This window comes from Cognatiluteimonas weifangensis (assembly GCF_003416885.1).
GTDB lineage: Bacteria > Pseudomonadota > Gammaproteobacteria > Xanthomonadales > Xanthomonadaceae > Cognatiluteimonas > Cognatiluteimonas weifangensis.
Map to the genome: position 1 here is coordinate 13,039 of NZ_QVPD01000007.1, position 56,363 is coordinate 69,401.

Below are 56,363 nucleotides of genomic sequence, written 5' to 3' on the forward strand. Positions count from 1 at the left end.
CATCCCTTCGCTCTCCAGCTGCGCCTGGAAGGCCGCGATCGCCGCCGACGGGCCGGCGACGACGCCACTGCCCGGCGCGTTTTCCGCCGCCAGCGACAACTCCGCCGGCAGCCGCGCGAGCAGCGCCTCCAGCGGCAGCCGCACCGACAACATGCCGCCGGCCGGCTGCGCCTGCATCAGCGCGCCGCGTCGCGCCACCAGCGCCAGCGCGTCGGGCAGCGCGAACACGCCGGCCAGGGTCGCGGCCACGAACTCGCCGACGCTGTGGCCGATCATCGCCGCCGGGGTCAGGCCCAGGCTCAGCCACAGCCGCGCCAGCGCGTACTCGATCGCGAACGTCGCCGGCTGCATGATCGCCGTCGGCAGCAACGCCGCCGGGTCGGCGCTGAACATGCGCTCACGCAGGTCGCAGCCGAGCACGCCGCGCAGGCCCTGCGCGCACTCGTCCAGGGCCGCGCGGAATATCGGCTCGCTGTCGTACAGTCCGCGGCCCATGCCGGGGTAGGTCGCGCCCTGCCCCGGGAACAGGAACACCACGTCACTCTGCCGCGCCGGCCGGCCGTGCGCGACCGCGGCGGCGAACTCCGGACTGCGCAGCTGCGCGACGGCGCCGGCGACATCGTCGGCGACCAGCGCTGCGCGCTGGGCGAACGCCTTGCGCCCGGCCGCCAGCGTCCAGGCCACGTCCGCCAGGTTCGCATCGGGTTGCGCTTCCAGGTGTTCGGCCAGGCGCGCGCCGGCGCGCGCCAGCGCTGCCGGCGTGCGCGCCGAGAGCACCAGCAGCTGCGGCCCGCTCGCCGGTTCGGACGCCGGCAATACCGGCGCTTCCTCCAGCACCACGTGGGCATTGGTGCCGCCGACACCGAACGAACTCACCCCCGCACGCCGCGGTGCATCGCCGTCGGGCCAGTCGCTCAGCGCGGCGTTGACCACGAACGGCGAGCCGGCGAAATCGATCGCCGGATTGGGCGTCTGGAAATGCAGGCTGGCGGGGATCTTGCGTTCGGTCAGCGTCAGCGCGGTCTTGATCACGCCGGTGGCGCCGGCGGCGATCACCAGGTGGCCGAGGTTGCTCTTCACCGAGCCGATGCGGCAAAAGCCGGTATCGGCGGTGCCGCGGCGGAACGCCCGGGTCAAGCCCTCGATCTCGATCGGGTCGCCCATCGGCGTGGCGGTGCCGTGGGTCTCGACGTAACCGATGCTGCGCGGATCCACCCGCGCGCGCTCGTGGGCCATGGCGATCACCGCCGCCTGCCCGGCGCTGCTGGGCGCGGTGAAGCTGGCCTTGCCGCCGCCGTCGTTGTTGACCGCGCCGCCGAGGATCAGCGCGAACACCTCGTTGCCGTCGGCCACCGCATCGGACAGGCGCTTGAGCAGCACGATCGCCGCGCCGTCGCTGAACACCGTGCCCTGCGCATTGGCGTCGAAGGCGCGGGTGCGGCCGTCGGGCGACAGCATCGCCCCGTCCTGGTGGAAATAGCCGCTGCGCGGCGGGCAGGTGACGGTCACGCCGCCGGCCAGCGCCATGTCGCACTGGCCGCCGCGCAGGCTGTCGACGGCCTGGCAGATCGCCACCAGCGAGGTCGAGCACGCGGTGTGCACGCTGATCGCCGGCCCGGTGAGGTTCAACTTGTGCGCCACATGGGTGGCGATGAAGTCCTTTTCGTTGTTCAGCATCACCTGGAAAGCGCCGACCTTGTCGACCAGCTCCGGATGGGCGAGCACGTGGCGCTGGAAATAGCTGGCGTTGTACATCCCGGCGAACACCCCGACCGGTCCCGGCGTGGCGTCGGGCACGTGGCCGGCGCGCTCCAGGCATTCCCAGGCCAGTTCCAGGAAGATTCGCTGCTGCGGGTCCATCAATTCGGCCTCGCGCGGACCGATGCCGAAAAACGCCGCGTCGAACTGCTCGACGCCGTCGATCACGCCGCGCGCCGCGACGTAGGCCGGGTCGTCGCGCTCGGCGGCGCCGATCGCGGGATCCAGGTCGTCGGGGCCGAACACGGTGATCGAATCGCGGCCCTCGCACAGGTTGCGCCAGAACGCCTCCACGTCGGCGGCGCCGGGGAAGCGCCCGGCCATCGCCACGATCGCGATCGGCTCGGTCGCCGTCGTCCGCAGCTCGCCGCTGCGATCGGCGCGCGCGAACCGGGACGCCTCGATCGCATCCGCGCCGCCGTCCGCCAGCGCCGCCGCCAGCGCCGCGGGCGCGGGGCTGCGGAACAGCAGCGAGGCGGGCAGCGCGCCCGGGGTGTCGTGCGCATGCACCTGCCGGAGCTGCTCCATCAGCCGCACTGCCAGCAACGAATCCCCGCCCAGCTCGAAGAAGTTGTCGTGCCGGCCGACGCGGTCGATGCCCAGCAGCCCGGCGAACAGCGTGCACAACGACTGTTCCAGCGCGCCTACCGGCGGCTCGTAGGCGCCGGCGAGTTGCGGACGCTCGCGCACCGGCGCCGGCAACGCGCGGCGGTCGAGCTTGCCGTTCTCGGTCAGCGGCAACGCCTGCAGGTCGACGAACGCGCCCGGCAGCATGTAGTCCGGCAGTGCCGCCGCCAGGTGCGCACGCAGCGCCGCGTGCGTCGCCGGCTCGCCGTCGGGGACGACGTAGGCCACCAGCCACGCTTCGCCGCCGGGTCCGTCGGCGCGCGCGATCACCGCGCACGCGCGCACCGCGGGGTGGCGCACCAGCACGCTCTCGATCTCGCCGGTCTCGATCCGGAAGCCGCGGATCTTGACCTGGTGGTCGATTCGGCCGAGATGTTCCAGGTCGCCGTCGTCCAGCGCACGCGCCAGGTCGCCGCTCTTGTACAGCCGCAGGCGCTCGCCGTCGGGCGCCTGCCAGTCCAGGAAACGCTCGGCGTTGAGTTCGGGACGGTTGAGATACCCGCGGCACACGCCGGCGCCGCCGACGTGGATCTCGCCGACCTCCCCGACCGCAACCGGCACGCGATCCGGATCTAGCACGAACACGCGCAGGTCCGGGATCGGCCGCCCGATCACGCTGCCGGCATTGCGCTCCAGGTCGGCGCGGACGATCGGCCGGTAGGTGACGTGCACGGTAGTCTCGGTGATGCCGTACATGTTGATGAGTTGCGGCTGCCGGTCGCCGTGGCGCTCGAACCACGGCCGCAGCATCTGCAGCTCCAGCGCCTCGCCGCCGAAGATCACGTAGCGCAGCGACAGCGCGGCCGGGTCCGTGCCCGCGGCCAGGTCGGCGTGGATCAGGCCGCGGAACGCGGTGGGTGTCTGGTTGAGCACGGTCACGCACTCGCGCAGCAGCAACGCATGCAACAGCTCGGGCGAGCGGCTGACCAGGTACGGCACCACCACCACGCGACCGCCGTGCACCAGCGCGCCCCAGATCTCCCAGACCGAGAAATCGAAGGCGTGGGAGTGGAAGAACGTCCACACGTCCGCCGGCCCGAAATCAAACCAGTCGGCGGTGGCGGTGAACAGGCGCGCGAGGTTGGCGTGAGTGACCTGGCAACCTTTCGGTTGCCCGGTGGAGCCGGAGGTGTAGATCACGTAGGCCAGATGCTCCGGCTGCGCCAGCGGCTCCGGATCGTGCACGGGCTGCGCCGCGAACTCGGCCCAGCCGGCATCCAGCAGCAGCGTCGGGCCGTCGTACGCCGGCAACGCGTCGCGCTGCTGCGACGAGGTCAGCACCACCGCCGGGCGCGCATCCTCGAACATGAATTGCAGGCGTTCGCGCGGGTAGGCGGCATCCAGCGGCAGGTAGGCGCCACCGGCTTTCAGGATGCCGAGCAGGCCCACCACCATCTCCAGCGAACGCTCCAGGCCGATCGCCACCAGGGTCTCGGGACCGACGCCGAGCGCGCGCAAACGATGCGCGACCTGGTTGGCGCGCTGGTTGAGTTCGCGATAGCTGAGCGATGCACCTTCGCAGGTCACGGCGATCGCGTCCGGTGTGCCGGCGGCGTGCCGCTCGATCCGCTGCGGCACGCAATGTTCCCGCGCGACGCTGGCGTCGCATGTCGGGGGACTTGCCGAATCTGTGTCCATGGCCGCCTGTCCTGCCCGCGATCGCGCCTTCACACCGGCCTTCCTGCCGGGGTGCCCCGCCCAAGCCTGTCGCCGGGTCAGCGCCCCTGCCGGTTACTGCCAGGCAGTAACGGCCATGCCGTGCTTCTTCACCGCGCGCCGCGAGGATCGCGCTGGTGTCGGGGCAAACGCCGAGAGTCCGTTGCTGCGGCCATGCCGCGCCGCTCTTTCATGCCTGTTTGCGCGCCGCGGCAGCGCGCTTAGGATGGGCGCCGGACGGCCCCATGAAACCCGACCTGACTCTGCTCTATTCACAACTCGGACTGAAGCCGGACTGCACCCTGGCCGAACTCCAGCTCGCCTATCGCAGGCGCATTTCCGAGCTGCAGCCCGATCGCCCGGCGGCCGGCGCGCAATCGGCGGACACCGCCGCGTTACTGCGCAACCTGATCTGGATGTACACCACGGCGCGCCGCTTCCATCGCCGCCACGGGCGCCTGCCGGGCGCGGCTCCGGCATCCGCCGCCCGGGGCGTGGGTTTCGCCCGGCCGCATCCGGCCCCGGGGCCGCCCGCGGTGGCCGCTCGCGGCCGGGCGCAGGCCCGGATCCGGCTCGGCTTCACCTTCCTCCTGCTGCTCCTGCTGCTCGGCCTGCTGGTCTTGCTGGAGCGCGGGCCATAGGCAGGTGAGCGGCGGCCCCGGCTAGCGCGCACCTTGCCGGAACACCACCACTTCCACCGTTTGCAGCAGGATCATCAGGTCGAACAGCAGGCCGTGGTTCTTGACGTAGTACAGGTCGAACTTCAGCTTCTCCTCGGCATCCCGGACCGAAGCGCCGTAGGGGTAACGCAACTGCGCCCAGCCGGTCAGCCCGGGCTTCATGCAGTGGCGGACGGAGTAGTAGCGGATCTCGCGGCTGAGCATGTCGACGAACTGCGGCCGTTCCGGGCGTGGCCCGACGAAGCTCATCTCGCCGCGCAACACGTTGAACAGCTGCGGCAGCTCGTCCAGGCGAGTCTTGCGGATGAAACGGCCGACGCGGGTGCTGCGGTCGTCGTCGCGGCTGGCCCAGCGCGCGACCCCGTCCTGCTCGGCGTCGTTGCGCATGCTGCGGAACTTGGCGAGCTCGAAGCAGCGCCCGTTCTCGCCGACCCGGGTCTGCCGGTAGAGCACCGGCGATCCCGACTCCAGCCACACGCACAGGGCGACCAGCAGCATCGCCGGCCAGGCGAGCAGCAACAGCGCCGAGGCGGCGATCAGGTCGAACAGACGTTTGCTCAGGCGCCGCGGCATCGAGTGGTCGAAACCGCCGGAGAACACCAGCCAGGACGGATCGGCCACGCTCACCGTGATCTGCCCCGCCTCGCGCTCGAAGAACGTGGACAGGTCGGTCACCAGCACCCCGCGCTGCGCGCACTTGAGCATGCCCTCCATCGGCAAACCGCCACGACGCTCGTCGGGCGCGATCACGATCTCGTGGACGTGCAGCCACTGCGCCAGTTCCGGCAACTCGAAGTCGGTGTCGATCCGCAATGCCTCCGGGACCAGTGCCGGCTGCCCCGGCAGCGGCACGAAGCCGACCAGGGTGAAGCTGCGCCGGTCGCTGCTGCGACGCATGCGGTCGTTGATCAGGCTGGCATTGCGGCCGGCGCCGAGCACCAGGATGCGGCGCCGGAAAGCCTCGGTACGCAAGGCGCGTTCGGCGAGGAAGCGCAGCGTCGTCACGCCGATGCCGGCGCCAGCCAGCGTCAGCACCAGGACGCCGCGCCCGACATAGGTCTGCGGCACCAGGTAGAACAGCACCGACAGGACGACGCCCGCGAAGGCGAACGACAGCGCCAGCCGCAGCAGCAGCTCCATCGGCGTGCGCCGCACATGGACCTGGTACAGGCCGAACGCGGCCATCGCCATGGTCAGGAACGCCGCGACCAGCAACAGGCGCAGCACGCCGGTCTGCATGAACGCCGCCTCGCCGGCCGGGTCGTGCAGGAAACGCAGCCGGATCGCAAGCAGGCCGGCCGCGACGGTGAGGGCGCATTCCAGCAGCCACAGCACCAGGGTGGCGCGATCTTTGCGGCTGGCCGGCAGGATCGTCACGGCAGATCACCAATACCCGGCATCCGGGGGAGATGCCTCGCGCCGGCGCCGATCGGGCAGACGACAGGAGTCCCGCGACCTCTGGCCCCATCGGGCGCTTGCTCCCCATGCAACGCGGGCGCGGTCGCGGCGCGGCCGCGCGCGTGAGTGAACGTCGGCAATCCAGCGACGAAAGGCGCGGACGGATGCGACGGCGCTCAGTCGGCAGGCGGCCGCAGCCAGGCGCTCGACACCGCCGCAGCCGCGGGACCGGCAACGGCAGCCGCCCAGGCAGGACCCGCATCCAGCAGTTGCACCCGGCAGGTGCCGGCGACCGTGAGCTCCCCGCCATTGGCGCGGAAGCTGGACATCGCCCGCGCCAGCCCGATCCCGGCCGCCTTCAGCAGCGCTTCCTTGCGGACCCACAGGTCCAGCAGCGCCGCCGCGTGAGCCGCGGCATCCAGGCCGGACAGCGCCGCGGCCTCGGCCGGATGGCAAATGGCCGCGGCGATGTCGCGGACCGCGATCGCACGTGCGGCCGGCTCGATGTCGATCCCGACCGGGCCGATCGCGCTCGCCGCCAGCGCGACGCAACCGTCCGCATGACTGAGGCTGGTGCGGAGCTCAGACCCGGCGAGCCGCGGGCAGCCGCGCGCATCCCGGAACAACGGCACGGCCGCCGGCTCGCAGCCGAGCACCGCCGCCAGCAGCAGGCGGTGCCCTGCGTACGCCAAGGTGAGCAGGTCGCGGTCGGCCGCCAGCCGCCGGCGCCGGACGCGCGCCGCTTCGGCGGCATCCAGCAGCGCGCGCGCCGCGGGCAGCCAGCGCGCCCACGCATCGGTGTCGATCAGCAGCACCGTCACGCCAGTCCACGCCGTCAGCGCCCACTGCGGCGAAGGCAGGGCGTCGCCGAAGGCCGTCCGCAGATGCGCGGTGACTGCGCTTGCAGGGGCATGCTGGACTGATCGGGACATCCGCCCCCGCCGGATCGCTGCAGACCGCGGACACCGCCGCGGAACTGCATCGGACAACGCCGGCCGGCACCCGCCACGGCCAACGCGTCGCCGGCAGCGCCGGTCGCGGGGCGATGACCGGGCTGCCGTCGCCCTGCCGTTGTGTTCCGCAGGCACGGCGGGGCCGGCGCTAAGGAGGACGGGGGAATCCCCGGTGGTTGCAATAACGGCGAACGGCTGGTGCACGCCCTGGCTCGGTCGTGCGCCGGCTCCCGCAGGCGCGCCACGGGGCAACGGCCCGAGTCATGGACACCAACAAGATCTCGCTGGATCCGTCGGCCCTCGCCTGGCGGCTGGCGCTGGTGGCGATGCTGCTGGTGGCCGGCAACATCGTCCTGCAGTTGTTCCGGTTGCACTCCAACTACGAATATTTCTCCGGCCTGGCGCTGGTCAGGGTTCTGGTCGATTTGGATGGCGAGAACACCTTCCCGGCGCTGTTCTCGACCGCGCTGCTGCTGTCCGCAAGCGCGCTGCTGGCGTTGATCGCCAGGCTCGAGCGCCACGACGGCGCGCGAGACGCGGCCAAATGGACACTGCTGGCGATCGGTTTCCTGCTGATGGGCATGGACGAATCCCTGGCACTGCACGAGCACCTGATCGCGCCGCTGCGCGCCCTGCTCGGCGGCCGCCAGCTGGGCATCTTCTATTTCGCGTGGGTGATCCCCGGCATCGTCCTGGTCGCGGTGTTGGGCGCGTACTTCATGCCGTTCCTGTGGCGGCTGCCGCGGGGCACCGCGATCGCGTTTGCGCTGGCTGCGGCGATCTACGTGGGCGGCGCGCTGGGTGTCGAACTGGTCGAAGGCTGGTGGCGCGAAGGCCATGGCCACCGCAATGCGGCCTATCACCTGCTGGTGAGCCTGGAGGAAGGCATGGAGATGCTGGGCACGATCCTCTTCATCCATGCCCTGCTGCGCTACCTCGCCGGGCACCATGGCGAAGTACGCCTGCGATTCGATGCCGCCACCGCGATGCAGCCGCTGCCGGAAAAGCAAAAGGGCCAACGGGTACTGGCCCGTTGACCCTTCGTCTTGATGGCGCGCCCGGAGAGATTCGAACTCCCGACCCCCAAGTTCGTAGCCTGGTGCTCTATCCAGCTGAGCTACGGGCGCAGAAGCGGAATTGTGCCGAATCCGGTGGGACCTGGTCAATCCGTTTGTTGCTCGATCGCTGACCGGGTCTGGCGGAGACTGAGGGATTCGAACCCTCGATGGAGCTTTTGACCCCATACTCCCTTAGCAGGGGAGCCCCTTCGGCCTCTCGGGCAAGTCTCCGGAAGGTCAGGCGAGCGCGGAAGGATACCGGCTCACTCCGCCTGCGGCAAATTGCCGCTGCCGGATTGCTTGCCGGACTCGGGTGTTGCGCCCGACGCGGCGCCGCCTTCATCGCCACGCTGGATGCGCTGGTAGATTTCCTCGCGGTGCACGGCGACGTCCTTGGGCGCGGTGATGCCGATGCGCACCTGGTTGCCCTTGACGCCGAGCACGGTGACGGTGACCGAGTCGCCGATCATCAGGGTTTCGCCGACGCGGCGGGTAAGGATCAACATTGCAGCTCTCCGTTGGGCCGGCGGTCCCGTTGCGGTTCGCCCCCGGTCCGGGGGCTTGCCTTCACTTTCATAAACAACCGCGGATACTAACCGATCCGGCCATACCCGCGACCGGGAAAAAAGTCCCGAGTCGCGGGTTGGACCAGACGCGACAGTACGTGTTCAGTTCAATCGCGCGCGCACCCAATCGCCGACCCCGGCCAGTGCCGCGGTCAACGCCGGGCCATCGTCGCCGCCACCCTGCGCGAGGTCGGGACGGCCGCCACCCTTGCCGCCGATCTGCGCGGCGACGTGCGCCAGCAGTTCCCCGGCCTTGACCTTGCCCGTCGCCACACCGCTGACGCCGGCGACCAGCGCCGCCTTGCCGTCGCGGGCGCCGGCCAGCACGATCACCGCATCGCCGAGCTGCTGCTTGAGCCGGTCCACCGCCTCGCGCAGCGCCTTGGCGTCGAAGTTCTCCAGGCGCGCGGCGAGCACCCGGACCCCGGCGACGTCGATGGCATGCGTCGCCAGGTCCGTGGTCGCGCCGGAAGCGGCCCTGGCTTTCAGCGCCTCCAGTTCGCGCTCGATTTTTCTCTGCCGTTCGAGCAGGGTACGCAGCTTGTCGCCGAGGTCGGCGCTGTTGCCGCCGAGCAGCCGCGCGGCTTCGTCCAGGCGTCGTTCCTCCCTGGCGATGTGGTCGAGAGCGCCCTGCCCGGTCACCGCCTCGATCCGGCGCACGCCGGCGGACACGCCGCCCTCGGACACGATCTTGAACAAGCCGATGTCGCCGGTGCGTGATACATGGGTGCCGCCGCACAGCTCGGTGGAGGTGTCGCCCATGCGCAGCACCCGCACCCGCTCGCCGTACTTCTCGCCGAACAGCGCCATCGCGCCGAAGTCCAGCGCCTCCTGCATGCCCATGTGCCGGACTTCGGCCGCGTGGTTGCCGCGGATCTCGACATTGACGCGGCGCTCGACCTCGGCCAGTTCGTCGGCCGTCATCGGCTGGAAATGCGAGAAGTCGAAGCGCAGGCGGTCGGGCGCGACCAGCGAGCCTTTCTGCGCGACATGCGTGCCCAGCACCTGGCGCAAGGCGGCGTGCAGCAGGTGGGTGGCGCTGTGGTTGAGCACGATGGCGCCGCGGCGCGGCGCGTCCACCGAGGCGGCCAGCTTGTCGCCGCAACGCAGGGCACCGGTTTCGAGCCGGCCGACATGGCCATGGAACTGGCCGGCGAGCTTCAGCGTGTCGGCGACCGCGAAGCGCACGCCCGACGATCCCTCAAGGACGCCGGCGTCGCCGACCTGACCGCCGGACTCGGCGTAGAACGGCGTGCGCGCCAGCAGCACGATCGCCTCCTCGCCGGCCGCGATCGACTCCACCGGACGACCGTCGCGGAGCAGCGCGACCACGTCCAGGCCGTCGGCGGCGAGCGTGTCGTAACCGAGGAATTGCGTCGGCTGCAGATGCGCGACCAGTTCCGCCGGCAACGTCGCGCCGCCGCCGAACTTGCCGGCCGCACGCGCGGCCGCGCGCTGCTGCGCCATCGCCGCGTCGAAGCCGGCCATGTCCACCGTCAGCCCGCGCTCGCGCGCGATGTCGGCGGTCAGGTCGACCGGGAAGCCGTAGGTGTCGTACAGCCGGAACGCCTCGGCGCCAGGGATCACGCGCGCCGGGCCGACGGCGTCGCTCGCCGCGACCTCGTCGAAGATGCGCATGCCGTGTTCCAGGGTTTCGCCGAAGCGCTCCTCCTCGGCGCGCAGCGCGGACTCGACCAGGCCGCGCTGGTCGACAAGTTCCGGATAGGCCTCGCCCATCGCTTCGACCAGCGGCGCGACCATCTTCCAGAAGAACTCGCCTCGCACGCCCAGCATCCAGCCGTGGCGCAACGCGCGACGGATGATCCGGCGCAGCACGTAGCCGCGGCCCTCGTTGGAGGGCAGCACGCCGTCGACGATCAGGAAGCTGCAGGCGCGGATGTGGTCGGCGATCACCCGCAGCGACTTGTTGTCCAGGTCGGCGGTGCCGGTCAGCGCGGCGGCGGCGGCGATCAGGCGGCGGAACAGGTCGATCTCGTAATTGCCGTGCACGCCCTGCAGCACCGCCGCCAGCCGCTCCAGGCCCATGCCGGTGTCCACGCAGGGCGCCGGCAGCGGCAGCAGGGTGCCGTCGGGCTGGCGGTCGAACTGCATGAACACCAGGTTCCAGATCTCGATGAAGCGGTCGCCGTCCTCGTCCGGCGAGCCGGGCGGGCCGCCGGGGATGTGCGCGCCGTGGTCGTAGAAGATCTCGGTGCACGGGCCGCAGGGGCCGGTGTCGGCCATCTGCCAGAAGTTGTCGCTGGCGAACGGCGCGCCTTTGTTGTCGCCGATGCGGACGATGCGCTCGGCGGGCAGGCCGACGACGTCGTGCCAGATGCCGTAAGCCTCGTCGTCGGTGTGGTAGACGGTGACCAGCAGGCGCTCGGGCGGCAGCTTCCACACCTGCGTCAGCAGTTCCCAGGCCCAGGCGATGGCGTCGCGCTTGAAGTAGTCGCCGAAGGACCAGTTGCCCAGCATCTCGAAGAAGGTGTGGTGACGCGCGGTGTAGCCGACCTGGTCGAGGTCGTTGTGCTTGCCGCCGGCGCGCAGGCAGCGCTGCACGTCGGCCGCGCGCACATAGCTGCGCTTTTCCGCGCCCAGGAACACGTCCTTGAACTGGACCATGCCGGAGTTGGTGAACAGCAGGGTCGGATCGTTGCCCGGCACCAACGGTGCCGAGGGCACGATGGTATGGCCGCGGGCGGCAAAGAAGTCGAGGAAATCGCGGCGGATTTCGGCGGTGGTTTTCATGGGGGTCGGATTGCGGACGGGCGCGGCGTCAAGCCCACGGACCCAAGATGCAGGCGCAGGCTGGAGCAGGCAACCCAATGCCGTTTAGGTTAGCAGACCGGACCGCCAGCCCGCGCCCCGGCTGCGTCGAGGCCGACGCCCTGGACGACGGCGCACGCGTGCGGCGCCGTGGGCACCGGCCGGTGGACGGGATCGATCCGCCAGCCGCCGGAGGCCGACAACCCCGGACGATGGCATGCGCGTGCGGCGCCGCGGATACCGGCGGACGGACGGGATCGGCCCGGGAACCGCGGCGCCTTCGCGGATTGCGCGCCCATGCGCGCGGCGGGGGTCAGTCGTCCGGCGCCTCGCGCAGCGCCGCGCGCACGCAGTCGCCGTCGTAGCCGCGGCGGAGCAGGAAATCGGCGGCCTTGCGCCGGCCCGGAACGCCGGCCAGGGCGGGACCGAAGCGGCGCCGGACCAGCTCCCGCGCGCGCGTCGGCCAATCGTCCTCGCCGGCCTGCGACAGGGCCGCGAACGCCGCGGCGACCGCGTCGTCGTCCAGGCCGTGGCTGGCGAGCTCGGCGCGGATCCGCAACGGGCCGTAACCGGCACCGGCGCGGGCGCGGGCCAGGCTGCAGGCGAAGCGGGTGTCGTCCTGCCAGCCGGCCGCGGCCATCTGCGCGACCGCGGCTTCGGCGTCCTGTGCGGGGATGCCGCGCGCCAGCAGCTTGCGGGTCAGCTCCGGCCGCGAGTGCTCGCGCCGCACCAGCAGTGCAAGCGCGCGCTGCGCCGGCGTGGACTCCTGCCGGCGCGATGGCTTGCGCGAAGACGCCCGGGACGGGTCCCCGTGCGACCGATCGCTGCCGTCGTCCTGCGACATGCGCGGCGTCGGCGAGTCAGGCCTCGCCGTCCTCGTCCACCGCTTCCGCGGCGGCCGCCGAGGCGACTTGCGGGACCAGCTTCTCGCGCAACGCGGCCTCGAGCCTGGCGGCGGCGGCCGGATTTTCCTTGAGGTACTGGCGGGCGTTTTCCTTGCCCTGGCCGATGCGCTCGTCGCCGTAGCTGTACCAGGCGCCGGATTTTTCGACCAGCTTGGCGTCCACGCCCATGTCGATCAGCTCGCCCTCGCGCGAGATGCCCTCGCCGTACAGGATCTCGGTGAACACGACCTTGAACGGCGGCGCCATCTTGTTCTTGACCACCTTGATCTTGGTCTGGTTGCCGATGATCTCCTCGCCCTTCTTGACCGAGCCGATGCGGCGAATGTCCAGGCGCACCGAGGCGTAGAACTTGAGCGCGTTGCCGCCGGTGGTGGTCTCCGGGCTCTGGCCGGGCATCATCTGCCCGATCTTGTGCCGCAGCTGGTTGATGAACACCACGGTGCAGTTGCTGCGCTTGATGTTGCCGGTCAGCTTGCGCAGCGCCTGGCTCATCAGCCGCGCCTGCAGGCCCGGCAGCTGGTCGCCCATCTCGCCCTCGATCTCGGCGCGCGGGGTGAGCGCAGCGACCGAATCCACCACTACCATGTCGATCGCGTTGGAGCGCACCAGCATGTCGGCGATTTCCAGCCCCTGCTCGCCGGTGTCGGGCTGCGACACCAGCAGGTCGTCGACGTTGACGCCGAGCTTTTGTGCGTAGGCCGGATCGAGCGCATGCTCGGCATCGACGAAGGCCGCGGTGCCGCCGGCCTTCTGGCACTGGGCGATCGCCTGCAGCGTCAGCGTGGTCTTGCCCGAGGATTCCGGCCCGTAGACCTCGATCACGCGGCCCTTGGGGAAGCCGCCGATGCCCAGCGCGATGTCCAGCTGCAGGGACCCGGTGGGGATCACTTCCCAGGCCACCGCGGCGCGGTCGCCCATGCGCATCACCGAGCCCTTGCCGAACTGCTTTTCGATCTGGCTCAGGGCGGCCGACAGGGCGCGCTTCTTGTTCTCGTCCATCGCGGATTCCTCGGTGTGGTGGCGTGAGTGCAGGTTAGGGGGTGCGGGTCGCGCGGACTGAGACCGCCGCGGACCGGGAGCGAAGATAGACGCGCGTCCGGGAGACATCCTTCCGGCAAGCCCGTGCCCGCGTGTCGGGAAACGCCGCGCAGCGGGCACGCGCAGCCGTCACCGGTGCGGCCTCACCAGGCCGCAGTACAGGCCCTCGATGGCGAACTCCTGGTCGGGTCGCACGTCGATCGGGGCGTAGTCGGGGTTGCGCGGCAGCAGGCGGATGCGGTCCCGGCCGACCTTGAGCAGCTTGACCGTGATCTCGTCGTCGATCCGCGCCACCACGATCTGGCCCGAGCGCGCGTCGGCGGTGCGGTGCACGCCGATCAGGTCGCCGTCGAAGATGCCCTCCTCACGCATCGAATCGCCCTGCACCTTGAGCAGGTAGTCGGGCGCGGGCGAGAACAGCACGCGGTCCAGGATCAGCAGTTCCTCGGCCTCGAGGCCGTCGTTGCCGGCGCCGATCGGCGCGCCGGCGGCGACTCGCCCGAGCACCGGCAGGTGCAGCGCGGCGTCGTCGGCGGCGAGCGCGAGTGCGCGCTGCGGCGGTGGCGGCGCCCGCAGCACGCGGATGCCGCGCGCACGGCCGGGGATGCGTTCGATCGCGCCCGCCGCCTCCAGCGCCTCCAGGTGGTACTGCGCCGCGCGCACGCCGCGGAAGCCGAAGGCGCGGGCGATCTCCGCTTGCGACGGCGGCATGCCTTCGGCCTCGATGCGTTCGGCGATCAGGGCCAGGATGGCGTGCTGGGTATCGGTCAGCGACATGGTTAGTAGTAATACTGCTAATTCCTGTCAGCCGTCAAGCGCCCTGCCCCATGGGGCCGCGCCAACGCCCCGGCTGCGCCGCCGAGCAGGCCTGCGCCGTCTCCGGGGGTCGCACGGCCGGCCCGCGGGCACCCCGACGCAACCGCCGCACCGCCCGGGTGCCAGGCTCCGCGCCGCTCAGTCGGCGACCGTCTCCAGGCCGCGCAGTGCGGCCGCCACGGTCTGCCGCCGCACCGCCTCGCGGTCGCCGTCGAAACGGAATACCTGGGCGGTGGGATAACCGCCGCGCCGTTTCCACGCGATCCACACGGTGCCCACCGGCTTGTCGACGGTGCCGCCGCCGGGCCCGGCGATGCCGGTGACCGCCACCGCGACCGTGGCCCCGGAATGCACCAACGCGCCCGACACCATCTCGATCACGGTCTCGCGGCTGACCGCGCCGTGACTCTCCAGCGTTTCCGGACGCACGCCCAGCAACGCCTGCTTGGCCTCGTAGCTGTAGGCAGCCAGGCCGCAATCGAACCAGTCCGAGGCGCCGGCGACGTCGGTGACGGTCTTGGCGATCCAGCCGCCGGTGCAGCTTTCGGCGGTGACCAGCATCTGCCGGGTGCGGTGCAGGTGTCGGCCGATGCGTTCGGCCAGGCCTTGGAGTGCGGCGTCGTCGAGAGCGGGCATGCGCGGGGACTTGATCCAGACCGCAGCAGGCGGCCTTTGCAGGGCGTGTCGGGCGCCGGCGCGCGGCGCTCACGCCGCAGCATGATGTCACGCTCGTCGCCGCCCGTGCGCGTGAACGCCCTCCCGCGGGGAGGGCGTCTGCTGCCGTCGTGCGGATCCGCTCAGTACGTCAGATTGAACTTCATCCACACCGTGCGACCGGGTTCGCCGATCCGCACCGGGTCGGCGGGATAGCCGAAATCGGCATTGCCGGCGAGATTGAGGTGCTCGCTGTAGCCGCGGTCGAACAGGTTGTCGATGCCGGCGGTGAGCTGCAGCCGGTCGCCGAACCGATAGCCGCCATTGACCGCGAACGTGGCGAAGCCGGCGCTGGGGCCGAGGTCGCGGCCGACCACGTTGCCCTGGTCGAGCACGATCCGCTCCTGCGCCGCCACCGCGCGCAGCAGTGTGCCGAAGGACCAGCGCTCTCCTTCCCGGCCCAGCGACAGCCGCGCCTCCAGCGGCGGCATCTGCGGCAACGCGAGACCGTTGTCGCGCTGCGCGCCCCAAGCGTAGGCCAGGGTGCCGCCCAGCAGCCAGTGGTCCGCGGGGCGGAGTTCGATGCCCAGCTCGCCACCGTGGATGTCGGCGTCGACACCGGCCACCGATGTCGTCGGCCGCATGCCGCCGGACTGGTAGGTGAACAGGATGTAGTCGTCGATGCGTCCGGCATACGCGGTGACCCAGACGGCGACCCGGCGGCTGCGGTACTCCAGGCCGAGGTCGAGCTGGGTGGTCTTTTCGGTGTCCAGCCCGGCGAACGCATTGGCCGCGCCGGCCGGACCGCGGTCGGCGGAAAACAATTCCCAGTAGTCCGGCATGCGCTCGCTGCGGCCGAGGCCGATGTACCCGCCCAGCGCGCCCTCGCCCGGCACGCGCTCCCAGCGCAGGAAACCGGCACCCAGCGTTTCGTGGCGGGTGACGCCGGCGGTCGGGTTCGGCGTGGGCATCCTGCCGACGGTGACGCGCGCATCGGTGGCCGATGCGCGATCGACGCGTGCGCCGGCGACCAGCCGGTCGCGGCCACCCGCGCGCCACGCGACCTCGCCGAATGCGCCGACGTCGTCGAAGCGTGCGTCGGTGGCCCAGGCTTGCGCGCGGTAGGCCTCGCGCCCCGGCGCCTTGCGCTGGCGATGGCGGCTGTCCTGCGCGTCCAGCCCGGCGGTCGCCTCGAAGCCGTCGCCGCGCCAGCGGGCGGCGACACGGCCACCACTGGTCAGGCGCTCGACGTTGGAGGCCATCGGCATCGGCATTGGCCCGGCTGGGTTGGGCTGGCGCAGGCTGTAGTTGTCCATCACGTGGTCGGCGAGGTTGCGGTACACACTCGCCTCGATCGCGCCCAGGCGGCCCTCCGGGCGCTCGTGCGCGAAGTGCAGCGTGTAGCTTTCGCGCACGAACTGCGCACCATCCATGCTGCGCCCGGCGTAGCGCGCTTCGCCGTCGCCGAAGCCGGCCGACAACTCCAGCACGGTGTGCGCATCCGGGGTCCAGCCCAGCGCCAGGTCGCTGTTCCACTTGTTCCAGGCCGAGGCGACCGTGCGACCGTCGCCGTCCTCGTAGTCGTCGGCGTGCGAGCGGTTGGCGTTGAGCCGCGCATACCCCGATGGCGCGCCGTGGGTGGCATCCAGCACCTGGTCGTTGCGGCCGGCGGAACCGCCCAGCAGGCTGCCGCCCAGTTGCAGCTCGCGGGACTGGAAATGCCGGCGTTCGCGCTCGAAGCGCACCGTGCCGGCCGACGCGCCCGGGCCCCACAGCACCGTCTGCGGGCCTTTCACCACCACCAGGCGGTCGTAGTTCTCGGGCGAGACGTAGGACAGCGGGTTGTCCATCCGCGACGGACAGGCGCCGGGCATCGCGCCGTCGTTGCTGAGCAGGTTCAGGCGCGAGCCGAACATCCCGCGCAGCACGGGGTCGGCGTTGCTGCCGCCGTTGCGGATCGCGCCGAAGCCGGGAATGGTCTTCAGGTAATCGGCGCCGTCGCTGGCCGGTACCGGTTGCCGCGGCAGTTTCGGATCGGTTTCGAAGGTCAGCGCTGAGCTCGGCCGCACCGCGGTCACCACCACGGCATCGAGGACCGGCACCTCGCTTTGCGGCGCTTCCGCAGGTTGATCGGCGCGGGGTTCATTGGCACGTGGGTTATCGGCGCGGGGTTCATCGGCGCGCGGTTCCGCGGCCGAAACGGAGCAGGACAACAGCAACGCGGCCGCGACAGACGCGGCCAGGCACGATGCACGCGGCATCGCGACGGGAAGGATCGACATGGCAACTCCAAAAGCACAAGGCGCCGGCGGCGACGCCGCCGGTCGGGTCGGGTGGCTTGTGTTTCAGAGTGCGATGGGCGGCCCGCGCGAACCCAGGCCGCTGGGGTGGCCGCGCCCGCCGCGGGGCGGCGCGCGCAGGGCCGGGATCGGTGTTGCCGCCGGCTGCGGCCACAACAGCAGCAGCGCCCACAGCAGCAGCGGCGCGAGCGCACTGAGCAGCGGACAGTAGGCACAATCCATGCCGCGGTCGCCGCTCGGCGGCGACGGCTCCGGGTCGAGCGCGGGCAATTGCACCTGCTGCAGGCCGGCGAGCGTGCAGATCTGCGCCCACACCCCGTCCGCCTGTGGCCGCAACTCCGCCATGCGGCCCATGGTCGGGAGCAGCGCCAGCAACAGCGCGGCGACCAGCGCCAGGCAGTGCATCGTTCGGCGGAAGGCGCGGGCGTGGATCACGGCGCGCATTGTAGGGATCGGGCTCGCGCTTGCCGAGTCCCTGCGGCGATGGCCGCAGCGCTCAGACCAGGGTGGTGTCGAGCACCATCATCAGCGCGAACCCGGCCATCAGCCCCAGGGTCGCCGGGGTCTGGTGGCCGCGACGATGGGTTTCGGGGATGACCTCGTGCGAGACCACGAACAGCATCGCCCCGGCCGCCAGCCCCATGCCCAGCGGATATGCCAGCGCCAACCCGCTGGACAGGGCCACGCCGAGCAGCGCGCCGACCGGCTCCAGCAGGCCGCTGGCGGCCGCCACCAGCACCGACAGACGCGGCGTGAAGCCAGCGCCGCGCAGCGCCAGCGCCACCGCCAGTCCTTCGGGAATGTCCTGCAGCGCGATCGCCACCGTCACCGGCAGCCCCACCGCCAGATCGGCGCGGGCGAAGCTGGCCCCGACCGCCATGCCCTCGGGCAGGTTGTGCAGGGCGATGGCGAACACGAACAACCAGATCCGGCGAATGCGCTCCGGGGCCGGGCCGCGGGTGCCGACGCTGGCGTGCTCGTGCGGAGTGAAGGCGTCCAGGCCGAGCATCAGCACCACGCCCAGCGCCATGCCCACGACCACAGCGCCGGCCCCCAGCGCCTTGCTGCCGAGAATGTCGGCCGCCGCATCCAGGCCCGGCAGCAGCAGCGAGAAGGTTCCGGCCGCGAGCATCATCCCGGCCGCGCAGCCCAGCAGACTGTCCTCGACCCGCTGCGGCAGGCGGCGCAGCCCCAGCGCCGGCAGCGCGCCCAGCGCGGTGGCCGTGCAACCCGCCGTGCCACCCAGCAACGCCAGCCGCAGGCCCGGCACCGGCGCGCCCGTGGCCAGCCGCAACAGCCCCTGCAGCAGCAGCGCGACAATTACCGCCAGACCCACGCCCAGGCACAGCGCCGAGGCCCGGTTCGCACGCACGTGCGCACGCAGCAGCGGGAACCATCGCGGCCTGGAGGCAGCTGGGAATTGCATCGTTCGGCCTCGCTTCGAGGAGGTGAACCGGAGGGTCGAGGCTGCCGGCTTGCGCCACCGCGTGCGACGGCCCGGTGCCATGGTAGCCCGGTGCGACGCGCACCCTGCGCCGGCGCTTGCGGCGGCCCGGCCCGGGGCCGATGCTGCCGCAGCACGACTGCAGGCCGCGCCGACCCGGCGCGGACGCACCGCGCGAGGACTTGCCGATGCCGCAGGATTTCAGCATCCGCCCCAACCGGATTCCGTGGCCGCCGCTCATCTATCTGGCCGCGGTCGTGGTCGCCCTCGTCCTGGACCTGCTCTGGCCCCTGCCCGCGGCCGGCTGGACGCCGCCCGGCTGGTTGCGGCCGCTCGCGCTGGCGCTCGCCGCCGCCGGCATCGCCCTGGACCTGGCAGCGATGGCGACGATGCGCCGCGCACACACCAACATCCTGCCGCACCGCGGCGCGGACCGGCTGCTGACCGATGGCGTGTTCGCGCTCAGCAGGAACCCGATCTACCTGGGCAATACCCTGCTGCTCGCCGGCGTGGGCCTGGCGTTGCCGTCGGCCTGGATGGTCGCCGCGGCGCTGGTGGCCGCATGGCTGGTCGACCGGCTGGCGATCCGGCGCGAAGAGCGCCATCTGGCCGCCCGCTTCGGCGCCGCCTATGCGGCCTACGTCGCGCGGGTGCCGCGCTGGCTGCGCCTGCGCCGCTGAAGCGCGAAGCAGGCGACCGCCGCGTTCGATCCGCGTCCGGCGCCGGCTACGCGACCGCGTCCGCTAGCGCGCCTCCACCCAATGCCTGATACAGCGCCGCGGTATCGGCCCGGCGTCAGGCACGCGCCGCACGAACTCGATGCGGCTGTGCCGGGCCGGCTGCTGCGCGCCGAGCAATGACGGGCAGCTGGCGTGGCCGAGTGGGCTGCCGCGGCGCCGATCAGGGCTGCCCACGGAAATGCTCCACGAAAGGCTGGCGGAAGCGCTGGTGGCAGGCCAGGCAACTGCGCTGCAACGTGGCGAACGACGCGATGACCGCCTCGCCGTCCCGGCGTTGCGCCGCCTGTCCCAGCGCCTGCGCCGCCTGCTTGGTCCGCGCGTCGTGCTGGCGGAAGGCGCCGGCGTCGTTGCCGAGGAAGCCCAGCACCCGCATCTTCTCGGCCAGCGGCGGTTGCCGATGGTCGGCCAGGCGCGGCGCGGTCTTCGCCACCAGCGCCCAGTCCTCGCGGGCAATGCCGTCGGTGACGACCTGCATGTCGCGGCCCATCTCGCGCATGATCGTGCGCAGCGCCGATCCGTCGGGTGCGCGCGCGGCCCCGGCCACCGCGGCCCAGGACGCGGCCCCCAGCAGCGCGGCAGCGGTCACGGCCGTCATGACGGTCAGGGTGGTGCGGGGGAAACGTCTTGGTCGCATGCGAACTTCCTCGAATGATCTGGTCAGTCGACCGGGGTGGGTGCCGCGGGACCGGACTCCGTGTGCCCAGTCGCCGGCGCGGCCACGGATCCGCCCGCAAGACCGGCGGCGGCGTAGCGGTGGAAGCGCTCGAGTTCGGCGATCACGCCTTCGGCAGTCTCGACCACCGACAGCAGCTCGCGGTCACGGGCCGCGATCATGCCTTCGGCGACCAGGAAGTCGATGTCCACAGCGCGCGACCAGAACTCCCGCCCCACCAGCACCACCGGAATCCGCGGCATCTTCCCGGTCTGCATCAGGGTCAGCGCCTCGAACAGTTCGTCCAGGGTGCCGAAGCCGCCCGGAAATGCGACCAGACCGCGGGCGCGGATCAGGAACTGCATCTTGCGGATGCCGAAATAGTGGAACTGGAAACACAGCTCCTGGGTGACGAACGGATTGGGGGCCTGCTCGTGCGGCAAGGTGACGTTGAGGCCGACGCTGCAGGCGCCGGCATCGAAGGCACCGCGGTTGGCCGCCTCCATGATTCCGGGGCCGCCGCCGGTCACCACCACGAAGTCACGGCGCCGCTCCTGCTGGAAGCGGCGCGACAGGATTTCCGCCAGTCGCCGGGCCTCTTCGTAGTAATGCGCGTAGCGGTACTGCCGGCGCGCCTGCGCCAGCTCTGCCGCTAAGTCGGAATCGGGCGGCTGCTCGCCGGCGCGCGCCTCCAGCGCCTCGAGCCGGGCGCGCGCCTCCAGCGGCGGCAGCAGCCGCGCGCTGCCGAACACGACCACCGTGGACTGCACATGATGCTGGCGCAGGTAGTACTCGGGCTTGAGCATCTCCAGCTGCAACCGCACGGGGCGCAAGTCGTCCAGGGCCATGAAGCCCGGGTCGTCGTAGGCCAAGCGGTAGGACGGGCTGTTGCGGATCGCGACCTGCAACGCTGCGCGTTGCCGCTGGTCGGGCTGTTGCGGGTCATGCATGCGCCATCTCCCGTGCTTTGCCCGCCGGCAGGTCCACGCTCTGGCCGGGCCGGGGCACCATCACCGACCAGCCGTGGCGTGCCTGCAGGCGCTCGGCCAGGGCCAGCGCCGCCGGCTCCTCGCCGTGCACCACGAACGTCTGCCGCGGCGGCTTGCGGAAAGCATCCGTCCACGCCAGCAACGCCGCCTGGTCGGCATGCGCGGAAAAGCCGCCCAGGGTGTGGACCGAGGCCCGCACCGGCACGTCCTCGCCGAAGATGCGCACGCTGGCCGCGCCATCCACCAGCCGGCGCCCGAGCGTGCCGCGGGCCTGGAAGCCGGTGATCACGATCGCGCTCTCGCGGCGTCCCAGGTTGTGCCGCAGGTGATGCTTGATGCGGCCGGCGTCGCACATGCCGCTGGCCGAGACGATCAACGCGCCGGAGCGGACGGTGTCGAGCGCCATCGACTCCTCGACGCTGGCGGTGAAACGCAGCCGCGGCAGGCCGTCGCCGGCCGCGTGCCAGTCCACCAGTTGCCGGGCCGCCGTGTCGAACAACGCCAGATGGTCCATCGTGATGCGCGTGGCGGCGGTGGCCATGGGCGAGTCGACGAACACGTCCAGCGGCGGCAGGCGTCCCTGCCGGGTGAGCTGGTGCAGGTAGTACAGGATCTCCTGGGTGCGGCCGACGGCGAAAGCCGGCACGATCACGTTGCCGTGCCGTTCCAGCAGCGTGCGCCGGACGATGCGTTCGAACTCGTCCAGGGTCGCCGGCAGGTCCTTGTGCAGGCGGTCGCCGTAGGTCGACTCCAGCACCAGCACGTCGGCGTCCGCGATCGGCACGGGGTCGCGCAGGATCGGCCGGCCCGGCTGGCCGAGGTCGCCGGAAAACACCAGCTTGCAGCTGTCGCCGTCCTCGGTCACCACGATTTCCAGGATCGCCGAACCCAGGATGTGGCCGGCATCGCGGAACCGGCAGGTGACGTCGGCATGCGGCGCCAGCGCCTCGTCGTAATGCACGGCGCGGACCTGGGCCAGGCAGGCGTGGGCGTCGCGCACGGTGTACAGCGGTTGCCGCTCGCCGGGCGCGGTGCCGCGCCCGCGCTGCTGCGCGCGCCGGGCGTTGCTCTCCTGGATGTGGCCGCTGTCGGGCAGGATCACCGTCAGCAGGTCGGCGCTGGCGTCGGTGGTGTAGATCGGGCCGCGGAAACCGTCGAGCACCAGCTTGGGCAGCAGGCCGCTGTGGTCGATGTGGGCGTGGGTGAGCAGCACGAAGTCCAGTTCGCGCGGATCGAAGCCGAAGCGCCGGCGGTTGCGCTGCGGCGCGTCGCGGTCGCCCTGGACCATGCCGCAGTCCACCAGGAAGCGGACGCTGTCGGTCTGCACCAGGAAGCACGACCCGGTCACTTCGCGCGCGCCGCCGAGAAAGCGCAGTCTCATCGGACGTTCACTCCGGCTTGCGCGCCGCACAGGTGCTGCGCCCCAGCAGGTGGTATGCCGGACAACGGCCGCTCAGGCCGGTCATGAACGGCATGACGCCGATCAGCCCTGCCCAGCGCCACGGGGCGTCCAGCCAGAAAGGCAGGCTGAGCAGGGTCAGCCCGATGGCGATGCGGGCGATGCGGTCGACGGTTCCTACATTCATCTTCATGGCGATCTCCTGTCGTTGGGTCAGCGGGGCGAAACGATCCCCGGCGCGCGCGCAAGCGGGTCCGCAGCGGCCTCGGTCATCGGGGGTGCCGTGGCGGCCGCATCCCAGCCGCCGCCGAGCGCCTTGTACAGCGCGACCAGCCGCACGGCAGCCGCGGTCTGCGCGCGCGCGGCCGATGTTTCGGCCTCGTGCAGCAGACGCTCGGCCGCCAGCAGTTCGACCCGCGCGATGTCGCCGGCGGCAAAACGCCTGGCGGCGTGGGCGTGGCTGCGGCGCGAGGCGTCCAGGGCGCTGCGGCGACGCGCCAGCGTGTCGAGCCCCGCGCGGTAGTCGCCCAGGGCGCGCTCGGCGTCCTCAAGCGCGGTCAGCACGGCTTTTTCGTAGGCGAGTGCCGCCTGCCGTTCGGCCGCCTCGCGGGCGCGAATCTCGGCGCGTACGCGACCGCCGTCGAACAGGCGCCAGGAAATCATCGGCAGGATGGAGAAGCGCCTGCTGGACGCATCGAACCAGTCGCCCGTGGCGAGCGCCTGAAACCCGCCGCCGACCCCGATGGAGAGCTTGGGGAATAGCTCGGCTGCAGCCACGCCGATGTCCGCCGTGCTCGCGGCCAGGCGCCGTTCGGCGGCCAGCACGTCCGGCCTGCGCCGCAGTACGTCGGCGCGCGCGCCCACCGGCAACGTCGGCAATGCCGGAGCAGGGGGCGCAGCGTCCAGCAACGCCAGTTCGCGCTCCGGCGGTGCGCCCAGCAGCACGCCGATGCCCAGCACGGCGGCACGTCGACGGGCCCGGATTTCCGGCAGCGCGGCATCGGCGGCCGACCATTGCGCGTAGGCCGCGTCCACGTCCGCAGCGGAGGCATCGCCCAGGGCCGCGCGCTGGCGCACCAGATCCAGCGTCTGCCGCAGCGTCGCCACCAGCGCCTGCTGCGCATCCAGTTCGTGCCCCGCACCGGCGGCGTCGAACCACGCGCGCGCCACCTCGGCAACGACGCGCATGCGCACTCCCTGCGCCTCGACTGCGGTCGCCTGCAGGCGGGCAGTGGCGCCCTCCAGCGCGCGCCGCCGGGCGCCGAACAAATCGAGTTCCCAGGCCGCGTCGAAACCGGCGTCGTAAATGGTCTGGGAGGCGTCGAGCCCGGGAATGGCGCCGATCGGCAACGGTCCGTTCTCGCTCTGCCGGCGGCGGTTGGCACTGGCGCCCGCGGCGACGACGGGCGCACGGTTGCCGGCAGCCCGGTCGCGCAGCGCGCGCGCCTCGTCGATGCGGGCCGCGGCCTGGCGCAGATCGAGGTTCTGGGCCAGGGCGGCGGCGATCAGGCGCTCGAGCACCGGATCGCCCAACGTCGTCCACCAGCGCGCCAGGTCCGCCGGTGCCGAGGTGGCGACCTGCGGCCGGGCCCAGCCGCTGCCGCTGTCCACCGGCGGCGGCGCGCGGTACTCGGGGCCCGCCGCGCACGCCGCGAGCAGGACGCCGGCCAGCGCCGGCACGAGCGGACGCAGCCGCCGCAGCGGCCGATCGCGTGCATCCATCCCCGGGCGTGTTGCGGTGCGGTCGATGTTTGTCATTGCAGACGCCCTCGGACAAAGACGGTAGCCATCGTGAGCGACACCGATGCGATGACCGCCAACGGCCAGAGACTGGCCAGGATGTCGCCCGGCGGCATCGCCTTCAGGAAGCTGCCTTCCACGATGATCAGGAAGTGGGTGAGCGGAATCGCCTGCGCCAGCCATTGCAGCAGCACCGGCATGTTTTCCACCGGCGTGGCGAAGCCGGACATCAGCACCGCCGGCACGCCGATGGCGAAGGCCCCGAGGATGGCCTGCTGCTGCGTCATGCTGACGGCGGAGATCATCAGGCCGATGCCCACCACCGACAGGATGAACAGCAGCAGGCTCGCGAGCAGCAGCGCGAACGAGCCGGTAAACGGAATGCCGAACAGGAACACCCCCGCCGAGACCATGAACAACCCCAGCATGGTGCCGATGGCCAGCGCCGGCAGCGATTTGGAAACGATGATTTCCGGCGTCGAGGTGGGCGATACCAGCAACTGGTCGAAGGTGCCGAGCTCGCGTTCGCGCGCAATCGACAGCGAGGTGATGAGCAGCGCGCTGAACAGCGCCAGGATGCCGGTCAGGCCGGGCACGATGAACCAGCGGTAGACCAGGTTCGGGTTGAACCAGTGGCGCACGACCACCGGCGTCGGCGGCTGCGCGTCGGACACGACCTCGGCGCCGACATCGGCGGCGATGGCGGACAGGTAGGCGACGGTGATCTGGCCCGAGTTGCTGCGCCGGCCATCGACCAGCACCTGCGCCCGGCCGCTGTCGCCGGCGGCGATCGCGCGCGAGAAATCCGCTGGAATGGCCAGCGCCGCGATGATCTCGCCGCGGTCGATCAGATCGTGCAGCTGCCGCTGGCTGTCCACATGCCGCACGCAGGCGATGAAGCGGGCGCTGTCCAGGCGCTGCACCAGTTCGTGCGACCAGCGGCCCGCATCCTGGTTGTAGACGGCGATATCGACGTTGCGCACTTCCAGCGTGGCGGCGAAGGCGAACACCAGCAGCTGCAGGATGGGCGGCACGAACACCACCATGCGGCTGCGCGGGTCGCGCAGGACGCTGAGCACTTCCTTGACGAACTGGGCGCGCAGGCGGGTGAACGAGAATGCGGAGGTCGGCATGGCGTCACTCCAGGTTCTTGCGCGTGGCGCGCTTGGCCAGCCCGAAGAACACCATGCCGATCGCCGCCATCGCCAGCAGGTTGGGCACGAACACCGCCCAGATGTCGCCGGCCAGGAACACCGTCTTCAACGATTCGACGAAATAGCGCGCCGGGATCAGATGGGTCACGGCGCGGATCGGCGCCGGCATGGCGTCGATCTCGTACAAAAAGCCCGACAGCATGAAAGCCGGCAGAAAACCGGTGAACAAGGCGATCTGCGCCGCCAAAAACTGGTTGCGCGCCAGCGAGGAAATCAGCAGGCCCTGGCCCAGCGCCGGCACCATGAACACCGCCGACAACAGCAGCAAGGCCGCCAGCGAGCCGTGCAGCGGCACGCCGAACACGAACACCGCCAGCGCCGCGGCGCCCAGCGTGGACAGCATGCCGAGCACGAAATAGGGCAGCAGCTTGCCGATCAGGATCTCGGCCACCGACGCGGGCGTGGACAGCACCGCCTCCATGGTGCCGCGCTCCCATTCGCGCGCCACCACCAGCGCGGTGAGCATGGTGCCGATGATGGTCATGACGATGGCGATGGCGCCGGGGATCAGTGCACGGCGGCTTTCCAGTTCGGGGTTGAACCAGTAGCGCGGCTCCAGCACCACGGCCTGCGCGGGCGCAGCGGCGCCGCGCCCGGCGCGCCAGGTCTGCACCACGCCGCGGGCGTAGTTCTCGACGTAGTTGGCGGTGTTGGGGTAGGAGCCGTCGGTGACGATCTGCACCAGCGGCTCGCTGCCGCGCCGGGCCAGGCGCTGCTCGAAATCCTGCGGAATCACCACGTAGCCGCGCAGCGTGCCGGAGACGAGTTGGTCGGCCACTTCGCGCCGGTCGTGGGCGAAGTGCGCCTCCAGGAAGCGGGTGCCGGAAAAGGCGGCAGCCAGCTCCTGCGCGGCGGCGCCCGGGGATTCCAGCACGATGCCGACGCGCACGCTCCTAGCATCCAGCGAGACCGCGTAGGCGAACAGCAGCAACAGCACCACCGGCAGCACGAAGGCGATGAGCAGCGTCGAGGGGTCGCGCAGGGCCTGCAGGCTTTCCTTGCGGACCAGGGCCGCAAGGCGCCGCAGGTCGAGACGGCGCGGATCGGCCAGCCGCGCCCGACCCGCCTCCGGGCGCTCCGGGACGGCGTTCATGCGGCCGCCTCTGCGTCGCGCTCGGTGGACTCCACCAGGTGGATGAAGGCGTCCTCCATGGTCGGATCCGGCCGCTGCGGGCCGGCGGCCATGCGCTTGAGCGCATCGGGCGTGTCCAGCGCGATCAGCTGCGCGCGCGAGAGCATGGCAACCCGGTCGCAGTATTCGGCCTCGTCCATGAAGTGGGTGGTGACCATGACGGTCACGCCCTTGCGCGCCAGGCCGTTGATGTGGGTCCAGAACTCGCGCCGGGTGATGGGGTCCACGCCCGAGGTGGGTTCGTCCAGGAACAGCACCGGCGGGCGATGCATCAGCGCGCAGGCCAGTGCCAGGCGCTGCTTGTGCCCAAGCGGCAGGGCATCGGGCGTGGCCGAAAGCCACGCGCCGAGATCGAAGGTTTCGATCATTTCCGCGATGCGCTCGCGCCGCGTGTGGCCTTCCAGCTGGTACACGCCGGCCGAGAACTCCAGGTTCTGCCGCACCGAGAGCAGGCCGTAGAGCGAGAACTTCTGCGCCATGTAGCCCAGGCGACTCTTGGCCGCGCCGGTGGCGCGACGCAGGTCGTGGCCCACGACATGGGCCTCGCCCGCGGTCGGCTTGAGCAGGCCGCAGAGCATCTTGAAGGTGGTCGACTTGCCGGCACCGTTGGGGCCGAGCAGGCCGAAGATCTCGCCCTTGCGCACCTCGAAGCTGACGCTGTCGGTGGCGGTGAAGGCACCGAAGCGCTTGGTCAGGTTGCGGCAGGACACCGCAATGTCGGAACCCAGTTCGACCGGCGGCAGGCGCTCGGCCAGGGTCGAGGTGCCGCCGGGGCCGCCGCCGAGCAGGTCGATGAAGGCGTCCTCGAAGCGCGCCGGCACCGGCGCCAGCCGTACTTGCGCGCGGTCGGCCAGGGCCTGAATCTGCTGCGCCTCGGCGCCCGCGCGCAGCACCACGCGCACGCCGGCGCCCTGGATCACCCCATCGCTCACGCTGGGCAGGTCGAGCGCCTCGGTCAGCAGCGCCCGGCGCTCGGCACCGACGTCTTCGAGACGGAAGCTGCGGCCTTCGAGCTGTGCAGTCAGCGCCTGCGGTGGGCCGTCGAACAGCAACTGCCCCTGGTTCAGCAGCAGCACGCTCTCGCAGCGCTCGGCCTCGTCCAGATAGGCGGTGGACCAGACCACGGCCATGCCCTCGTCGGTCAGCGCCTGCACCATGCGCCACAGGTCCTGGCGGCTGACCGGGTCGACGCCCACTCCGGGCTCGTCCAGCAGCAGCACCTTGGGCCGCGCCATCAGCGCGCAGGCCAGGCCGAGCTTCTGCTTCATGCCACCGGAGAGTTTGCCGGCCAGGCGCCCGGTAAAGGGGCCGAGCCGGGTGAAGTCGAGCAACTCGGCGAACAGATCGGCGTGGTAGTCCGCGTCCATGCCGCGCAGCTGCGCGTACAGGCGCATGTTCTCCATCACCGACAGGTCTTCGTAGAGGCCGAAGCGCTGCGGCATGTAGCCCGTGACCACATGGATGGCGTCGTTGTCGCGGACCACGTCGAATCCGGCCACCCGCGCCTGGCCCGCGTCCGGCACCAGCAGACCGGTGAGGATGCGCATCAGCGTCGTCTTGCCGGCGCCGTCCGGGCCGACCAGACCGGTGAGGCGACCGTACCGGATGCGCGCCGTCAGGCCGCGCAGGGCCTGCACGTCGCCGAAGCGCTTGCCCAGGCCTTCGATGACGACGGCGGCCTGGCTCCCGGCTTCGGGCGCGGCAAGGGTGGCGCCGGACGCGGTGGCCATGTCATGCGCCCTTGGCGGCGGGACGGGCGTCGACTTCGATGGTCACGGGCATGCCCTGGCGCAGGCCGGCGCGGGCATCGGCCTTGTCGATGACGATGCGCAGGCGATAGACGAGGTCGGTGCGCAGGTCGGTGGTTTCCACCGTCTTCGGCGTGAACTCGGCGCGCGGCGAGATGAAGCCGATCCGGCCGCGATAGACCTTGTCGGACGAGTCGCTGCGCACGCGCACCCGCGTCCCGGGCGCGATGCGGCCCAGATCCGGCTCGCCGACATAGGCGCGCACGTACACCGGGGCATCCAGACTCAGGCCGTAGATCGTGTCGTGGCTGGTCACCATGCTGCCCGGTTCGCGCACCCGCGCGATCACGGTGCCGTCGCTGGGCGCCGACAGCACGGTGTCGGCCAGGGCGGTGGCGGCCTGCGCCTGCATCGCTTTCGCCGCCGCCAGTTTCGCCTTGCCCGCGGCGATGTCTTCGCGACGGAAGCCTTCCCTGGCCTGCGACAGCGCGGCCCTGGCCGCCTCGACCGCGGCGATCGCCTGGTCCCGGGCGGCGCGTGCGGCATCCACCGTGCGCTGACTGCTGGCACCGGATGCGAGCAGCTCGCTCTGGCGCCGATGGTTGCGTTCGGCATCGCGGGCGACAGCCTCGGCCTGGCCGAGGGTCGCCTGCGCCTGGACGATCTCCTGGGGGCGCAGGCCGCGCTGCAACTTGTCCAGTTCCGCCTGTGCCACCCGCACGGAGGCCTCGGCCGCCGCAAGCGCCTGCCGGTAGGGTTCGGCGTCGAGCACGGCCATGCGCGCGCCGGCGGTGACGGCATCGCCCTCGTCGAAGGCCATCTGCGCCACGCGTCCGGGCTGCCGGAAAGCGAGCTGCACTTCGCGGATGTCGACGTTGCCGTAAAGACGCAGCACGCCGTCCTGACTGCCCATGCGCTGCTGCCACCACAAACCCGCGCCCGCGGCGACGAGGACGACGGCGACGGCGGCGATGGCGAGGTGCTTCCTGGTGCGGAGCAAGCTGCTGGCTTTCATTGCGGGGCCTCGTTATTCAGGCGGTGCCGGAGCCGTGACGCGCCGACATGGACGTCACTCGAATCCCCGGCCTTCACCGGCTCCCTCGCGGGAGACGCCGTCGCGGATACGGCAGATGCGCTTGAAGGTCGGGATGATCTTCCCGTCGTGGGTGACGACGACGATGGTGGTCCGGCACTGGCGCGCCATCCGGTCGAGGATGCGGATCGCCGCCAGCACGCGCTCGCGAACCGGGGCGTTGGCGCAGGGGCAGAGCTGCCATCACCGGCTCCGGACCAGGCCGCGACGGTAGACGGCGAACACGCCGGGCGCATTGGCGCGGATGGCCTGCACGTTGCCCGCGATCAGCGACTGCATCACCAGGCCCTGGATGGAACCGACGAACAGCGTGGCGGCCGCACCGGCATCCAGGTCGGCCGCCAGCTCGCCCTGCGCCTTGCCCTGCTCGATCAGGCGCTGCACACGCGCGCCGTAACCGCCGGTCAGGGTGCGCACCATCTGCTTGGCGGGGGAATCCTCGGCGCGCTGCAACTCGCCGAACAGCATCCGCGGCACGCCGGGGTGCTGCACGATGAAATCGATGTGGGCCAGGAACACGGCCTCCAGCGCGGCCAGCGGCGAGGCCGCCGCCGCGATCGCCTTGTCGACCCGGCCGAGCAGGCGCTCGGCGACCCATTCCATGACCGCCTGCAGGATCGCGCTCTTGTTCGGGAAATGCCGGAACAGCGCGCCCTGGGTCAGGCCCATGCGCTGGGCGATGGCCGCGGTGGTGATGTCGGTGGGGTTCTGTTCCGCCGCCAGCTGGACCACCGTTTCCACGGTCACGGCCTTGCGTTCGTCGGCCGGGAGGTGCTTGGGCAGCGCGCGCATGCGGATTCCTAAAGTAAGTGAACGATTACTATCTTTCGGATTCACGCCCCCGTTGTCAAGGCCTCCAGCCCGACCCCGGGACCACCCCCGCCTTCGCGGCCCGGTTCGCGCCAGGCAGCCGAAGCCGGCACAATCCCCGGTACGCCGGTGCACGTCGGGGAGTTTCTTGTCGCGCTGCGCCCGACCCCGCGACCGGGTTGCCGCGGGAGGATCCGTCGTTCCACGACGCACACCCTGACGCCGGCGCCGCGCCCGGCGGCACCGGTTTTCACTCCATCCCCCAACCCGCCATGCTCCCCAGCCCCACCCCGGAACACACCCCGCTGATGAAGCAGTACTTCGCCGCCAAGGCGGAGCATCCGGACGTGCTGCTGTTCTTCCGCATGGGCGACTTCTACGAGCTGTTCTACGACGACGCGCGGCGCGCGGCGAAGCTGCTCGACATCACCCTGACCCAGCGCGGCGCCTCGGCCGGGCAGCCGATCCCGATGGCCGGGGTGCCGGTGCATGCGTACGAAGGCTACCTGGCGCGACTGGTGGCGCTGGGCGAGTCGGTGGCGATCTGCGAGCAGATCGGCGACCCGGCCCTGGCCAAGGGCCTGGTCGAACGCAAGGTGGTGCGCATCGTCACCCCGGGCACGGTGACCGACGAGGCGCTGCTCAGCGAGCGCCGCGACACCCTGCTGCTGGCGGTCGCGCGCACGCGCAGCGGCTATGGCCTGGCCTGGGCGGACCTGTCCGGCGGCCGCTTCCTGGTCAACGCGGTCGCCGATGCGGACATGCTGGAAGCCGAGCTGGCGCGGCTGGATCCGGCCGAACTGCTGCTGCCCGACGAGGACGGCTGGCCCCCGGCGATTCTCGAGCGCGGCGGCCTGCGCCGGCGCGCGCCGTGGCTGTTCGACGCCGACAGCGGCCGGCGCCAGTTGCTGCAGTTCTTCGGCCTGCACGACCTCACCGGCTTCGGCATCGACGACCAGCCCGCCTGCATCGCCGCCGCTGCCGCCCTGCTCGGCTACGTCGAGGAAACCCAGAAACAGCGCCTGCCGCACCTGACCGCGATCGCGGTCGAGTCCTCCGACGACGCGATCGCGATGAACGCCGCCACGCGCCGGCATCTGGAACTGGACACCCGGGTCGACGGCGATACCCGCAACACCCTGCTCGGCGTGCTCGACTCCACCATCACGCCGATGGGCGGGCGCCTGCTGCGGCGCTGGCTGCACCGGCCGCTGCGCAATCGCCAGGTGCTGGGCGAGCGCCACCACGCCGTGGCCACCCTGGTCGAGCAGCGCGCCGAGGCCGGGATCCGCGAGTGCTTCCGTGCGCTCGGCGACCTGGAACGCATCCTCGCGCGGGTGGCGCTGCGCTCGGCGCGCCCGCGCGACCTGAGCACGCTGCGCGACGGCCTGGCGCTGCTGCCCGAGCTGCGCGCGCTGCTGGCGCCGCTGGACACGCCGCGGCTGCAGGCGCTGGCCGCGCAGCTCGGCGAACACGCCGCGCACGCGCAGCTGCTGGCCTCGGCGATCGTGCCGCAGCCGCCGTTGCTGGCGCGCGACGGCGGCGTCATCGCCGACGGCCACGACGCCGCGCTCGACGAGCTGCGTCGGCTCTCCACCCACGCCGACCAGTTCCTCGTCGAGCTGGAGCAGCGCGAGCGCGAGGCCACCGGCATCGCCACGCTCAAGGTCGGCTACAACCGCGTCCACGGCTACTACATCGAGATCAGCAAGGGCCAGTCCGGCAAGGCGCCGGCGCACTACACCCGGCGGCAGACGCTGACCGGCGCCGAGCGCTACATCACCGAGGAACTGAAGCGGTTCGAGGACCAGGTGCTGTCGGCGCGCGAACGCGCGCTGGCACGCGAGAAGCTGCTGTACGAGGCCGTGCTCGATGCGCTCAACCAGGACCTGGACGCGCTCCGGCGCTGCGCCGCGGCGCTGAGCGAGCTCGACGTGCTGGCCTGCTTCGCCGAGCGCGCGCAGGCGCTGGACTGGTCGCGCCCGCAGCTGACCGAGCGCCCGGGCCTGCGCATCGAACGCGGCCGCCACCCGGTGGTGGAGGCGGTGCGCGCCGAGCCGTTCGAACCCAACGACCTGGTGCTCGGCGACGCGGACGCCGGCGACGCGGATGCCGGCAGCCGCCGCCGCATGCTGGTGATCACCGGCCCCAACATGGGCGGCAAGTCGACCTACATGCGCCAGAACGCGCTGATCGTGCTGCTGGCGCACATCGGCAGCTTCGTGCCGGCCGCGCGCGCGGTGCTGGGTCCGGTCGACCGCATCCTCACCCGCATCGGCGCCGGCGACGACCTCGCCCGCGGGCAGTCGACCTTCATGGTCGAGATGAGCGAGACCGCCTACATCCTGCACCACGCCACCGACGAGTCGCTGGTGCTGATGGACGAGATCGGCCGCGGCACCTCGACCTACGACGGCCTGGCGCTGGCCGACGCCTGCGCCCGGCACCTGGCCGCGGTCAACCGCAGCTACACCCTGTTCGCCACGCATTATTTCGAGCTGACCGCGCTCGCGCAGCCCGGCAGCGGCATCGCCAACGTGCACCTGGACGCGGTCGAGCACCACGACCGCGAGCATGGCGACACGCTGGTGTTCATGCACGCGGTCAAGGACGGGCCGGCCAACCGCAGTTTCGGCCTGCAGGTGGCGGCGCTGGCCGGCCTGCCGAAAAACGTGATCCGGCAGGCGCGCGCGCGGCTGGCGGAGCTGGAAGCGCACGACCGCGACCCCGGGGCGGCAGCGATGACCGCGCAGGCGCTGGACGCGCCGCAGCAGATCGGCCTGTTCGCGCCGACCGCGGCCGTACTGGACGCGCTGGCGGCGCTGGAGCCGGACGAGCTGACGCCGAAACAGGCACTGGAAGCGCTGTACCGGCTGAAGGCGCTGGCGTGAACGCGGTGCCGGCTCTTGCGGTGCGCGTCGACGCGCTGCTGCTGGGCAAGGCGGTGCCATACACGCGGCCGGGCAGCCGCAGCGCGATCGACAAGCGGCCGACGGACGCGCCGCTGGCGATCGGCGCGCTCGGCCTGGCCGGCGACGAGCAGGGCGACCTGCGCGTGCATGGCGGCCCCGACAAGGCGATCCACCATTACGCCTTCGACCATTACCGCGGGTGGCGCGAGGAACTCGGCGCGCTGCCGCTGCTGCAGGCGCCGGGCGCGTTCGGCGAGAACATCAGCACCCGCGGCCTGACCGAAGCCGAGGTCTGCCTGGGCGATCGCTTCACCCTGGGCACCGCGCTGCTGGAAGTCAGCCAGGGCCGGCAGCCGTGCTGGAAACTCAGCGACCGCTTCGGCGTGCCCGACATGGCGCAGCGGGTCCAGGCCAGCGGCCGCACCGGCTGGTACTACCGGGTGCTGCAGCCGGGCGTCGCCGCAGCCGGCGACCTGCTGCGGCTCGACGCGCGCCCGTATCCCGACTGGCCGCTGCAGCGGCTGGGTGCGCTGCTGTTCGGGCGCGTGCTCGCGCCCGCGGCGCTGGAACCGGCCCTGCAGTTGCCGCTGGTGCCGTCGTGGCGGCGCCTGCTCGAGCGCCGCCTGCAGCACGGCGCCGCCGAGGACTGGGGCAAGCGCCTCGAGGGGCCGCCGCCGGGCTGAGCCGCATATCGCATCGCACCGCAGGCGTGTTGCCCATGCATGCTTCCTGCAGCCACCTGCCGCCATGCCACCCGCGCCGGCGACCCTGCCGCCGCGCACTACCCGCTGCGCCCGCGTGCACCTCAACAAGGCGGCCGAGCGCGACTGCATGAAGGTCGATCCGGCCTGCACCGCCGGCGTTGCCGCGGCATTGGAGAAACTGGCGGACTAAGCACCCGCAGCGACGGACAGCGTCCGCCGCCGCCCGGCTGCATCGTCCGCCGGGCAGCGGGCCTCGGCACGCGCCAGCGCCTGCGCCAGGTCGTCCCACAGGTCTTCCACATCCTCGATGCCCACCGACAGCCGCAGCAGGCCGGGGGTGATGCCGGTGGCGGCGCGGGTGGCGTCGTCCACCACCCGATGGGTCAAGCCGGCCGGATGCTGGATCAGGGTGTCCACCGAGCCCAGGCTGACCGCCGGGGTCATCACTTGCACCGCCGCCATGACCGCGGCCGCCGCCGCGTGGCCGGCGCGCATCTCGAAGGACATCAGCGTCCCCGGCCCGCACATCTGCGTGCCGACCAGGTGGGCATTGCGCACCTTGCCCAGCCCCGGGTAATCCACCCGCGACACCGCCGGATGTTCGGCCAGCCGCTGCGCCAGCACCCGAGCGTTGGCCTGCGCACGCTCGACCCGCAACGCCAGCGTCGGCAGGCCGCGGTGCAGCAGGTAGGCCGCCAGCGGATGCAGCAGCGCGCCGGTCGCCGCGCGCACGGTGCGCAGCGGCGCGGCGTGCGCCTCGTCGCAGCAGACCACGCCGGCAATCACGTCGCCGTGGCCGCCGAGGAACTTGGTCGCGCTGTGCAGCACGTAGGTCGCGCCCAGCGCAGCCGGCTGCTGCAGCACCGGGGTGGCGAAGGTGGAGTCGACCAGCACCGGCACGTCGCCGGCGGCGGCCACCACTGCGCGGATGTCGACCAGATCGAGGGTGGGATTGGCCGGCGTCTCGATCACCACCAGGGTGGTGTCGGCGCGGCGGCGCGCGGCGATCTGGCCGGCGTCGACGAACTCCGCCTCCAGCCCGCACAAGCCGCTGGCCAGCAGATGGTCGGCGGTGCCGTACAGCGGCCGCACCACCAGCACATGGCCGCCGTGCTGGCGGCGCGCCAGCAGCACCGCGGTCAGCGCCGCCATGCCCGAGCCGTAGGCGACGCAGGCCTGGGTGCCTTCCAGTGCGGCGATGGCGTTTTCGGCGCGGGCCACGGTCGGGTTGTGCAGGCGCGCGTAGATCGGATTGGCGGCATCCGCCGCGCCGCCGACCAGGGCGTCGAAGCTGGCGGTCCCGACACCGAGGTCGGACACCGGGTAGGTGGTGGACAGGTCGAGCGGCGGCGCATGCACGCACAGGGTGGCGAAGTCCTCGCGGCCGGCATGGACGGCGGTGGTCTGGAAGCGGAGCATGGCGAGCCTCGAAGCGGTGAATGCGGGCTATGCTAGAAGCCCATTCGGGTATCCATTCCGCTTTCGAACGATATTTCGCAAATGGCGCTCTCCATCGTGCTCGACCGAATCGACTACGCCCTGCTCCGCCTGCTGCGGAAGAATGCGCGGCTGCCGAACAAGGACCTCGCCGCGAAAACCGGCATCGCGCCTTCCACGGCGCTGGAACGGGTGCGCCGCATGCGCGAGGCGCGGGTGCTGCTCGGCTACCACGCGGAAATCGCGCCGGCGGCGATCGGCATCGGCCTGCAGGCGATGGTGTCGGTGCGGCTGGCGAAGCACTCGCGCGCGCTGGTCGACTGCTTCCACCGGCACCTGCTGGACCTGTCGGAAGTGCTGGCCTGCTACCACGTCGCCGGCGCCGACGACTTCCTGGTCCACGTCGGCGTGCGCGACAGCGACCATCTGCGCGACTTCGCCCTGGCCGCCTTCACCGAACGCGAGGAAGTGGCCCACATCGAAACCCGGCTGATCTTCGAGTTCCAGCGCAACGTCGAGCTGCCGCCGTGGCCGGGCGGCGACTGATCGCATCGGCATCGCACCGGCGCGCCTGGGCGCAAGGCAGCCTTGCGCCTGGCGGGCCGGCCGCGTTCACCGGTGGCCTCGCGGGGGCCGGGCAAGCCGGAGGATCGCGCGGCCAGTCGCGCGCCCTCGCCGGCACCGCTACGACGCGTCGAGGTCGCCCAGCGCGCGGATCAGGCGCCGCGCGCGCTTGTCGGGCTTGTGCTCGGGCGCGCGGTAACCGGCCCGCGCGGCGGCACGGGTCGCACGCTCGGCGTCGCGGCGCACGCGCGAGACTTCGGACTCGGCGTACAGCGCCTGCGCGACGCTGGCCGGCCCGCGCGTGTCCGCCAGCGCCAGCACCGTCACCTCGAACAGTTCGCCGGAACGCTCCACGCGCAGCGCTTCGCCGCCGCGCAGCAGTCGCGCCGGCTTGGCGCGCTGGCCCTCGACCTCGACCTTGCCGGTTTCGACGGCCTGCCTGGCCAGGCTGCGCGTCCTGAAGAAACGCGCGGCCCACAGCCAGACGTCGATACGCACGCCGGCGGTCGCGGGAGCGGTGGTCATGAGCTCACCATAGCGCGGGACGCCCGCTGACGGCGGCCAGCCGCAGACGGAAAATGCCGATCGGCCGCCCCGGAAACGGAAAAGACCGCCACGCGGGCGGTCTTTCCGGAAACCTGGCGCCAGGCTTACTCGGCGGCGGCAGCGGCCGCGGCCTTGGCCTTGGCATTGCCGGCCAGGTCTTCCCGGATCCGCGCCTTCTTGCCTTCCAGCCCGCGCAGGTAGTACAGCTTGCCCGAGCGCACCGCGCCGCGGCGCTTGACCTGCACCGAGTCGATGCTGGCGCTGTGGGTCTGGAACACACGCTCCACGCCGTAGCCGTGCGAGATCTTGCGCACGGTGAAGGCGGAGTTCAGGCCGGCGTTCTTCTTGGCGATGACCACGCCCTCGTAGGCCTGGACGCGCTCGCGGTTGCCTTCCTTGACCTTGACGTTGACGACGACGGTGTCGCCCGGGCCGAAGGCCGGCAGCTGGCGCTGCACCTGTTCGGTCTCGAAATTCTGCAGCAGCGTGTGGAGCGAGGGCTTGTTCATGGGTGTCGGCCTGTTGGAATGCCGGGTCGCCTCGGGGGCGCCGGGCTGTTGTAGCGCGAGTGCACGTGGACCCGCGTCTTGGCGTGGATGCAGCGAAGCCGCGCATTATAGCGGCAGTTTTCCGTCTCGCGCCAGCGGCTTACCCGGTTTTCCCGGGCCCGGCCGCGGACTCGGCCAGGAACGCGTCCAGCAGCGCCCGGTCGGCGGCGGACAGCGCCTGGCGGTCGATCAGGTCCGGGCGCCGCAGCCAGGTCCGGCCCAGCGCCTGCTGCCGCCGCCAGCGGGCGATCGCGGCATGGTTGCCCGACAGCAGCACCGACGGCACGACGCCCAGGGCGTGCTCGACCGGGCGGGTGTAATGCGGGCAGTCCAGCAGCAGCGGGCCGTCCCCGGCGTCCGCCCCGAAACTGTCCTGGGCCGCCGACTCGGCGTCGTTGAGGGCGCCCTCCTGCAGGCGCGCCACCGCGTCGATGACCACCGCGGCCGCCAGCTCGCCGCCGGACAGCACGTAGTCGCCGATCGACAGCTCCTCGTCGACCTCGGCCGCGACCAGGCGCTCGTCGATCCCCTCGTAGCGGCCGCAGAGCAGGATCAGGCGCTCGCGCGCGGCCAGTTCGCGGACCCTGGCCTGGGTCAGGCGTTGGCCCTGGGGGCTGAGATAGCTGACCCTGGCCGGCGCCGGATCGGCCGCGCGCGCCGCGGCCAGGCAGGCCCGCAGCGGGTCGACCAGCATCACCATGCCCGGGCCGCCGCCGAACGGGCGGTCGTCGACCCGGCGGTAGCTGCCCTCGGCGTAGTCGCGCGGATTCCAGCCGTGCAGCGACAGCAGCCCCCGCTCCAGCGCCCGCCCGACCACGCCATGGCCGGCGAGCTGGGCGACGAAGTCCGGGAACAGGCTGACGATATCGATGCGCATGCCCACTCCCGGCTGCTAGAACTCCGCATCCCAGTCGACCGTGACCGTGCCGGCCGCGAAATCCACCGCGCGGATGAATGCGGGTTCGACGAACGGGATCATGCGCTCGCGCTCACCCTGCACCACCAGCACGTCGTTGGCGCCGGTGGCGAACAGGTGCGAGACGGTGCCCAGGTCCACGCCCTCCAGGTTCACCACCCGCAGGCCTTCCAGGTCCACCCAGTAGTACTCGCCGGGCGCGGGCGGCGGCAGCGCCGAACGCGGCACCCAGACTTCGGTGCCGCGCAGCGCCTCGGCGGCATCGCGGTCGGCGACTTCCGAAAATGTGGCGACCAGGCCCTTGGCCGTTTCCCGGCCGCGCGCGCCGGCTAGTGCGCGTTCGCGGCCCTGCGGATCGCGCAGGGTCCAGGGCTGGTAGCGGAAGATCGCGGCGGCGGGCTGGGTGAACGATTCCAGCTTCAGCTCGCCACGCACGCCGAAGGCGCCGTGGATCCGGCCCAGCAGAATCATCTGCTGCACGGCGGACGGCGCCCGGGGTTCCATGTCGGCGACGGACCGCACGCAGCGGTCCGCGGATCAGGCCGCGGTCGCGGCCTTGCTGACCTGCTTGTACAGGTCGGCGACCTTGTCGCTCAGCTGCGCACCCTGGCCCACCCAGTGCTGCACGCGCGCGACATCGAGCTCGACGCGCTTCTCGCCGCCGGTCGCGACCGGGTTGTAGAAGCCCACGCGCTCGATGTTGCGGCCGTCGCGGGCGCTGCGGCTGTCGGTGACGATGATGTGGTAGAAGGGGCGCTTCTTGGCGCCGCCACGGGTGAGGCGGATCTTGACCATGGTGGTTGCGGTGTTGCCCAGCTGCCGGGATGGCAGGGTAAGCCGGCAATTGTAAGCCATTGATCCGGGCCGGGGAAAGCCCGGGCGCCGGTCCCCCTCCAGCCGGTTCGCTCCGGTCGGGCAAGCAGCGCCGGCTTCAGCGGAACGGCATCCCCCCGCGCCCCATCATGCCCTGCATCCCGCGCATGAGCCCCTTCATGCCGCCGCGGCCCATCTTCGCCATCATCTTTTCCATCTGCTGGTACTGCTTCATCAGCTTGTTGACGTCGGCCGGCGCCATGCCGGCGCCGCGGGCGATGCGGGCGCGGCGCGAGCCGTTGAGCAGCGCCGGGTTGCGGCGCTCCTTCTTGGTCATCGAATTGATGATCGCGACCATCCGCGGCACTTCCTTGCCGGTGACCTGGGCCTTGACGTGGTCGGGGATCTGGCCGACGCCGGGCAGCTTGTCCATCAGCCCGGCCAGGCCGCCCATGTTCTGCATCTGCTCGAGCTGGTCGCGCATGTCGTTGAGGTCGAACTTGCGGCCCTTGGCGACCTTCTCGGCCAGCTTCTGCGCCTTGTCGCGGTCGACCTGCTGCTCGACTTGCTCCACCAGCGACAGCACGTCGCCCATGTCGAGGATGCGGCTGGCGACGCGATCGGGATGGAACACGTCCAGGCCGTCGGTCTTCTCGCCGGTGCCGATGAACTTGATCGGCTTGCCGGTGATGTAGCGCACGCTCAACGCGGCGCCACCGCGGGCGTCGCCGTCGGTCTTGGTCAGCACCACGCCGGTCAGCGGCAGCGCCTCGCTGAAGTGCTTGGCGGTCGTCGCCGCGTCCTGGCCGGTCATGGAATCGACCACGAACAGGGTCTCGGCCGGGTTCGCGGCCGCGTGCAGCGCCTTGATCTCGGCCATCATCGCGGCGTCGATGCTGGTGCGGCCGGCGGTATCGACGATCAGCACGTCGACATAGGACTTGCGGGCGTCCTCGATCGCGGCGCGGACGATGGCCTCGGGCTGCTGCGAGGCGTCCGACGCGAAGAACAGCACGCCGACCTGCTGCGCCAGCGTCTTCAGCTGCTCGATCGCGGCCGGACGGTAGACGTCGGCGCTGACCACCATCACTTTCTTCTTGCGCCGTTCTTTCAGGTGCCTGGCGAGCTTGGCCACGGTGGTGGTCTTGCCCGCGCCCTGCAGGCCGGCCATCAGGATCACCGCCGGCGCCGGCACATTGAGATTGAGGTCGCTGGCCTGCGCGCCCATCACCGCGGTCAGCTCGTCGCGGACAATCCGGATCAGCGCCTGGCCGGGGGTCAGCGATTTCAGCACTTCCTGCCCGACCGCACGCACCTTGATCCGCTGGATCAGCGCCTGCACCACCGGCAGCGCGACGTCGGCCTCGAGCAGCGCGATCCGCACCTCGCGGGTGGCCTCGGTGATGTTGGATTCGGTCAGCCGGCCGCGGCCGCGCAGGCGCTCGATGGTGCCGGACAGGCGCTGGGTCAGGGATTCGAACATGGGCGCGGAAACCGTGCGGAAAACGGGCGCAAAGTATAGCCGGGCGCGCGCGGCGCCCCGCGGCACTGCCGTCGGAGCCGCAACCTCGCGCGGTCGCTGGCCGGCCGCGCCCGCGCCCGCCGCCGGCGCGGAAACGCTGCGGCTCGCGGCCAAGGCCCGGAGAATGCGCCGCGGGCCGGTGCCGCCCCTGCGCGGCTATGCGAAACTGCCGCGATGGCAACCGTGCTCATCGCCGCCCTGCTCTATCTCGTGGCCACCGGCCTGCTGGTCGCGTTGCTGCGCCGCGAGCGCGGCGGGGCCCGCAGCTGGCTGCTGCCGGCGGTGTTCGCGATCGCCCTGCATGGCGTGGTGCACGTGCTGGCGTGGCGGCAGTCGGGCGGAACCGACATGCACTTTTTCGCCGCGCTGTCGCTGACCGGGCTGGGCATGGCGGCCTTGACCGCGGGGTTCGGCGCCGGCGGGCGGATGCAGGCGCTGGGGGTGGTGGTGTATCCGCTGGCGGCCGCCTCGCTGCTGGCTTACGCGGGCTACGGCCGGCATCCGGCCGAAGTACTGGGCTGGCGCCTGCAGCTGCACGCCTGGTGCGCGCTGCTCGCCTACGCCACGCTGGCAGTCGCGGCGCTGCTGGCGATGATGCTGTGGCTGCAGGAGCGCGCCCTGCGCCGCCACCGCATCAGCGGCTGGCTGCGTGCGCTGCCGCCGCTGACCGAGCTGGAAACGCTGCTGTTCCGCACCATCGCCGCCGGCTTCGTGCTGCTCAGCGCCACCCTGCTGACCGGCGTGCTGTTCGTGGAGGACCTGTTGGCCCAGCACCTGGCGCACAAGACCGTGTTCAGCGTGCTGTCCTGGCTGGCATTCGGGATCCTGCTGCTGGGGCGTTGGCGTTCCGGCTGGCGCGGCCGGATCGCGGTGCGCTGGACGCTGGCGGCGATGGCGCTGCTGGTGCTGGCCTTCTTCGGCAGCAAGTTCGTGCTGGAGCTGGTCCTGCAGCGCGGCCCCTGAACGGGCCGGCCCGGGAACGGCCGCCGGTTTGCCCGGTTCCGCCGGCACGACCGTGGCGTCGGGCGCGACAAGTGTGCCCTCCGCCCCCTCGTTCTCGACTCCGATTCTCGACCTTGGTTCTCGAGCCCGGCCTTGCCCGTGCCTCAGCCGGCGGCGTCGATGGCGTCGGCCAGCCGCTCCACCGCGATCACCTCGAGCCCCTTGTAGCTGCCGGACTTGGGCGCATTCGCCCTGGCCACGATCGCGCGGCGAAAGCCGTGGGTCGCGGCTTCCTTCAACCGCTCCTCGCCATTGGGCACGGGGCGGATCTCTCCGGACAGGCCGATCTCGCCGAAGGCCACCGTCTTGTCCGCCAGCGGTCGGTCGCGCAGCGACGACAGCACCGCCAGCAGCACCGGCAGGTCGGCCGCGGTTTCCTGCACGCGGATGCCGCCGACCACGTTGACGAACACGTCCTGGTCGGCCACGCCGATGCCGCCGTGGCGGTGCAGCACCGCCAGCAGCATCGCCAGCCGGTTCTGTTCCAGGCCGACCGCGACCCGGCGCGGGTTGGACAGCGGCGAGCTGTCCACCAGCGCCTGCACTTCCACCAGCAGCGGCCGCGTGCCTTCGCGCGTCACCATCACGCAGCTGCCGGGCTGCTGCAGACTGCCGCCGGAGAGGAAGATCGCCGACGGGTTCGGTACTTCCTTCAGCCCCTGTTCGCCCATCGCGAACACGCCCAGCTCGTTGACCGCGCCGAAACGGTTCTTGAACGCGCGCAGTACGCGGAAGCGGCTGCCGCTCTCGCCCTCGAAATACAACACCGCATCGACCATGTGCTCCAGCACGCGCGGGCCGGCGATGCCGCCCTCCTTGGTGACGTGGCCGACCAGGAACACCGCGGTGCCGGTTTCCTTGGCGTAGCGCACCAGGCGCGCGGCCGATTCGCGCACCTGGCTGACCGAACCGGGCGCCGCGGTCAGCGATTCGGTCCACAGCGTCTGCACCGAATCGGCGACGATCATCCGCGGGCGCATCGCCGCGGCGTGCTCGAGGATGCGCTCGATCCCGGTCTCGGCCAGCGCATGCACGCCGTCGACCGCCAGCCCGAGGCGCGCGGCGCGCCCGGCGACCTGGCCGAGTGATTCCTCGCCGGTCACGTAAAGACTGCTGAACCCCGCCCCTCCCGACGCGCCGCCGGCCGCCATCTTCGCCACCGCCTGCAGCAGCAGCGTCGACTTGCCGATGCCCGGGTCGCCGCCGACCAGCACCACCGCGCCTTCGACCAGACCGCCGCCGAGCACGCGGTCGAACTCGCCGATGCCGGTGGAGACGCGCGCGTCTTCCTGGTGGCGCACGTCCGAGAGCGCGGTGACCTTCGGCGCGTCGACCTTGCCGGCCCAGCCCCCCCGCCGCGACGGCGACTTCGCCACCGCGCCCGCTGGCTCCAGCACGATTTCCGACAGGGTGTTCCAGGCGCCGCACTCGGCGCATTGCCCCTGCCATTTGTTGTGCTCGCCGCCGCATTCGGTGCAGACGTAGGCGGTCCGCGCCTTGCTCGTGGATTTCGCGACCATCGCCTTCCCCGTTCCGATGTCGCCACTGTAGCGGCCCGCGGTCGCAGGCGGGGAGATCGGCGGGAGGAAGACCGGTGCCTGGCCCTGACAGGCGGCTCCGCCGTGCGGCGGAGCCTGCGTCGTCGGGCGCTGCAATCCAGAAAAACGAAGCCCCGCGTCCGCGGGGCTTCGAGTGCCTGGTGCCGGAAACAGGAGTCGAACCTGCGACCTACGCATTACGAATGCGCCGCTCTACCAACTGAGCTATTCCGGCGTGTCTGTGACCCGGCCCTGGCGACCGGAGCGGGCCGCGCGTCGCGGCAGGGAGCGGATTCTAGCCGCTCGCGGCTCAGTCGACCAGTTGCGGCCGCAGCTCCTTGGGCAGGGCGAACACCATGTCCTCCGGCTTGCCGTCGAGCTCGCGCACGGTCTGCGCCCCGAGCTGCTGCAGGCGCTCGATCACGCCTCGCACCAGCACCTCCGGCGCCGAGGCCCCGGCGGTAACGCCGATGTTGCGGCGCCCGGCGATCCAGCCCGGATCGATCTGGCTCGCGCCGTCGACCAGGTGCGCCTCCACGCCCTCGCGCTCGGCCAGCTCGCGCAGGCGGTTGGAGTTGGAGCTGTTGGGCGAACCCACCACCAGCAGCAGGTCGCACTGGCGCGCCAGCTCGCGCACCGCGTCCTGGCGGTTCTGGGTCGCGTAGCAGATGTCGTCGCGGCGCGGCCCCTGGATCGCGGGGAAGCGGGCCCGGAGCGCGTCGATGATGGCCTTGGCGTCGTCCACCGACAGCGTGGTCTGGGTGGTATAGGCGAGGTTGTCGGGCTGCTCGACCTGCAAGGTCGCGACCTGGGCGAGGTTTTCGACCAGGTGGATGCGGCCGTTCCCGGGCGCGCGCTTCCACTGCCCCATCGTGCCCTCGACCTCGGGGTGGCCGGCATGGCCGATCAGGATCATGTCGCGCCCGGCGCGGCAGTGGCGCTCGACCTCCAGATGCACCTTGGTCACCAGCGGGCAGGTGGCGTCGAACACCCGGAATCCGCGTCGCTCGGCTTCCGTGCGCACCGCCTGCGACACGCCGTGGGCGCTGAAGACCACGGTGGCGCCGTCGGGAATCTCGTCCAGGTTCTCGACGAAGATCGCACCGCGCCGCTTGAGGTCCTCGACCACGTAGCGGTTGTGCACCACCTCGTGGCGCACGTAGATCGGCGCGCCGAGGATCTCCAGCGCGCGCCTGACGATCGCGATCGCGCGATCGACGCCGGCGCAGAATCCGCGGGGATTGGCGAGGATGATGTCCATGCCGGCATTGTACCTTGCGTCCGGCGGCCGCCCCGGTGGAACGCGCCGGCCGAACGCGCGACCAGGCGGTCGCGGCCGGTCAGCCCTTGGGCTTTTGCACCAGCCCGAACAGGGCAATGCCGACCGCGCCGGCGACGATCGCCGCATCGGCCAGGTTGAACGCCGGCCAGTAGTAGTCGCGCCAGTACCACTGGATGAAGTCGACGACGTGGCCGTGCTGCAGGCGGTCGATGACGTTGCCGAGGGCGCCGCCGATCACCAGCGCGTACGGCAACGCGGTCTTCCAGTCCGCGCGCGGGGTCTTGACCAGCCACCACGCCAGCAGCGCGCTGATCGCTGCGGCGAGCGCCACGAACAGGTATTGCTGCCAGCCGCCGGCGTCGCTCAGGAAGCTGAATGCGGCGCCGGTGTTGTAGGTGCGGAACCAGTTCCAGACGCCGTCGATCACCGGCACCGGCCGGAACTCGGGCAGGCTGCGCAGCACCCACAGCTTGCTGAGCTGGTCCAGCCCCACGACCACGGCCGACAGCAGCAGCCAGGGCAAGGCGTTGGGTTGCGGTTTTTGCATTTCGACCATCCTCAGAACCAGTGCCGCTGCTCGCCCGGGCCGTCGACGTTGGACACGCAGCGACCGCAGATCTGCGGGTGCTGCGGATGGCTGCCGACATCGGCGCGGTGCTGCCAGCAGCGCACGCATTTGCGCTTGTCGGTCGCGGTGGCCAGCACGGCGATGTCCGTGGCGGCGGCGTCGGCGACGATGCGCACGTCGCCGCTGATCAGCAGGAAGCGCAACTCATCGGCCAGCGGTGCCAGCCAGTCGCGGTCGGCGGCGTTGCAGTGCAGCGCGATTTCCGCGTCCAGCGCCGCGCCGATCTGCCCGGCCGCGCGCATCGGCTCCAGCACCTTGGCGACGTCCTCGCGCAGCACCAGCAGGCGCTCGAAGTCCGCGGCCGACAGCGGCGCGTCCTCGCCCAGCGGCGCCAGGCCGTCGTACCAGGTCGCGAACAGCACGTTGCCGCCGCGCTTTTCGTCGCCCGGCGCCGGCGGCAGGTAGCCCCACATTTCATCGGCGGTGAACGACAGGATCGGCGCGATCCAGCGCACCAGCGCTTCGGCGACGCGGTACATCGCGCTTTGCGCGCTGCGGCGGCCGGCCGAATCCTCCGGCATCGTGTACAGCCGGTCCTTGGTCACGTCCAGATACAGCGCGCCGAGGTCGACGCTGCAGAAATTCGACAGCGCCTGCACCACCTCGGCGAAGTCGTAGCGCGCGTAGGCCGCCGCGATCTTCTGCTGCAGGCCGTAGGCGCGGTGCACGATCCACTGGTCCAGCGCGACCATGTCCGCCGGCGCGACCAGGTGCCGCGCCGGCTCGAAGCCGTTGAGGTTGCCGAGCAGGAAGCGCGCGGTGTTGCGGATGCGGCGGTAGGCGTCGGCGGTGCGCTTGAGGATCTCCTGCGACAGCGACATCTCGTTGCGGTAATCGGTGGACAGGATCCACAACCGCAGGATGTCGGCGCCCAGGGTCTTGATGATGTCCTGCGGCTCGATGCCGTTGCCCAGCGACTTGGACATCTTGCGGCCCTGCGCATCGACGGTGAAGCCGTGCGTCAGGCACTGCCGGTAAGGCGCCACGCCGTCCATCGCCACGCCGGTGAGCAGCGAGGACTGGAACCAGCCGCGATGCTGATCGGAGCCTTCCAGGTACAGCTCGGCCGGCTTGTGCAGCCGGTCCTGCGGCCGCTGCGCCAGCACGCAAGCGTGCGAGACGCCGGAATCGAACCAGACATCGAGGATGTCGGTGACCTTCTCGTAGCGCGCCGCATCGGCGCCGAGCAGTGCGGACGGATCCAGCGCGTACCAGGCGTCGACGCCGTCGCGCTCGACCAGGTCGGCGACGCGGCGCATCAACGCCGGCGTGTCCGGGTGCGGTTCGCCGGACTCGCGCTCGTAGAACAGCGCGATCGGCACGCCCCAGGTGCGCTGGCGGCTGATGCACCAGTCCGGGCGGCCCTCGACCATGCCGGCGATGCGCGCCCGGCCCCAGTCGGGGATCCAGTCGACCTCCCCCACCGCCGCCAGCGCGTCGCGGCGCAGCTGCGCCTGTTCCATCGCGATGAACCACTGCGGCGTGGCGCGGAACGCGACCGGGGTGTGGTGCCGCCAGCAGTGCGGATAGCTGTGGGTGATGGTGGCGTGCGCGAGCAGCGTGCCGTTGCCGCGCAGGACCTCGACGATCGCGGCGTTGGCCTTCCAGATATGGGTGCCGGCCAGCGCGGTGTCGCCGGCCGGCGGCGTCGACGGCAGGTACACGCCGCGACCGTCGACCGGGTTGAGTTCGGCGGCCGGATACTTGTCGACCAGGCCGTAGCGCTGGCCGACCACGAAGTCGTCCTGGCCGTGGCCGGGCGCGGTGTGCACCGCGCCGGTGCCGTCCTCGGCGGAGACGTGGTCGCCGAGCAGGATCGGGATTTCGCGCGCGCAAGCGGGCGTGTCGTAAAACGGATGCTGCAGGCGCTGGCCTTCGAGCGCGATGCCGCGCGCGCGGCCCAGGACCACGACGTCGTCGATGCCGTAACGCTGCAGCGCGGGCGCGGCCAGCGCCTCGGCCAGCACCAGCAGGCGGCGCCGGCCGTCGCCCGTGCGCGGGCCTTCGACCAGCACGTAGTCCAGCTCCGGGCCGACGCTGACCGCCAGGCTCGCCGGCAAGGTCCACGGCGTGGTGGTCCAGATCGGCACCGCCACCAGCGCACCCTCGGGCACGGCGACGCCGAATGCTGCGGCCAGCGCTTGCGGCTGCTTCGCCGGATAGGCGACATCGACCGCCGGCGACTGCTTGTCCTGATATTCGATCTCGGCCTCGGCTAGCGCCGAACCGCAGTCGAAGCACCAGTGCACGGGCTTGACCCCGCGCGCCAGGTGGCCGCGCTCGATGATCGTCGCCAGCGCGCGCAGCATCCCGGCCTCGTAAGCCGGATCCAGGGTGCGGTACGGATGCTCCCAGTCGGCGATCACGCCCAGGCGCTTGAAGTCGCGGCGCTGCAGGTCGATCTGCTGCAACGCGTACTCGCGGCATTTGGCGCGGAACTGCGCGGCGTCGAGTTTGTCGCCGACCTTGCCGAACTTCTTCTCCACCGCCAGCTCGATCGGCAGGCCGTGGCAGTCCCAGCCCGGCACGAACGGCGCATCGAAGCCGGCCAGCAGGCGCGATTTGACCACCGCGTCCTTGAGCACCTTGTTGACCGCGTGGCCCAGGTGGATCGCGCCGTTGGCGTACGGCGGGCCATCGTGCAGTACCCACGCCGGGCGGCCCTGCGCCTGCGCGCGGATTTGTGCGTACAGGCCCGCGTCCTCCCAGCGCGCGAGCATGTCCGGCTCGCGCCGGGGCAGGTCGCCGCGCATCGGGAAGTCGGTGGCCGGCAGATGAATCGTGGCCTTGTAACGGTTGCTGTCGGTCGCGGAATCTGCGCTCACGCTGTTGCCTGTCGTTGCGATGCTGCTCGTGGAATGTCCGCACCGGGAGATGCGGACGCGTGTTCTTGGGCGAGGATACGACGCGCCTGCGCGGCATCGCGCTGCATCTGCGCCGCCAGCGCCGGCAGGCCGTCGAAGGTTTCCTCGTCGCGCAGTCGGGCGACGAACTCGACCTCGATCCGGCGCCCGTACAGGTCGCCGTCGAAGTCGAACAGATGCGCCTCCAGCAGCGGCTCGACCCCGGCCACGGTCGGGCGCGTGCCGAAACTCGACACCGACGGCCAGGGCTGCGCGGCGACGCCGTGCACGCGGGTGGCGAAGATCCCCGACAGCGGCGGCCGCTTGCCGCCGAAGCGCAGGTTGGCGGTGGGGAAGCCGAGCGCGCGGCCGAGCTGGCGCCCGCGCACCACGCGGCCGCCGATCGCGTACGGACGCCCCAGCAGGCGCGCGGCGCCCGCAAAGTCGCCCGCCTGCAGCGCGGCGCGGATGCGGGTGCTGGAGACCCGCTCGCCGTCCAGCAGCACCGGCGCGATTTCGCCCGCCGCGAAGCCGTGGCGCGCGCCCTGCCGCTGCAACGTCGCCAGGTTGCCGCCACGGCGCTGGCCAAACCGGAAACCGGGCCCGACCCAGGCCTCGCGCACGCGCAGGCGTTCGAGCAGCAGCCCGCGCACGAAGGCTTCCGCGCTCATTTCCGCCAGCCGTGCATCGAAGCGCAGCAATCCGACGACGTCCGCGCCCAGCGCGCGCAAGCCCAGCACCTTCGCCCGCGGCAGCAGCAACCGCGATGGCATCGGCCTGGCGAAGAATTCGCGCGGCAACGGCTCGAAGGTCAGTGCCACCAGCGGTACGCCGAGCGACCGCGCACACGCGGCGGCGTGCCGCAGCAACGCCTGGTGGCCCAGGTGCAGGCCATCGAAGGCGCCGATGCAGACCACGCTGCCCTGCGGGCACAGGAGCCCGCCGTCGACGTCGCGGAACAGATTCATGCGGATGGGTGGACGGCCCTGCCGTGGCGGGCCTTTGCAGAGGAGCGGCCGAAAAGTATAGCCGCGCCCCTGCTGCCGGGGCCGGGGCGGCTCAATGTCGCAGGTCGCGCGGGCGGATGCCCTGCAGCCACAACAACGCGGCATAGGCGAGCGCGCCGGCGCCGACCACCACCGCCAGGCGCCACGCGCGTTGCCACCACGGCCATGTGGTCCAGTCCGGCCACAGCCACAGCAACGCCAGCACCACCGCGACCATGCCGACCGCGGCCACCGCCAGTTGCCGCAGGAACCGGCGCCAGCCCGGCTGCACCGCGTACACCGCCGCGCGCCGCAGGTACCACCACAGCTGCACCGCGTTGAGCCAGCCGGCCAACGCGATCGCCAGCGCCAGGCAGGCGTGCGCGCCGGACACCCGGCCGAGGGCATCGAACGCGCGTCCGTCCGAGGCCGCCAGCGCGGCGCGTCCGGGCTCGGTCCACAGCAGCAGCGCCGCCAGCAGGGCGACGGTGAACAACAGGTTGCCGGCGACCGCCACCACCGCCGCCTTCACCGGCGTGCGCGTGTCCTGGCGCGAATAGAACGCCGGCGCCAGCACCTTCACCAGCAGGAACGCCGGTACCGCGGTCGCCTGCGCCACCAGGCTCAGGCGGCTCATGCGGGTGTCGTGCGCGGTGAAGTTGCCGTGCTGGAACAAGGTCGCGATCAACGGTTCGGCGCACAGGATCAGGCCCAGGCAGGCCGGCACGCCAATCAGCAGGCACAGCCGGAAGCCCCAGTCCAGCGCCCGGGAAAATCCCTGCGGATCGGTCGAGGCGTGGCGCCCGGAAAGGTGCGGCAGGATCACCGTGCCGATGGCGACCCCGAACATGCCCAGCGGGAATTCCAGCAGCCGGTCGGTGTAGTACAGCCAGGTCACGCTGCCGCCGATCAGGAACGAGGCCATGATGGTGTTGAGCAGCAGGTTGACCTGCGCCACGGAAGCGCCGAACAGCGTCGGCACCATCAGCCGCATGATCTTGCGCACCCCGGCGTCGGCCACGCCCCAGCGCGGGCGCGGCAGCAGCCCCAGCCGCTGCAGCGAGGGCAGCTGGAACCCCAGTTGCAGGATGCCGGCCACGAACACGCCCCAGGCCAGCGCTTTCACCGGCTCGGCCAGGTACGGCGCCACGCACAGCGCCGCGGCGATCATCGACAGGTTCATCAGCAGCGGCGACAGCGCCGGGATCGCGAACCGCCCATAGCTGTTGAGGATGCCGCCGGCCAGTGCCGCCAGCGAGATGAACAGGGCATACGGGAAGGTGATCCGCAACAGCTCCGCCGCCAGCCGGCCCTGCTCGGTCTCGGTGCCGAAGCCGGGCGCGAACACCGGCATGATCCACGGCGCGGCCAGCACCGCCGCCGCGGTCAGCACCAGCAGGAACGCGGCCAGGGTCCCGGCCACGCGGTCGACCAGCGCCTTGACCGCGGCGTGGTCGCCGCGCGCCTTGTATTCGGCCAGCACCGGCACGAAGGCCATCGAGAACGAGCCCTCGGCCGAGAGCCGGCGCATGAAGTTGGGGATCCGGAAGGCGACGACGAAGGCGTCCATCATCGGGCTGGCGCCGAATACCGCGGCGTAGACCTGGTCCCGCACCAGGCCGGTGATGCGCGAGAGGAAGGTCATCGCGCTGAACACCGCGGTGGAGCGCAGCAGGCCGACCCGCGGCGCCGCCGCCGCAGACGGTTCCGGGCCGGGGCCGGCGGCGCTCAACGCGGCTCCGCCGGGGCGGCCTGGTTGTTGACGCAAGTCCATGAATCGCCCATACTTTCCGGTCTGCCCGGGGCAAAACCCGTGGCACCCGCCCCATTCCCGACCGTCCCTATCCCAGTTTCCAGGATTTCCTCGTGGCCAACATCAAGTCCGCCAAGAAGCGCGCCAAGCAGACCGTCGTGCGCAATGCCCGCAACGCCGGCCAGCGTTCGATGCTGCGCACCGCCGTGAAGAAGGTGCTCAAGGCGCTCGACGCCAACGACGCCGCCGGCGCCCAGGCCGCGTTCGCCGTCGCCCAGCCGATCCTCGACCGCTTCAGCGCCCGCGGCCTGATCCACAAGAACAAGGCCGCCCGCCACAAGAGCCGCCTGAGCGCGCGCATCAAGGCACTCAAGGCCGCCTGAAGCCCCGCTTCCGGCTGTACCGAAAAACCCGGCGCACGCCGGGTTTTTTGTTGCCGGCGCCCGCGCTTCGGACGGCCGCGCCTCAGACGGCATCGGCCTCGCCCCGCGGCTGCCCGGCCTGCGCTTCGGCCTGCGCCTCGAGCCGTTCCTCGCGCAGCCGGTCCAGGAACGCCTGCACCTCGCGCATGATCGGCCAGGTGCCCTCGCGCGCGATCGCCGACACCACGTACCAGGGCTGCTCCCAGCCGAGTTCGGCGACGATCGCCCCGGCCGCGGCCTGCGCCTCGTCCGCGAGCATCAGGTCGGCCTTGTTGAACACCAGCCAGCGCGGCTTGCGCAGCAGCTCCGGGTCGTGCTTTCCCAGTTCGCGCTCGATCGCGCGCACCTGCTCGGCCGGACTCACGCCTTCCACCCCGCCGGGCATCGGTGCCATGTCGACCAGGTGCAGCAGCAGCCGCGTGCGCTGCAGGTGGCGCAGGAACCGGGCGCCCAGGCCGGCGCCGTCGGCCGCGCCCTCGATCAGGCCGGGAATGTCGGCGATCACGAAGCTGCGGTGCGGCTCCACGCTGACCACGCCCAGGTTCGGATACAGGGTGGTGAAGGGGTAGTCGGCGACCTTGGGCGTCGCCGCCGAGACCGCGCGGATGAAGGTCGACTTGCCGGCGTTGGGGAAGCCGAGCAGGCCGACATCGGCCAGCAGCTTCAGCTCCAGCTTGAGCACCCGCTGCTCGCCCTCGCCACCTGGTGTGGACTGCCGCGGCGAGCGGTTGGTGGAGCTCTTGAAGTGCATGTTGCCCAGCCCGCCCTTGCCGCCGCGCGCCACCAGCAGGCGCTCGCCATGGCGGGTCAGGTCGCCGATCATTTCGTCGGTGTCGACGTTGACCACCACCGTGCCGACCGGCACCGCGATCACGTTGTCGGCGCCGCCCTTGCCGTACATCTGGCTGCCCATGCCGTTCTCGCCGCGCTGGGCGCGGAACGTGCGCTGATGGCGGAAGTCGACCAGGGTGTTGAGATTCTCGTCGGCCTGCAGCCAGACGTCGCCGCCATCGCCGCCGTCGCCGCCGTCCGGGCCGCCGAGCGGGATGAACTTCTCGCGGCGGAAACCCACGCAGCCGTTGCCGCCGTTTCCGGCGATGACGGTGATTTCGGCTTCGTCGACGAGTTTCATGGCGGGGCCGGTATCTGGATTCGGGAGCGGGGTCGGGGACACCGCCAGTCTAGCGAGCGGGCGGAGGAAACCGGGAACCGCGCACCTCCGGATCCCGGATTCCCGGCGCGGGGGCCCCGCCCGGAAACGAAAAGCCCCGCCGAAGCGGGGCCTCTCGCGGCGCGGCGGCGCCGGTCAGGCGGCGGAGACCACGCTGACGGTGCGGCGCTTCTTCGGGCCCTTGGTCGCGAACTCGACGGTGCCGTCGACCAGCGCGAACAGGGTGTGGTCGCGGCCCAGGCCGACGCCCGGGCCCGGATGGAACTGGGTGCCGCGCTGGCGCACGATGATGTTGCCGGCCTCGATCGCCTGGCCGCCGTAGATCTTCACGCCGAGGTACTTCGGATTGGAGTCGCGGCCATTGCGGGTCGAACCGCCAGCCTTCTTGTGTGCCATGACTGCTGCTCCTTACTTGCTGCCGCCGGCGATGCCGGTGATCTGGATTTCGGTGTAATGCTGCCGGTGGCCCATCTGCTTGCGATGGTGCTTGCGGCGGCGGAACTTGACGATGCGGACCTTGTCGGCGCGGCCGTGGCCGACGATCTTGGCCGAGACGCTGGCGCCCTGCAGCGCGTCGCCGACCTTGATGCCGTCGCCGTCGCCCAGCAGCAGCACGTTGTCGAACTTGACCTCGCTGCCGGCTTCGGCATCGAGCAGCTCGACGCGCAGCGTTTCGCCTTCCATCACGCGGTATTGCTTGCCGCCGGTGACCAGTACTGCGTACATGTTTGCGGTTCCTGATTCGTGGATCTTCTGTAGTTCTTCTATGGCCTGACCGCCTTCGAGGGCGGGCAGAAGCGGAATTGTAGTGGTTTCAGTGGTTTGGAGCAACTTGGTCATGGCCGCGCCGGGCAGGGGGTGCCGGACGCGAGTGTCCCCCGGCCGCGGCCTGCAGCCACGAGATCCTCCTTGACTTCGCCCCAGCCCCCTCACCCGGCGTTCCCGGCTGTCCGCTCATGAGCCGCCGTGTTGAGGGTGCGGCCTGCCTGCCTTCGGGGCGAAGTAAAGGAGGAGGCAGCCGCCGGAGGCGGATGCCGGGGGACATTCGCCCCGAAGGCAGGCAGGCCGCACCTCCAGCCACCAGCCACCAGTGATCGGCGCGAAGCTGAACGAGGCCGGGTCGCCAGCCCTGCGACGGCGGGCGGGCAGGCTGGCGTACGCCCCGGTTTGCCCCCAGATCGGCGGCTCGTTACGCTCCTTGGGTTCGGCTGCGCGCTTCCGCCAGCCGGCCTCCCCCGCAGCCAAGGCCCGATTCCTCCGATGGCGATGGACTTCATCCGCATCCGCGGCGCGCGGACGCACAACCTCAAGAACATCGACCTCGACCTGCCGCGCGACAAGCTGATCGTGATCACCGGCCTGTCCGGCTCCGGCAAGTCCTCGCTCGCCTTCGACACGATCTATGCCGAGGGCCAGCGCCGCTACGTCGAATCGCTGTCGGCCTACGCGCGGCAGTTCCTCAGCGTGATGGAAAAGCCCGACATCGACCATATCGAGGGCCTGTCGCCGGCGATCTCGATCGAGCAGAAATCCACCTCGCACAACCCGCGCTCCACCGTCGGCACCATCACCGAGATCTACGACTACCTGCGCCTGCTGTACGCCCGCGTCGGCATCCCGCGCTGTCCGGACCACGGCTACCCGCTGGCGGCGCAGACCGTCAGCCAGATGGTCGACCAGGTGCTGGCGCTGGAACAGGACCCGGCGAAGGCCGGGCTGCGCTGGATGCTGCTGGCGCCGGTGGTGCGCGAGCGCAAGGGCGAGCACGCGCAGGTATTCGAACAGTTGCGCGCGCAGGGCTTCGTCCGCGTGCGGGTGGACGGCACGCTGTACGAGATCGACGCGGTGCCGCCGCTGGCGCTGCGGGTCAAGCACACGATCGAGGCGGTGATCGACCGCTTCAAGGTTCGCGAAGACCTCAAGCAGCGGCTGAGCGAAAGCTTCGAGACCGCGCTCAAGCTCGGCGACGGCATGGCCTCGGTGCAGGCGCTGGACGACCCGGCCGTCGAGCCGCTGCTGTTTTCGTCGAAGTACAGCTGCCCGGTGTGCGAATACGCGCTGCCGGAGCTGGAGCCGCGGCTGTTTTCCTTCAACGCGCCGATGGGCGCCTGCCCGAGCTGCGACGGCCTGGGCATCAGCGAGTTCTTCGATCCGGCGCGCGTGGTGGTGCATCCGGAACTGTCGCTCGCCGCCGGCGCCGTGCGCGGCTGGGATCGCCGCAACGCCTACTATTTCCAGCTGATCGCCTCGCTGGCCCGGCACTACGGCTTCAGCGTCGACACGCCGTGGCAGGAGCTGGAGGAAAGCGTGCGCCAGGCCGTGCTGTTCGGCAGCGATGGCGAGCAGATCGTCTTCAGCTACCTCACCGACGCCGGCGGCCGCAGCCAGCGCCGGCACAAGTTCGAGGGCATCGTGCCCAACCTGGAGCGCCGCTACCGGGAAACCGAGTCGGTGGCGGTGCGCGAGGAACTGGCCAAGTACATCAGCGAGCGCCCCTGCCCCGACTGCGGCGGCGCGCGCCTGAACCGCAGCGCGCGCAACGTGTTCGTCGGCGACACCGCGCTGCCGCAGATCGTGGTGCTGCCCATCGACGAGGCGCTGGCGTTCTTCGGCCGCCTGCAGCTGCCCGGCTGGCGCGGCGAGATCGCGGCCAAGATCGTCAAGGAAATCCGCGAACGGCTGACCTTCCTGGTCGACGTCGGCCTGGACTATCTGACCCTGGAGCGCAAGGCCGACACCCTGTCCGGCGGCGAGGCGCAGCGCATCCGCCTGGCCTCGCAGATCGGCGCCGGGCTGGTGGGCGTCATGTACGTGCTCGACGAGCCGTCGATCGGCCTGCACCAGCGCGACAACGAGCGCCTGCTCGGCACCCTGGTGCGCCTGCGCGACCTGGGCAATACCGTGATCGTGGTCGAGCACGACGAGGACGCGATCCGGCAGGCCGACCACATCGTCGACGTTGGCCCCGGCGCCGGCGTGCACGGCGGCGAAATCGTCGCCCAGGGCGACTACGCCGCGGTGCTGAAGGCGCCGCGCTCGGTCACCGGCCAGTTCCTCAGCGGCAAGCGCCGGATCGAGATCCCCAGGCAGCGGCACAAGCCCAATCCGAAGATGGTGCTGAAGCTGCTCGGCGCCTCGGGCAACAACCTCAAGGACGTCGACCTGGAGATCCCGACCGGGTTGTTCACCGCCATCACCGGCGTGTCCGGATCCGGCAAGTCGACCCTGATCAACGACACCCTGTACGCGCTGGCCGCCAACGAGATCAACGGCGCCTCGCACAAGCCGGCGCCGTACCGCGAGATCGAGGGCCTGGACCTGTTCGACAAGGTCGTGGCCATCGACCAGTCGCCGATCGGGCGCACGCCGCGCAGCAATCCGGCCACCTACACCGGCCTGTTCACCCCGCTGCGCGAGCTGTTCGCGCAGGTGCCGGAAGCGCGCGCGCGCGGCTACGCGCCGGGGCGCTTCTCCTTCAACGTGCGCGGCGGCCGCTGCGAGGCCTGCCAGGGCGACGGCCTGATCAAGGTCGAGATGCACTTCCTGCCCGACGTGTACGTGCCCTGCGACGTCTGCCACGGCAAGCGCTACAACCGCGAGACGCTGGAGATCCTGTACAAGGGCTTCAGCATCCACGACGTGCTGGAGATGACGGTCGAGGACGCGCTGAAGCTGTTCGAGCCGGTGCCGGCGCTGGCACGCAAGCTGGAGACGCTGGTGGACGTGGGCCTGAGCTACATCAAGCTCGGCCAGAGCGCGACCACCCTGTCGGGCGGCGAGGCGCAGCGGGTCAAACTGTCGAAGGAACTCTCGCGCCGCGACACCGGCCGCACCCTGTACATCCTCGACGAGCCGACCACCGGCCTGCACTTCCACGACATCGAGCACCTGCTCACGGTGCTGCACAAGCTGCGCGACGACGGCAACACGATCGTGGTGATCGAGCACAACCTGGACGTGATCAAGACCGCCGACTGGGTGGTCGACCTCGGCCCGGAGGGCGGCCATCGCGGCGGCCAGATCATCGCCCGCGGCACGCCGGAGGAACTGGCGAAGATGCCGCAGTCCTGGACCGGCCGGTTCCTGGCGCGGACGCTGGGACTCGACGCCAAACCGGCGAAGCGGAAGTCCGCGGCATGAGCGACCACGACCCGCAAGTCGCGACCCCCCGGCCCGCCCTGTTCCGGCTGCCGATCGCGCCGCGCTGGCGCGACCTGGACGCGTTCGACCACGTCAACAACTCCAATTTCCTCACCTACCTCGAGGAAGCGCGGATCCAATGGTTCGCGAGCCTGCGCAAGCCGTGGATGAGCGACGCCACCGCGCCGCTGCTGGCGGCGGTGCAGATCAACTACCGGCGGCCGATCGCCTACCCGTCGCAGATCGTGGTGGAACTGTTCGTCGAACGCGTGGGCAGCACCAGCGTGACCATCGGCCACCGCATCGTCGCGGCCGACGGCACGACGCTGCATGCCGACGGCCACGTGGTGATGGTGTGGATCGACCGCGCCAGCGGCCAGCCGGTGGCGCTGCCGGAAGCGGTCCGCGAGCTGGGTGGGTAAAAGCGAAACCGGATCAGGGTGAATTTCGTGCCGGGCAACCGGCAGCCGGGCGCACGATCAGATCGCGAAATTTCA

At 71.3% G+C, this 56,363-nt stretch carries 50 protein-coding genes, 3 tRNA genes and 1 pseudogene (1 of these 54 running past the window's edge); 11 read left to right on the forward strand and 43 right to left on the reverse strand.

Going from position 1 to position 56,363, the window contains the following annotated elements:
* A partial coding sequence (locus tag D0Y53_RS12875; RefSeq protein ID WP_158550617.1) for an amino acid adenylation domain-containing protein occupies positions 1-3,963 on the reverse strand: 3,963 nt, incomplete at its 3' end.
* A gap of 323 nt (positions 3,964-4,286) precedes the next feature.
* On the opposite strand from D0Y53_RS12875, the gene D0Y53_RS07925 reads away from it, so the two are divergent.
* The gene (locus D0Y53_RS07925) at positions 4,287-4,682 is read left to right on the forward strand and encodes a J domain-containing protein (protein ID WP_117202692.1); all 396 of its coding nucleotides are present in this window, start codon (positions 4,287-4,289) and stop codon (positions 4,680-4,682) included.
* Between the two features lie 21 nt (positions 4,683-4,703).
* On the opposite strand, the gene D0Y53_RS07930 is transcribed toward D0Y53_RS07925, so the two are convergent.
* Positions 4,704-6,098: a TIGR03013 family XrtA/PEP-CTERM system glycosyltransferase gene (locus tag D0Y53_RS07930; protein ID WP_117202693.1), complete on the reverse strand. Its 1,395-nt coding sequence runs from the start codon at positions 6,096-6,098 to the stop codon at positions 4,704-4,706.
* A gap of 197 nt (positions 6,099-6,295) precedes the next feature.
* Positions 6,296-7,051 (reverse strand): 4'-phosphopantetheinyl transferase family protein, encoded by a 756-nt coding sequence (locus tag D0Y53_RS07935; RefSeq protein WP_117202694.1) that lies wholly within the window; start codon positions 7,049-7,051, stop codon positions 6,296-6,298.
* A 284-nt stretch (positions 7,052-7,335) separates the two neighbouring features.
* On the opposite strand from D0Y53_RS07935, the gene D0Y53_RS07940 reads away from it, so the two are divergent.
* A complete protein-coding gene (locus D0Y53_RS07940) occupies positions 7,336-8,109 on the forward strand; it encodes a hypothetical protein (RefSeq protein ID WP_117202695.1) in 774 nt (257 codons plus the stop codon).
* A 13-nt stretch (positions 8,110-8,122) separates the two neighbouring features.
* On the opposite strand, the gene D0Y53_RS07945 is transcribed toward D0Y53_RS07940, so the two are convergent.
* From D0Y53_RS07945 to D0Y53_RS07995, 11 genes are all read right to left on the reverse strand, one after another.
* Positions 8,123-8,199, reverse strand: a tRNA-Arg gene (locus D0Y53_RS07945).
* A gap of 69 nt (positions 8,200-8,268) precedes the next feature.
* A tRNA-Ser gene (locus D0Y53_RS07950) sits at positions 8,269-8,361 on the reverse strand.
* Positions 8,362-8,393: 32 nt separating this feature from the next.
* Positions 8,394-8,636, reverse strand: coding sequence for a carbon storage regulator CsrA (csrA, locus tag D0Y53_RS07955; RefSeq protein WP_117202696.1), 243 nt, complete (start codon positions 8,634-8,636; stop codon positions 8,394-8,396).
* Positions 8,637-8,798: 162 nt separating this feature from the next.
* Complete coding sequence (gene alaS / locus D0Y53_RS07960; protein WP_117202697.1) at positions 8,799-11,447, reverse strand: alanine--tRNA ligase; 2,649 nt, start codon at positions 11,445-11,447, stop codon at positions 8,799-8,801.
* A gap of 331 nt (positions 11,448-11,778) precedes the next feature.
* Positions 11,779-12,309 carry a regulatory protein RecX gene (locus D0Y53_RS07965; RefSeq protein WP_117202698.1) on the reverse strand — a complete coding sequence of 177 codons (531 nt, stop codon included), beginning with the start codon at positions 12,307-12,309 and terminating at the stop codon, positions 11,779-11,781.
* A gap of 16 nt (positions 12,310-12,325) precedes the next feature.
* Positions 12,326-13,369, reverse strand: a complete 1,044-nt coding sequence (gene recA, locus D0Y53_RS07970) for a recombinase RecA (protein ID WP_117202699.1) — start codon at positions 13,367-13,369, stop codon at positions 12,326-12,328.
* Positions 13,370-13,537: 168 nt separating this feature from the next.
* Positions 13,538-14,185, reverse strand: coding sequence for a transcriptional repressor LexA (lexA, locus tag D0Y53_RS07975; RefSeq protein WP_117202700.1), 648 nt, complete (start codon positions 14,183-14,185; stop codon positions 13,538-13,540).
* Positions 14,186-14,362: 177 nt separating this feature from the next.
* Entirely contained in the window at positions 14,363-14,860 is a 498-nt protein-coding gene (locus D0Y53_RS07980; protein WP_117202701.1) for a CinA family protein, read from the reverse strand.
* A 161-nt stretch (positions 14,861-15,021) separates the two neighbouring features.
* The gene (locus tag D0Y53_RS07985; RefSeq protein WP_233511710.1) at positions 15,022-16,980 is read right to left on the reverse strand and encodes a TonB-dependent copper receptor; all 1,959 of its coding nucleotides are present in this window, start codon (positions 16,978-16,980) and stop codon (positions 15,022-15,024) included.
* A 243-nt stretch (positions 16,981-17,223) separates the two neighbouring features.
* The gene (locus D0Y53_RS07990; RefSeq protein WP_158550618.1) at positions 17,224-17,613 is read right to left on the reverse strand and encodes a DUF2946 family protein; all 390 of its coding nucleotides are present in this window, start codon (positions 17,611-17,613) and stop codon (positions 17,224-17,226) included.
* A 61-nt stretch (positions 17,614-17,674) separates the two neighbouring features.
* Entirely contained in the window at positions 17,675-18,604 is a 930-nt protein-coding gene (locus D0Y53_RS07995; protein WP_117202703.1) for a ZIP family metal transporter, read from the reverse strand.
* 206 nt (positions 18,605-18,810) lie between these two features.
* On the opposite strand from D0Y53_RS07995, the gene D0Y53_RS08000 reads away from it, so the two are divergent.
* Entirely contained in the window at positions 18,811-19,302 is a 492-nt protein-coding gene (locus tag D0Y53_RS08000; RefSeq protein WP_117202803.1) for a methyltransferase, read from the forward strand.
* Between the two features lie 220 nt (positions 19,303-19,522).
* On the opposite strand, the gene D0Y53_RS08005 is transcribed toward D0Y53_RS08000, so the two are convergent.
* From D0Y53_RS08005 to D0Y53_RS08050, 11 genes are all read right to left on the reverse strand, one after another.
* The gene (locus D0Y53_RS08005) at positions 19,523-19,957 is read right to left on the reverse strand and encodes a cytochrome c (RefSeq protein WP_233511711.1); all 435 of its coding nucleotides are present in this window, start codon (positions 19,955-19,957) and stop codon (positions 19,523-19,525) included.
* Between the two features lie 62 nt (positions 19,958-20,019).
* The gene (locus D0Y53_RS08010) at positions 20,020-20,964 is read right to left on the reverse strand and encodes an LOG family protein (protein ID WP_117202705.1); all 945 of its coding nucleotides are present in this window, start codon (positions 20,962-20,964) and stop codon (positions 20,020-20,022) included.
* A complete protein-coding gene (locus D0Y53_RS08015) occupies positions 20,957-22,384 on the reverse strand; it encodes an MBL fold metallo-hydrolase RNA specificity domain-containing protein (RefSeq protein ID WP_117202706.1) in 1,428 nt (475 codons plus the stop codon). Before D0Y53_RS08015 ends, D0Y53_RS08010 begins: the two co-directional genes overlap by 8 nt.
* 7 nt (positions 22,385-22,391) lie before the next feature.
* A complete protein-coding gene (locus D0Y53_RS08020) occupies positions 22,392-22,595 on the reverse strand; it encodes a YgaP family membrane protein (RefSeq protein ID WP_117202707.1) in 204 nt (67 codons plus the stop codon).
* Positions 22,596-22,615: 20 nt separating this feature from the next.
* Positions 22,616-24,124 carry an efflux transporter outer membrane subunit gene (locus D0Y53_RS08025; RefSeq protein ID WP_117202708.1) on the reverse strand — a complete coding sequence of 503 codons (1,509 nt, stop codon included), beginning with the start codon at positions 24,122-24,124 and terminating at the stop codon, positions 22,616-22,618.
* Positions 24,125-24,156: 32 nt separating this feature from the next.
* Positions 24,157-25,275, reverse strand: coding sequence for an ABC transporter permease (locus D0Y53_RS08030; RefSeq protein WP_117202709.1), 1,119 nt, complete (start codon positions 25,273-25,275; stop codon positions 24,157-24,159).
* Positions 25,276-25,279: 4 nt separating this feature from the next.
* On the reverse strand, positions 25,280-26,449 hold the full coding sequence (locus D0Y53_RS08035) for an ABC transporter permease (RefSeq protein WP_117202710.1): 1,170 nt from the start codon (positions 26,447-26,449) through the stop codon (positions 25,280-25,282).
* Positions 26,446-28,218: an ATP-binding cassette domain-containing protein gene (locus D0Y53_RS08040; protein ID WP_117202711.1), complete on the reverse strand. Its 1,773-nt coding sequence runs from the start codon at positions 28,216-28,218 to the stop codon at positions 26,446-26,448. Before D0Y53_RS08040 ends, D0Y53_RS08035 begins: the two co-directional genes overlap by 4 nt.
* Position 28,219: 1 nt before the next feature.
* Positions 28,220-29,251 (reverse strand): secretion protein HlyD, encoded by a 1,032-nt coding sequence (gene hlyD, locus D0Y53_RS08045; RefSeq protein ID WP_117202712.1) that lies wholly within the window; start codon positions 29,249-29,251, stop codon positions 28,220-28,222.
* Positions 29,252-29,305: 54 nt separating this feature from the next.
* Complete coding sequence (locus tag D0Y53_RS12880) at positions 29,306-29,470, reverse strand: hypothetical protein (protein ID WP_158550619.1); 165 nt, start codon at positions 29,468-29,470, stop codon at positions 29,306-29,308.
* 42 nt (positions 29,471-29,512) lie between these two features.
* Positions 29,513-30,121 carry a TetR/AcrR family transcriptional regulator gene (locus D0Y53_RS08050; protein ID WP_117202713.1) on the reverse strand — a complete coding sequence of 203 codons (609 nt, stop codon included), beginning with the start codon at positions 30,119-30,121 and terminating at the stop codon, positions 29,513-29,515.
* Between the two features lie 290 nt (positions 30,122-30,411).
* On the opposite strand from D0Y53_RS08050, the gene mutS reads away from it, so the two are divergent.
* The 3 genes from mutS to D0Y53_RS12885 all read left to right on the forward strand — a co-directional run bounded on the left by mutS (position 30,412) and on the right by D0Y53_RS12885 (position 33,945).
* Positions 30,412-33,030, forward strand: a complete 2,619-nt coding sequence (gene mutS / locus D0Y53_RS08055; protein WP_117202714.1) for a DNA mismatch repair protein MutS — start codon at positions 30,412-30,414, stop codon at positions 33,028-33,030.
* Positions 33,027-33,734, forward strand: a complete 708-nt coding sequence (locus tag D0Y53_RS08060; RefSeq protein WP_117202715.1) for an MOSC domain-containing protein — start codon at positions 33,027-33,029, stop codon at positions 33,732-33,734. Before mutS ends, D0Y53_RS08060 begins: the two co-directional genes overlap by 4 nt.
* A gap of 64 nt (positions 33,735-33,798) precedes the next feature.
* Positions 33,799-33,945, forward strand: a complete 147-nt coding sequence (locus D0Y53_RS12885) for a hypothetical protein (protein ID WP_158550620.1) — start codon at positions 33,799-33,801, stop codon at positions 33,943-33,945.
* On the opposite strand, the gene D0Y53_RS08065 is transcribed toward D0Y53_RS12885, so the two are convergent.
* Positions 33,942-35,174 carry a trans-sulfuration enzyme family protein gene (locus D0Y53_RS08065; protein WP_117202716.1) on the reverse strand — a complete coding sequence of 411 codons (1,233 nt, stop codon included), beginning with the start codon at positions 35,172-35,174 and terminating at the stop codon, positions 33,942-33,944. The genes D0Y53_RS12885 and D0Y53_RS08065 overlap by 4 nt on opposite strands.
* Before the next feature lie 81 nt (positions 35,175-35,255).
* Between D0Y53_RS08065 and D0Y53_RS08070 the strand changes: the two genes are divergently transcribed.
* A complete protein-coding gene (locus D0Y53_RS08070) occupies positions 35,256-35,738 on the forward strand; it encodes an Lrp/AsnC family transcriptional regulator (RefSeq protein ID WP_233511712.1) in 483 nt (160 codons plus the stop codon).
* A gap of 138 nt (positions 35,739-35,876) precedes the next feature.
* Here D0Y53_RS08070 and D0Y53_RS08075 read toward each other — a convergent pair whose 3' ends face one another.
* The 6 genes from D0Y53_RS08075 to ffh all read right to left on the reverse strand — a co-directional run bounded on the left by D0Y53_RS08075 (position 35,877) and on the right by ffh (position 40,062).
* On the reverse strand, positions 35,877-36,281 hold the full coding sequence (locus D0Y53_RS08075; RefSeq protein WP_117202717.1) for an RNA-binding S4 domain-containing protein: 405 nt from the start codon (positions 36,279-36,281) through the stop codon (positions 35,877-35,879).
* 125 nt (positions 36,282-36,406) lie between these two features.
* Positions 36,407-36,811 (reverse strand): 50S ribosomal protein L19, encoded by a 405-nt coding sequence (gene rplS / locus D0Y53_RS08080; protein ID WP_117202718.1) that lies wholly within the window; start codon positions 36,809-36,811, stop codon positions 36,407-36,409.
* Positions 36,812-36,950: 139 nt separating this feature from the next.
* Positions 36,951-37,727, reverse strand: a complete 777-nt coding sequence (gene trmD / locus D0Y53_RS08085; protein ID WP_117202719.1) for a tRNA (guanosine(37)-N1)-methyltransferase TrmD — start codon at positions 37,725-37,727, stop codon at positions 36,951-36,953.
* 15 nt (positions 37,728-37,742) lie between these two features.
* Positions 37,743-38,270 carry a ribosome maturation factor RimM gene (gene rimM, locus D0Y53_RS08090; protein WP_117202720.1) on the reverse strand — a complete coding sequence of 176 codons (528 nt, stop codon included), beginning with the start codon at positions 38,268-38,270 and terminating at the stop codon, positions 37,743-37,745.
* A gap of 33 nt (positions 38,271-38,303) precedes the next feature.
* Entirely contained in the window at positions 38,304-38,561 is a 258-nt protein-coding gene (gene rpsP, locus D0Y53_RS08095) for a 30S ribosomal protein S16 (RefSeq protein WP_117202721.1), read from the reverse strand.
* A 136-nt stretch (positions 38,562-38,697) separates the two neighbouring features.
* Positions 38,698-40,062 (reverse strand): signal recognition particle protein, encoded by a 1,365-nt coding sequence (gene ffh, locus D0Y53_RS08100; RefSeq protein WP_117202722.1) that lies wholly within the window; start codon positions 40,060-40,062, stop codon positions 38,698-38,700.
* 213 nt (positions 40,063-40,275) lie between these two features.
* Between ffh and D0Y53_RS08105 the strand changes: the two genes are divergently transcribed.
* Positions 40,276-41,064: a cytochrome C assembly family protein gene (locus tag D0Y53_RS08105; protein ID WP_117202723.1), complete on the forward strand. Its 789-nt coding sequence runs from the start codon at positions 40,276-40,278 to the stop codon at positions 41,062-41,064.
* A gap of 143 nt (positions 41,065-41,207) precedes the next feature.
* On the opposite strand, the gene radA is transcribed toward D0Y53_RS08105, so the two are convergent.
* The 7 genes from radA to murJ all read right to left on the reverse strand — a co-directional run bounded on the left by radA (position 41,208) and on the right by murJ (position 50,112).
* On the reverse strand, positions 41,208-42,623 hold the full coding sequence (gene radA / locus D0Y53_RS08110) for a DNA repair protein RadA (RefSeq protein ID WP_117202724.1): 1,416 nt from the start codon (positions 42,621-42,623) through the stop codon (positions 41,208-41,210).
* Between the two features lie 177 nt (positions 42,624-42,800).
* Positions 42,801-42,876: transfer RNA gene (locus tag D0Y53_RS08115), tRNA-Thr, on the reverse strand.
* A 75-nt stretch (positions 42,877-42,951) separates the two neighbouring features.
* The gene (ispH, locus tag D0Y53_RS08120) at positions 42,952-43,902 is read right to left on the reverse strand and encodes a 4-hydroxy-3-methylbut-2-enyl diphosphate reductase (RefSeq protein WP_117202725.1); all 951 of its coding nucleotides are present in this window, start codon (positions 43,900-43,902) and stop codon (positions 42,952-42,954) included.
* A 79-nt stretch (positions 43,903-43,981) separates the two neighbouring features.
* Positions 43,982-44,470 (reverse strand): signal peptidase II, encoded by a 489-nt coding sequence (gene lspA / locus D0Y53_RS08125; protein ID WP_117202805.1) that lies wholly within the window; start codon positions 44,468-44,470, stop codon positions 43,982-43,984.
* An 11-nt stretch (positions 44,471-44,481) separates the two neighbouring features.
* Positions 44,482-47,304, reverse strand: coding sequence for an isoleucine--tRNA ligase (gene ileS, locus D0Y53_RS08130; RefSeq protein WP_233511716.1), 2,823 nt, complete (start codon positions 47,302-47,304; stop codon positions 44,482-44,484).
* A gap of 68 nt (positions 47,305-47,372) precedes the next feature.
* Entirely contained in the window at positions 47,373-48,362 is a 990-nt protein-coding gene (locus D0Y53_RS08135) for a bifunctional riboflavin kinase/FAD synthetase (RefSeq protein ID WP_117202727.1), read from the reverse strand.
* A gap of 91 nt (positions 48,363-48,453) precedes the next feature.
* A complete protein-coding gene (murJ, locus tag D0Y53_RS08140; RefSeq protein ID WP_386724222.1) occupies positions 48,454-50,112 on the reverse strand; it encodes a murein biosynthesis integral membrane protein MurJ in 1,659 nt (552 codons plus the stop codon).
* 134 nt (positions 50,113-50,246) lie between these two features.
* On the opposite strand from murJ, the gene rpsT reads away from it, so the two are divergent.
* Positions 50,247-50,516, forward strand: coding sequence for a 30S ribosomal protein S20 (gene rpsT / locus D0Y53_RS08145; protein WP_117202729.1), 270 nt, complete (start codon positions 50,247-50,249; stop codon positions 50,514-50,516).
* Positions 50,517-50,598: 82 nt separating this feature from the next.
* Here the strand turns inward: rpsT and obgE are convergent, their stop codons facing one another.
* The 3 genes from obgE to rplU form a co-directional block, all read right to left on the reverse strand.
* Entirely contained in the window at positions 50,599-51,687 is a 1,089-nt protein-coding gene (gene obgE / locus D0Y53_RS08150) for a GTPase ObgE (RefSeq protein ID WP_117202730.1), read from the reverse strand.
* Positions 51,688-51,861: 174 nt separating this feature from the next.
* A complete protein-coding gene (rpmA, locus tag D0Y53_RS08155; protein ID WP_117202731.1) occupies positions 51,862-52,122 on the reverse strand; it encodes a 50S ribosomal protein L27 in 261 nt (86 codons plus the stop codon).
* Positions 52,123-52,134: 12 nt separating this feature from the next.
* Complete coding sequence (rplU, locus tag D0Y53_RS08160) at positions 52,135-52,452, reverse strand: 50S ribosomal protein L21 (protein WP_117202732.1); 318 nt, start codon at positions 52,450-52,452, stop codon at positions 52,135-52,137.
* A 534-nt stretch (positions 52,453-52,986) separates the two neighbouring features.
* Here rplU and uvrA point away from each other — a divergent pair.
* Both uvrA and D0Y53_RS08170 read left to right on the forward strand, forming a co-directional pair.
* Positions 52,987-55,906: pseudogene (uvrA, locus tag D0Y53_RS08165) on the forward strand (excinuclease ABC subunit UvrA); the annotation flags it as partial.
* Positions 55,863-56,288, forward strand: a complete 426-nt coding sequence (locus D0Y53_RS08170; RefSeq protein ID WP_117202734.1) for an acyl-CoA thioesterase — start codon at positions 55,863-55,865, stop codon at positions 56,286-56,288. The pseudogene uvrA and the gene D0Y53_RS08170, both read left to right, overlap by 44 nt.
* Before the next feature lie 72 nt (positions 56,289-56,360).
* On the opposite strand, the gene D0Y53_RS08175 is transcribed toward D0Y53_RS08170, so the two are convergent.
* On the reverse strand, positions 56,361-56,363 hold the final stretch of the coding sequence (locus tag D0Y53_RS08175; protein ID WP_233511713.1) for a copper chaperone PCu(A)C. 465 nt of this gene lie beyond the right edge of the window; the window shows 3 of its 468 coding nt (coding positions 466-468); its start codon lies beyond the right edge, outside the window — the gene reads right to left on this strand; the stop codon is at positions 56,361-56,363.

Excerpts from the sequence above, each read along its gene's own strand:
- D0Y53_RS12885 (WP_158550620.1), top strand. The coding sequence starts at position 33,799 with ATGCCACCCGCGCCGGCGACCCTGCCGCCGCGCACTACCCGCTGCGCC.
- D0Y53_RS08075 (WP_117202717.1), bottom strand. The coding sequence starts at position 36,281 with ATGACCACCGCTCCCGCGACCGCCGGCGTGCGTATCGACGTCTGGCTG.
- D0Y53_RS08010 (WP_117202705.1), bottom strand. The coding sequence starts at position 20,964 with ATGCATGACCCGCAACAGCCCGACCAGCGGCAACGCGCAGCGTTGCAG.
- rplU (WP_117202732.1), bottom strand. The coding sequence starts at position 52,452 with ATGTACGCAGTACTGGTCACCGGCGGCAAGCAATACCGCGTGATGGAA.
- ispH (WP_117202725.1), bottom strand. The coding sequence starts at position 43,902 with ATGGACATCATCCTCGCCAATCCCCGCGGATTCTGCGCCGGCGTCGAT.
- recA (WP_117202699.1), bottom strand. The coding sequence starts at position 13,369 with ATGGACGAGAACAAGAAGCGCGCCCTGTCGGCCGCCCTGAGCCAGATC.
- alaS (WP_117202697.1), bottom strand. The coding sequence starts at position 11,447 with ATGAAAACCACCGCCGAAATCCGCCGCGATTTCCTCGACTTCTTTGCC.
- trmD (WP_117202719.1), bottom strand. The coding sequence starts at position 37,727 with ATGCGCATCGATATCGTCAGCCTGTTCCCGGACTTCGTCGCCCAGCTC.
- D0Y53_RS08035 (WP_117202710.1), bottom strand. The coding sequence starts at position 26,449 with ATGAACGCCGTCCCGGAGCGCCCGGAGGCGGGTCGGGCGCGGCTGGCC.
- obgE (WP_117202730.1), bottom strand. The coding sequence starts at position 51,687 with ATGAAACTCGTCGACGAAGCCGAAATCACCGTCATCGCCGGAAACGGC.
- D0Y53_RS08105 (WP_117202723.1), top strand. The coding sequence starts at position 40,276 with ATGGCAACCGTGCTCATCGCCGCCCTGCTCTATCTCGTGGCCACCGGC.
- D0Y53_RS08050 (WP_117202713.1), bottom strand. The coding sequence starts at position 30,121 with ATGCGCGCGCTGCCCAAGCACCTCCCGGCCGACGAACGCAAGGCCGTG.
- D0Y53_RS08070 (WP_233511712.1), top strand. The coding sequence starts at position 35,256 with ATGGCGCTCTCCATCGTGCTCGACCGAATCGACTACGCCCTGCTCCGC.
- D0Y53_RS07965 (WP_117202698.1), bottom strand. The coding sequence starts at position 12,309 with ATGTCGCAGGACGACGGCAGCGATCGGTCGCACGGGGACCCGTCCCGG.
- ileS (WP_233511716.1), bottom strand. The coding sequence starts at position 47,304 with ATGCGCGGCGACCTGCCCCGGCGCGAGCCGGACATGCTCGCGCGCTGG.
- D0Y53_RS07940 (WP_117202695.1), top strand. The coding sequence starts at position 7,336 with ATGGACACCAACAAGATCTCGCTGGATCCGTCGGCCCTCGCCTGGCGG.
- D0Y53_RS07980 (WP_117202701.1), bottom strand. The coding sequence starts at position 14,860 with ATGCCCGCTCTCGACGACGCCGCACTCCAAGGCCTGGCCGAACGCATC.
- mutS (WP_117202714.1), top strand. The coding sequence starts at position 30,412 with ATGCTCCCCAGCCCCACCCCGGAACACACCCCGCTGATGAAGCAGTAC.
- rimM (WP_117202720.1), bottom strand. The coding sequence starts at position 38,270 with ATGGAACCCCGGGCGCCGTCCGCCGTGCAGCAGATGATTCTGCTGGGC.
- lspA (WP_117202805.1), bottom strand. The coding sequence starts at position 44,470 with ATGCAAAAACCGCAACCCAACGCCTTGCCCTGGCTGCTGCTGTCGGCC.
- D0Y53_RS08030 (WP_117202709.1), bottom strand. The coding sequence starts at position 25,275 with ATGCCGACCTCCGCATTCTCGTTCACCCGCCTGCGCGCCCAGTTCGTC.
- D0Y53_RS08065 (WP_117202716.1), bottom strand. The coding sequence starts at position 35,174 with ATGCTCCGCTTCCAGACCACCGCCGTCCATGCCGGCCGCGAGGACTTC.
- D0Y53_RS07935 (WP_117202694.1), bottom strand. The coding sequence starts at position 7,051 with ATGTCCCGATCAGTCCAGCATGCCCCTGCAAGCGCAGTCACCGCGCAT.
- ffh (WP_117202722.1), bottom strand. The coding sequence starts at position 40,062 with ATGTTCGAATCCCTGACCCAGCGCCTGTCCGGCACCATCGAGCGCCTG.
- D0Y53_RS08170 (WP_117202734.1), top strand. The coding sequence starts at position 55,863 with ATGAGCGACCACGACCCGCAAGTCGCGACCCCCCGGCCCGCCCTGTTC.
- D0Y53_RS08020 (WP_117202707.1), bottom strand. The coding sequence starts at position 22,595 with ATGAAGATGAATGTAGGAACCGTCGACCGCATCGCCCGCATCGCCATC.
- D0Y53_RS08000 (WP_117202803.1), top strand. The coding sequence starts at position 18,811 with ATGCCGCAGGATTTCAGCATCCGCCCCAACCGGATTCCGTGGCCGCCG.
- D0Y53_RS08135 (WP_117202727.1), bottom strand. The coding sequence starts at position 48,362 with ATGAATCTGTTCCGCGACGTCGACGGCGGGCTCCTGTGCCCGCAGGGC.
- rpsP (WP_117202721.1), bottom strand. The coding sequence starts at position 38,561 with ATGGTCAAGATCCGCCTCACCCGTGGCGGCGCCAAGAAGCGCCCCTTC.
- lexA (WP_117202700.1), bottom strand. The coding sequence starts at position 14,185 with ATGTCGCTGACCGATACCCAGCACGCCATCCTGGCCCTGATCGCCGAA.
- hlyD (WP_117202712.1), bottom strand. The coding sequence starts at position 29,251 with ATGAAAGCCAGCAGCTTGCTCCGCACCAGGAAGCACCTCGCCATCGCC.
- D0Y53_RS08040 (WP_117202711.1), bottom strand. The coding sequence starts at position 28,218 with ATGGCCACCGCGTCCGGCGCCACCCTTGCCGCGCCCGAAGCCGGGAGC.
- csrA (WP_117202696.1), bottom strand. The coding sequence starts at position 8,636 with ATGTTGATCCTTACCCGCCGCGTCGGCGAAACCCTGATGATCGGCGAC.
- D0Y53_RS08025 (WP_117202708.1), bottom strand. The coding sequence starts at position 24,124 with ATGGATGCACGCGATCGGCCGCTGCGGCGGCTGCGTCCGCTCGTGCCG.
- D0Y53_RS08015 (WP_117202706.1), bottom strand. The coding sequence starts at position 22,384 with ATGAGACTGCGCTTTCTCGGCGGCGCGCGCGAAGTGACCGGGTCGTGC.
- radA (WP_117202724.1), bottom strand. The coding sequence starts at position 42,623 with ATGGTCGCGAAATCCACGAGCAAGGCGCGGACCGCCTACGTCTGCACC.
- rplS (WP_117202718.1), bottom strand. The coding sequence starts at position 36,811 with ATGAACAAGCCCTCGCTCCACACGCTGCTGCAGAATTTCGAGACCGAA.
- D0Y53_RS07925 (WP_117202692.1), top strand. The coding sequence starts at position 4,287 with ATGAAACCCGACCTGACTCTGCTCTATTCACAACTCGGACTGAAGCCG.
- D0Y53_RS07995 (WP_117202703.1), bottom strand. The coding sequence starts at position 18,604 with ATGCAATTCCCAGCTGCCTCCAGGCCGCGATGGTTCCCGCTGCTGCGT.
- rpmA (WP_117202731.1), bottom strand. The coding sequence starts at position 52,122 with ATGGCACACAAGAAGGCTGGCGGTTCGACCCGCAATGGCCGCGACTCC.
- D0Y53_RS08005 (WP_233511711.1), bottom strand. The coding sequence starts at position 19,957 with ATGACGGCCGTGACCGCTGCCGCGCTGCTGGGGGCCGCGTCCTGGGCC.